Raw genomic sequence first — 57,671 nt, forward strand, 5'->3', positions numbered from 1 at the left:
GTCGTCGCGACATCGAGAATGTCGTAGCCGCGATAGTGCAAGTCGTTGCCCGTCTTGCCGACGGTGCACAGCGCGGTGTTGCCCGCCGTCACGCCCGACAGCGCGACGGATTTCTTCGGCTTGAATGCGCCCGCGCTTGCGGTGCTGTTGTCTGCTTCGCTCATGAATTTGTCTCCTGAAACAAGGGTTATTTCTTCGCTGCGAACAATTGGTCGAGCTTGTCTTCGTAGGCGTGATAGCCGAGGTATTTGTACAGGTCGGCGCGCGTCTGCATCGTTTCGACGGCGGCCTTTTGCGTGCCGTCGCGCTTCACCGTCTCGTAGAAGTTCAAGGCCGCTGCGTTCATCGCGCGATACGCGCCGCAACAATACAACGCGATGTCGACGTTCGCATCCTTCAGTTCATCGACGGTGAAGAGCGGCGTCGAGCCGAACTCGGTCAGATTCGCGAGGATCGGCACGCGCACCGCAGCCTTGAAGCGGCGATAGTCATCGAGCGATTTCATCGCTTCGGGGAAGATCATGTCCGCGCCCGCTTCGACATACGCGACGGCGCGCTCGATCGCCGCGTCGATGCCTTCGGCGGCGGCCGCATCGGTGCGCGCCATGATGACGAACGAATCGTCGGTGCGCGCATCGACGGCGGCTTTCACGCGATCGACCATTTCGCCGGTCGGCACGACTTCCTTGCCCGGACGGTGCCCGCAGCGCTTCTGTCCGACCTGATCTTCGATATGCACGGCCGCCACGCCCGCCTTGATGAACGAGCGGATCGTGCGCGCGATGTTGAATGCGCCGCCCCAGCCGGTGTCGATATCGACCATCAGCGGCAGCGACGAGGCGTCGGTGATGCGGCGCGCGTCGATCAGCACGTCTTCCATCGTGCTGATGCCGAGGTCGGGCATGCCGAGCGAATTCGCGGCCACGCCGCCGCCCGACAGATAGAGCGCCTTGAACCCGACGGCTTCGGCCATCTTCGCGGCGTAAGCGGTGATCGCGCCGACGACCTGCAGCGGCGATTCCTCGCGGACGGCCTGGCGGAACCGCGCGCCGGCGGTCTGTGCGGACTGGATTTCGGAACTCACGTTTGTCTCCTGAAAAAGTGCTGCATATAAAAGCAACTACCTTGCCAGCTTGCGATATTTTTCTAACTCGTTGATTTTTAGTGATTTAGACGTTTCGGCTCCCAGCGCTTGATTTCACGCCTGAAATTTCCTGTTTCGAAACTGAAATCCGTAGCGCATACTGGATTTTTTTGCGCAGACGATCATGCAAACCGAAACCGGGTCGCGCCCGCGCATCTGGGCGGTCGGCATCAGCCGGCTAAGGGATTTGTTCATCGATCTCGTCGACACCTACGCCGATCGCGCCGAACTCGATGTCGTGGCGCTCGGCTTCGAGGATGCCGCGAACAGCATCGAATCGGCGCGCGACGGCCGGCCGGATGTCGTCGTGGCGGGCGGCTCGAACGGCGCTTATCTGAAGAGCCGCGTGTCGGTGCCGGTCGTCGTCATCAGTCCGACCGGCTTCGACGTGATGCATGCGCTCACGAAGGCGCGGCGCGAGGGCGCGAGCGTCGCGCTCGTCACGCACGGCGACACGCCCGCGGAAATTCGCCGCTTCCTCGCCGTGTATGGCATCGACGTGATTTGCGCGTCCTATCGCTCGGCGCAGGACGCCGAAAACCTCGTGCTCGATCTGCGCGATCGCGGCGTCGATGTGGTCGTCGGCCCCGGCCTCGTCGCGGATCTGGCGGCGGACGCGGGCATGAGCGCGGTGTTTCTGTATTCGCGCACGTCGGTCGTCGCCGCGTTCGAGACGGCGCTCGAAGTCGCGCAGGCGATGCGCCGCGAAGTCGCGCGGCGCAATCGGCTCGACAACCTGTTGCAGCATCTTCGCGATGGCGTCGTCGCCGTCGATGCGCTTGGCCGCATCGAAGCGATCAATCGGCGGCTCGCCGCCGCGCTCGGCATCGCGGATGCGTCGCGCGCCGTCGGACAGGCGTTGCTCGATGTCGCGCCCGAACTCGACGGCGTGCTGCCTTCCGCCGACGGCGACGTGTTCGGCGCGGTGCGCGGCGTGAGCTACGCGATCCATCGCGGACCGCTCGCAAGCGATGGCGCGTCGGGCGGCACGATCTTCACCTTCCAGGAATCGCGCGCGGTCGAGCGGCTCGACCGGACGCTGCGCTCGCGGCAGGGCGCGCAGGAATTCGTCGCGCGTTATCGGCTGGAGGATGTCGTCGGCGAATCGGAGTCGATCGAGCGCGTGCGTTCGCTCGTGCGCCGCTACGCGAAATCCGACGCCACCGTGCTGATTCTCGGCGAAAGCGGCACGGGCAAGGAGATGGTCGCGCAGAGCATGCATCGGCTGAGCCGCCGCAAGGACTTTCCGTTCGTCGCGATGAACTGCGGCGCGTTTCCCGAAGCCCTGCTCGAAAGCGAGCTTTTCGGTTACGAGGAGGGCGCGTTCACCGGCGCGCGCAAGGGCGGCAAGGCGGGGCTGATCGAGGCGGCGCATCGCGGCACCTTGTTTCTCGATGAAATCGGCGAGATGCCGCCGTCGCTGCAAAGCCGGCTGCTGCGCGTGCTGCAGGAGCGCGAAGTGATACGGCTCGGATCGACGGAGCCGACGCGCGTCGATATTCGCGTGATCGCGGCGACGCATCGCACGCTCGCGCAAGGCGTCGCCGATGGTTCGTTTCGCGCCGATCTTTTTTATCGCATCAATATTCTGAGCATCGCGTTGCCGCCGTTACGCGCACGTTCCAGCGACGTCCTGCTGCTGGCGACCGCGCTGCTGACACAGGCCGCGCGGCGCGACAAGGCGCTTGCGTCGCGCGTGCCCGATCGCGAAGCGGCGGCGCGCGTGCTCGCGCCGCTGGAAGATGCGCTGTGCCGATATCCGTGGCCGGGCAATGTTCGCGAGTTGCAGAACATCGTCGAGCGTATCGCGGTGGAGTTATCGGATCGGGATGCGCCCCTTGCACTCGCGCTCGACGAACTGGAAGCGATCGCGCCCGAGCTGTTCGAGGACAAGTCCGACGCAAACGCGGACCGCTCGCTGCGCGATCTCAGCCGATCGGTGGAAGCCGATCAGGTCCGCGCATCGCTGGCTGCGTTCGGCGGCGATCGCGATGCCGTCTGCAAGGCGCTCGGCATCAGCAAGACGACGTTGTGGCGAAGGCTCAACGCGAAGCCGAAAAGCTGACGAGCCGCGTAAATGTGTCCGTAAGCTCGCGCTGCTAGCATCTCCTCTCTTTCCCAATCCAGAACCTAACGAACTCATGAAAAAGGCTGTCATTGCTGTGTTTGCCGCTGGTGCGGCATTTTTTTCCGTCGCTCCGGCTTTCGCCGCTTCGCACAATCACCATCAGGTTTGCCACAAGGTCAAAGTGCATCATCACTGGGAACGCCACTGCAAGTAAGCGCGTTTCGCAGCCGAAGGCGATGAGCCCCGTTCGCATCTTCCGACGGGGCTTTTTTTCGTCTCGCGACGCCGCGATCGCGCCGTGAAAGCGCGCTGTTAACAGTCGCCGTCGCCTATACTTTTTTCGCAGTCAATCGATATCCATACTGCGGCTTTCCCGAACGGAAGCGCTGTTGCTCATGCGCGATTGCCGCCTTGTCCTGCTTCCTCTCTGCCTCTTTATGCACGCAAAGAAAACGCGGCGCGTCAATACGTGCGGCCGCTTCACTTTCATTCGATGAGGACACCATGGCTACCTACATCATGCTGCTGAATTGGACCGATCAGGGCGTGCGTACCGCGAAGGACACGGTCGATCGCGCGCGCGCATTTCGCGAAGCGAGCAAGGCGATGGGCGCGACCATCGGCGCACTGCACTGGACGCTTGGCGCATACGATCTCGTTACATCGTTCGATGCACCCGACGATGAAACCGCGACGCGCCTCGGCCTCGCGCTCGGCGCACTCGGCAACGTCCGATCGACGACGATGCGCGCGTTCGGCGAAAGCGAGATGGAACGCATCGTCGGGGGATTGAAGTGAATCGGATAACTTAATAACGCATCGACCTCTGCATTTCGTGTGCCCGGGCGCGGCACGGTCATTGCGCAACTCATGATCGAGCAGACGGAAACGCCTGCGTCCTAATTTCCAGTCCGATCAAGGAGGGACGGATCATGAACAAGGCAATTGGCACACTCATCGCGGCTGTAGCCGCGGCGGCACTGTCGAGCGGCGTTTATGCGCAGACGGCGGGAGGATCGAGCGGCTCGACGGGCAGCACCGCCAGCCCGGCGAATCAGGTGAACGGCGCGACGGGCGGATATGGCACGCCGGGCACCACCAATTCCGGCAGCGGCATGGCCGCCAAGCCCAATAGCGGCTTGCCGAGCAGCACGAACAGCACGACGAAGTCCGACGCGCCCGCGCCGAAGAGCAACAACACGCTGGCAACGCCGAGCGTCGTATCGCCGGCAGCCGGCCAATAACGCCGTATGAAAGACGGCGACCCATGCATCGGGTCGCCGGGCGTTGTGCGCTGCAATGCGTAGCATGCGGATGTCGCAAGTTGCGACATCCGCATGCACAGGACTTCGGCAGGGTGTCCGATTTTGCGACAAACCCTGCCGATGCCGTCATCACAGAACGCGAAGGCCATCCACGCAGGCTCACGCGATGCCCGCGCTCGCATCGCGATTGGCGTGGTCCTTGCTCTTATCCCGGCGCATCGCTTCAGGCGAAGCATCGACGATAACGAACAAGGAGACATCACGTGAAGGCTGCCGTGCTGCATGAGTACGACGAAACGTTGTCCCGCGACGAATTCGTCCGCTATCAAGACGTCCCCACTCCCGAAATCTCGCGGCCCGACGATGTGATCGTCCGGATCGGCGGCGCGGGTGTGTGCCGGACCGATCTGCATATCGTCGAAGGCATCTGGCGCAGCAAGGTCGATATCGCGCTGCCCTACATCATGGGCCACGAGAACGCCGGCTGGGTCGAGGCGGTCGGGCGGGGCGTCGAAAGCGTCAAGGTGGGCGATCCGGTCATCTGCCATCCGCTCGTCACGAGCGGCCACTGTCTCGCGTGCCGGCGCGGCGACGACATGCACGCGACCGAAAGCCGTTTTCCCGGCATCAACGCGAACGGCGGCTATGCCGAATATCTCGCGACCGGCGAACGTTCGCTGATCCGCCTGCCGTCCACGCTCGCGCCGAAGGACGTCGCGCCGTACACCGACGCGGGCCTCACTGCCTATCGCGCCGCGAAGAAGGCATCGCGTCATCTTTTGCCGGGGCAGTTCGCCGTCGTGATCGGCGCGGGCGGTCTGGGTCACATCGGCATTCAGGTGCTGAACGCGCTGTGCGCGGCGGAGATCATCGTCGTCGACCGATCGGAGACCGCCCTCGCGCTCGCGAAGGAATGCGGTGCGCATCATACGGTTCAGGGCGGCGACGACGCCGTCGAGCGCGTGCTCGAACTCACGCAAGGCAACGGCGCGGAAGCCGTGATCGATTTCGTCGGCGAAGGCAACGCGATCGCGCAAGGCCTCGCGATGACGCGCAACGCGGGCTTCTATTACATCGTCGGCTACGGCGGAAAGATCGACATTCCGACGATCGACATGATTACGAGCGAAAAGACCATCGTCGGCAATCTGGTCGGCACGTATCCGGAACTCGTCGAGCTGATGGCGCTGGCCGATCGCGGACTCGTCCATCTCGCGACGCGCGAGTATCGACTGAGCGAGGCGAATCAGGCGCTGCGCGACCTGCATCACGGCAAGGTGAAGGGACGCGCGGTCCTCATTCCGTAACGACCGGCCGGCCTCGCGACAGACGAGGCCCGCAAGCCAGGCTTTCAGCGGAGAACGCCATGACTGCGCAGGGCCAACCCACGCCCATATCGGAGCGCGTGCGGCTCGTGATCGAGCTCACGTGGATCAATTCTGAGCATCTGCGAAGCAAGAGCCGTTTCGCGGGCGTCGAAATCGAACTCGAAAGCGCGCTGGCCGCGAGCCGGCCCGAAGCACGCACGTCGCTGCAATTGTTGCGCATCGAAATGCTGCGCGATCAGCTTTGGGAAGCTGACCGGGCGCTGAGCGCGCTGGAGGAAGAGCGCGCGCGTCTGGAGGCGGCGCTCGCGAACGCGGAGGCGGCGACGCGCACCGCGCATGGCCGCGATCCGCGATGAACGTAAGCGCGCCCACGCCGCTCGTCGAGCTGCTCGGCGCGTGCTGGACGGCGCACGCGAGCGTGACGGCGGCGGCGTGGAATGTAGGCGGGACTCACGCGGGCTTCACGCTCGGCGATGGAACGCTCGTGCTCGCGTCGGGCGAATGGGAAGGCGGTCCGCAACTCAAGGCGCACGAGACGCGCGGCGTCGAGTTGATCAAGGCCACCGCGCCGCCGCCGCCGCTCGCGCGCTTTGCGATCCACGATGGCGCGAGCCTCGGGCTCGCCGCCGATGCCGATGGAGGCTTTCTGAGCGCGGGCGATGACGGCAGGCTCGTGCAGATGGACATCGATGGCAATGTGCGCCAGCTCATAGCGCAGCACGGCCGACGAATCGATCACGTCGCCGTCTCGCGCTCGGGCGTGCGCGCGTATGCGAGCGGCGCGCTGGTGCGGCTCATCGGCGCGATGGAAAGGGAGTTGACGCTGCCCGCTTCATCGACCGCGCTGATGTTTGCGCCCACCGCGCAGCGACTCGCCATCGCTCACGCGGGCGGCGTCACGCTGTGGGATACGCGCGCCGCGACGTCGCGGCTCTTTGCGTGCGCCGGATCGCCGCGCGCGATCGCGTGGAGTCCCGATGCCCGGTATCTCGTCGCGGGCACGGAAGGCAACGCGCTGCACGGCTGGCGTCTTCCCGATGGCGACGATATCGAACTCGGCGGCTATGCGCTGCAGCCCGGCTCGCTGTCGTTCTCGGCGGACGGCCGCGTGCTCGTCACGAGCGGCGGACCGCGCGCGGTGTGCTGGCGCTTCGATCCGCCCGATGCGGATGATCGTCCGCGCGAATGCGGCGTCGCGGGCAGCGCGCCGGTGAGTGTCGTCGCGTGTCATCCGTCGTTGTCGCTGATCGCGGTCGGTTATCGAAGCGGCGCGGTGCTGTTGTGCCAGCCCGGCGGCGCGGACGTGCTGTTCGTCCGGGCCAACGGCGGTGCGGCGATATCCGCGCTTGCGTGGGCGCCCGACGGCGGGCGTCTCGCCTATGGCACCGAAGCCGGCGAGATCGCGCTCGTGTATTTGCCGCACGCGTTATTCCGCATTTCAGGTTCGCATTAGACGCTCGAGGGAGACGGAGATGACGACCGATGCATCCACGAAGGAAGCGTTTTTCGAGCGGCTCGGCGCGCTGTCCGACGACATGATCGCCGCGCATGGCCGCGACTTCGCGATGGGCGCGCTGATACTCGCCGCGCGTTTCATCGCACAAGGTCAGCCGGTCGCGGATGCGGCGAATGCAAGCGCGAGCAAGATCATCGTCGACCATTGAGTGATGTCGCAATTCGGGACACCGTAAGAAATTCGATCGTCGCGTTCCACGACACAAGCGCATCGAAAACCGATGAAACACGGCGTATTCGCGGATGGCACGCTTGTCGCTCTTCAAGCTGCCGTGCCGATGCAAACGGCGCAATCGCCCTGTAACCGGACAAGGAGAGCTCGATGTCAGAAGCATTAACGCTCAACAAGATCACATCCCAGCGAGGCATCAGTATCGGCGAGGCGGCAAAACGCGTCGCCGATCTCGGCTGGACACCCAGTTACGTTCAGGAAGCGATGACCTTCCCGACGGACTACAAGATCAGCAAGGCGCCGCGCGATCCGATGAAGCAGGTGCTGCGCTCGTATTTCCCGATGCAGGAGGAAAAGGACAACCGCGTCTACGGCGCGCTCGATGCCGCGCTGCGCGGCGACATGTTCCGCAATGTCGAACCGCGCTGGGTCGAATGGATGAAGCTGTTCCTCGCGATCATTCCGTTCCCGGAAATCTCGGCCGCGCGCTCGATGGCGATGCTGGGCCGTCTCGCGCCCGGCGAAGAACTGCGCACGGGCTTCACGATGCAGATGGTCGACGAGTTCCGCCACTCGACGATCCAGATGAATCTGAAGAAGTGGTACATGGAGAACTACATCGATCCGGCGGGTTTCGACATCACCGAAGCCGCGTTCGGCAAGTGCTACGCGACGACCATCGGACGTCAGTTCGCTGAAGGCTTCCTGACCGGCGACGCCGTGACGGCCGCCAACGTGTTCCTGCAAGTGGTCGCGGAAACGGCGTTCACGAATACGCTGTTCGTCGCGATGCCGTCGGAAGCCGCGCGCAACGGCGACTACGCGCTGCCGACGGTGTTCCTTTCCGTGCAATCGGATGAGAGCCGTCACATCGGCAACGGCCATTCGCTGATGATGTCGGTCATCAACGACCCCGACAATCATCTGCTGCTCGAACGCGATCTGCGTTACGCGTTCTGGCAGAACCACGCGATCGTCGATGCGGCTATCGGCACGTTCATCGAATACGGCACGACGGACCGCGACAAGAAGAAAGAGTCGTATGCGGAGCTGTGGCATCGGTGGATCTACGAAGACTATTACCGCACCTACATGCTGCCGCTCGAAAAGTACGGCATCAAGATTCATCACGACGATGTCGCCGCCGCGTGGGATCGCCTCGTCAAGAAGAACTACGTGCACAAGGTCGCGCAGTTCTTCTCGGTCGGCTGGCCGGTGAACTTCTGGCGCATCGAGGCGCAGACCGAGAAAGACTTCGAGTGGTTCGAGCACAAGTATCCCGGCTGGTATGCGGAGTTCGGCGAGTACTGGAAGTGGTACGCGAAGAAGAGCGTGCCCGGCCAGACCAACATGCTGTTCGATCAGGAGAACGGCTACGTGTATCCGCATCGCTGCTGGAGCTGCCTCGTGCCGTGCCTGATTCGCGAGGACTTCTGCGTCGATGAAGTCGACGGCAAGCTCTACACGTATTGCTCCGAGCTATGCCGATGGACGCACAAGGTCGCGTTCGCGTCGGAATACGAAGGCCGCCCGACGCCCGCGATGGGCCGTTTCAGCGGGCGCCGCGAATGGGAAGAGGTCTATCACGGCTGGGACCTCGCGGATTGCATCAAGGATCTCGGCTTCGTGCGCAGCGACGGCAAGACGCTCGTGCCTCAACCGCATCTGCGTTTCGACAACCGCGACATGTGGACGCTCGATGATGTGCGTGGCCACACGATCCAAAGCCCGATCGTGTTGATACGAGAGATGACGCCGGAGCAGCGCGAGAAGCACATCGCGGAGTATCGCGCGGGCTTCACGATCAATCCGTGCAATTGACCGATGCGAGGGAGGCGCGTATGAGCGGCGATGAGTCTGTGACGCACACGGTCCGCTTCGAGCCGGTCGGTGTGGAGATGTCGGTCGAGGAAGGCGAAACGGTGCTGGAAGCGGCGTTCCGTCAAGGCATCGCCGTCATGCACGGATGCAAGGAAGGGCAGTGCAGCAGTTGCAAGTCGTTGCTGGTCGAAGGCGACGTCGAGATGAAGAAGTATTCGACCTTCGCACTGCCCGACTACGAGAAGGAATCGGGTCACGTCTTGCTTTGCAGGACGCTGGCCTACAGCGATCTCACCGTCGAACTGCTCAACTACGACGAAGACCTGATGCGCCGCTCCATACCCGTCGCCGAATACGACGCGACCGTCACGAGCATCGCCGCGCTCACGCACGACATCAGGCTGCTCGAAGTGGAACTGAGCCGTCCGTTGCGTTACTGGGCGGGGCAGTACGTCGATCTGACGCTGCCATCGGCGGGCATCACGCGCTCTTTCTCGATGGCCAATCCGCCCGATGGCGAACGGCGCCTCTCCTTCATCATCAAGAAGTACCCGAACGGCGCGTTCTCGTCGCGGCTCGACGAAGGTCTCAAGCCCGGCGACCGGATGATCGCGAAAGGTCCGTACGGCACCTGCTTTCGACGCGAGGATCAGCCCGGCCCGATGGTTCTCGTCGGCGGCGGATCGGGCATGTCGCCGCTGTGGTCGATCTTGCAGGACCACGTCGCGAGCGGCGAAGAGCGGCCCGTGCGCTTCTTCTACGGCGCGCGCACGCGCCGCGATCTGTTCTATCTCGACGAGTTCGCGGACTTCGCTGACAAGCTGCCGGACTTCCGCTTCATACCGGCGCTCTCGAACGCCGAACCCGCCGACGAGTGGACGGGCGAGACGGGCTTCATCCACGAAGTCGTGAGCCGCACGTTGCGCGACGAAGCGCTCGCAGGCGATATCGATGCCTACACGTGCGGTCCCACGGCGATGATCGACGCCGTGATCCCGGTGCTGCAAATGGCCGGCGTAGAACCGGAACGGCTGTATTTCGACAAGTTCACGCAGGCGGTCCGATGACGGCCCGTCGCCCTGATATTCGCTGATCGGAAAGGAGACATGACATGAGTACGTCGACGGAGCAGTCATCGCCGCTTAAGTCGGGCGCTGCGGGCGCGGCGCAGTTCGTGGGCTGGGACAGCCGCAAGTACAACTATTTCGAACCGAAAGGACGCAAGGCAAGCCATTACGAAGACATGACCGTCGACGTGCAGCCAGACCCGAAGCGCTATCTCATTCAGGACTGGATACTGCAATTCGCCGACGGCACGCCGACCTATTCCGAAACGTGGACCGCCGCGCAATGCTCGGACTGGCACACGTTCCGCGCGGTCGATGAAGAATGGGAGCGCACGCACTATCAGCGCCAGTCGACCATCGTCGGAATGATTACGAACGCGATCGGCAATGCGCGGCGCTCGGGCGCGGTCAAGCGCTTCGACAAAGCCTGGGTGAAGGTGCTCGAACATCATCTCGGCGCGTACAAGCACGCGGAATTCGGGCTCGGCACGGCGACCATGCACGCGCAGCGCTACGGCTACACGCAGATGATCAATAGCGCGATCCTGACCAATGCATCGTACAAACTGCGCTTCGCTCAGGACTTGACGTTGTATCTCGGCGAGATCGCGCTCGATCTGCCGGGCTTCGATCTCGACGCGGGCAAGGAGCACTGGCTCAACGATCCGATGTGGCAGGGCACGCGCCGCGCGATCGAAACCATCGGCGGCGCGACCGATTACCTCGAAAAGTATTTCGCGGTGAACGTCGTGTTCGAGCCGCTCGTCGGCGATCTCTTTCGCAGCGGCTTCATCATGCAAGTGGCTGCCGCGCAGAACGACTTCGTGACGCCGACCGTGGTATCCGCCGCCGAAGGCGACTACGAGCGCAATCTCGCCAACGCGGTCGAGCTGTTCCACATGCTCGCCAACGATCCCGCGCATGGCGATGCGAACCGCGCGCTCTTCGGCGCATGGCTCGACAAGCATGGCGCGCTCGCCGCCGATGCCGCGAAGCATCTTCAGCCGATCTGGTCCATTCCGCACGCGAAAGCCGCGCAATACACCGACGCCCTGAGCAGTTCGGTCGAGCGCGCGCAACTGATCGCGAAGGAAGTCGGCATTCCGTTTTCGCTCTCCATTCAAGCCTGAATCCACCGCGAACAGGAGCCGCTCATGTCAGTGCATACCGACAACATCTTCAAGCCGATCAAGGATCTTCGCTTCGATCAGACCATCTCGCATCAATGCGGCGTCACGATGAACGACAGCGTCGAGGCGCGCGCGATTGCCGAACTGATGGCGACGAAGCCGGGCATCACCGTGACGTATCTGCCCGCGATGATCCGCATCGACGGGCAGGGAAAGATCGAGTTCAAGATGGGCGAAATCAGCGACGTGCTGGGCCGCGAGATGACGCCACATCTGTTCGAGATATCGACATCGACGCATTACGGACGGATGGTGATGATCGACGACGATACCGTCGTGCTGTTCGGCAACATGGAAGACGCAATGGCCTACGAATGAAAACGTTCGCGGGTGCGCCCGCGAGCGACAACCCCACGGAGACAGCAACATGTTCAGAACCCAGGACGGCGAGGACATTTTCATCATCGACGGGCACGTTCATCTTTGGGACGGCAGCAAGGCGAACGTGAAGAACGTGCATGGCCAGCAGTTCATCGACTGCTTCTATGCGTATCACAAGAACCTGAGCCCGAAGGAATACCTGTGGCCGAAGGAAAAGTTCGACCAGTACGGCGAAGCGGTCATGTATGAAGACCTTTTCGTCACCGGTTACGACGACATGGCGATCTGCCAGCCGACCTATCTGACCGACTTCTACAAGAACGGCTTCAATACCACCGAAGCGAACTATGTGGTGAAGAAGAAGTATCCGCATCGGTTCATCGTGAACGGCGCATTCGATCCGCGTGACGGCGAAGCGGGGCTCGAACGTCTCGAGGAGCTGGCGCAGTTGTACAAGATTCAGGGCGTGAAGCTCTACACGGCCGAATGGCGCGGCGACAGCAAGGGCTACAAGCTCTCCGATCCGGGCGCGTACCGGTTTCTCGAACGCTGCGAGAAGCTCGGCATCAGGAACATTCACGTTCATAAAGGACCGACGATCCTGCCGCTCAATCGCGATGCGTTCGATGTCGCCGATATCGACGACGTGGCGACGAGCTTCCAGAACCTGAACTTCATCGTCGAGCATTGCGGCTTGCCGCGTCTCGATGACTTCTGCTGGATCGCCACGCAGGAGACGAACGTGTATGGCGGCCTCGCGGTCGTGCTGCCGTTCATCCACACGCGGCCGGAATACTTCGCGCATGTGATTTCGGAGCTGCTGTTCTGGATCGGCGAGGACCGCATTCTCTACGGCAGCGATTACGCGATCTGGTCGCCGAAGTGGCTCATCGACAAGTTCATGGCGTTCGAGTTGCCCGAATCGGTCGCGAAGGAAACGGGCGCGAAGCTGTCACTGGAGGCGAAGAAGAAAATCCTCGGGCTGAATGCGGCGCGTCTGTACGGCATCGATATCGAGGCGCAGAAGAAGCTGCTCGAACAGACGCCGCAAAGCGCGGTCGCGCACGCATGAGCGCCGCGAGCGCGGTGAGCGAACCGGCGGCGCAAGTGTGGGAGCGGCTCGCATCCGTCATCGATCCGGAACTCGACGAGTCGGTGACGGAGCTCGGCTTCGTCACGTCCGTCGATGTCGATGCCGATGGCGGCGTGAGCATCGCCTTCCGGCTTCCGACGTACTGGTGCGCCGCCAATTTCGCGTATCTGATGGCGGCGGACATGCGCGCGGCGATCGCGGATCTGCCGTGGGTGACGGGCATCGGCATTACGCTCGACGAGCACATGTACGCCAACGAGATCAATCGCGGCATGGCGCAGAACCTGTCGTTCCGGCAGGCATTCGGCGATGCCGCGAACGACGATCTCGACGCGGTGCGGCAGACATTTCTCGTCAAGGCATTTCAGCGCAGGCAGGCGGCGTTGCTCGCGCATCTGCTGGCGAGCGGGCGCGAAGCGGAGGCGCTCGTGCGGCTCACCATCGGCGAGCTTGCATCGCTTGCCGACGAGCCGGAACGCGCGCATCTGATCTCGCGTTACATGGAACGGCGTCACGTATGCGGCGGCGCGATGGACGAAGCGCAGCCCGCGTTCATCGACATACACGGCGCGCCGCTCGATCCCGCGACGCTCGGCGCGTATCTGCGCGAGTTGCGGCGCGTGGGCGTCAACGCCGAGTTCAACAGCGCGCTATGCCGCGGTCTTCTTGCGGCGCGTTACGACGATGTCGAAGAGAAGCCGGTTCGCTTCTATCCGCGAACGCGCGATGCATCGACGATACGGACATAAATCGAAAGACAGGAGACAGGAGCACACGATGCCGAACATCATGTTGCATGACGAAGAAGCGCGCGCGGCGCTCGGCCGGGGCGTGGGCAAGCTCGCGCGGGCGGTACGCGGAACGCTCGGGCCGAAGGGCATGAACGCGATCATCGACCGGCCGATCGGCTCGCCGATCATCTCGCGCGACGGCGTGAGCATCGCGAGCGAGATCGAGCTGGAAGATCCGTTCGAGAACATCGGCGCGCAGGTCGTGCGGGAAGTGTCGAAGCAGACGAACGACGTCGCCGGCGACGGCACGACGACCGCCACCGTGCTCGCCGATGCGCTCGTGCAGCAGGGCCTCGAATGTCTCGCGGACGGCGCGAATCCGGTCGAACTCGTGCAGGGCCTCGAAGCCGCGGTGAACGAAACGATCGACGCGCTCAAGCGTTCCGCGACGCCGCTTTCCGGACCGGAAGAAGTGCGCGCGGTCGCCGTGGTGGCCGCCAACGACGAATTCACCGGCGGTCTCGTCGCCGAGGCGCTGGAGCGCGTGGGCGCTGACGGCATCGTCGATGTCGAATACGGCTCGACCGTCGAGACGCGGCTCGAAGTGGTGGAAGGCATGGCGTTCGACCGCGGCTATCTTTCGCATCACATGGTGACGGATATCGAACGCATGCAGGTCGTGCTCGACAATCCGCTCATTCTCATGACGGATCAGCGCCTGCAAAGCCAGGACGACGTCGCCGCGATTCTCGCGCTCGCGAACGAGCACAAGCGCGCGCTCTTCATCATCGCGGAGGAAGTCGCGCCCGCGTGCGTCGTCACGCTGCTCGCCAATCGCGACAACGGAGGCTTTGGCGTCGCGGCGATTCATCCGCCCGAATACGGCCACTGGCGGCGCGCGATGCTCGAAGACATCGCGATCGTCACCGGCGGGCGCGTCATCGCGCGCGATCTCGGCGGCCGGCTCGACGCCATCGACATGCGCGACTTCGGCAGCGCGCGCCAGGTGCGCGTGTCGTCGAATCAGACGATCATCACGGCGGGCGCGGGCGATCCCGCCGCCGTATCGGCGCGACGCCAGCAGGTCGCGCGGCAATATGAAATGGCGCCGGAGAACGTCGAGCGCGACAAGTTCGAAGTGCGCCTCGCGAAGCTCTCGGGCGGCACCGCGATGATCCTCGCGGGCGGAGCGACGCCCGTCGAGCAGAAGCGCCGGCTTCATCTGATCGAGGATTCCATCAACGCGGCGCGCGCGGCGATTGCCGAAGGCGTGGTGCCGGGCGGCGGCACGGCGCTGCTGCGGGCATCGGCGCAACTCGACGGATTGATCGCGCGAAGCCACGGCGCCGCGCAACTCGGCGCGATGCTGCTCAAGCGCGCGCTCGCGAAGCCGTTGTTCACGATCGCGTCGAATTGCGGACTGGACGGCGCGTCGATCGTCGCGCAGGTGGCGAAGGCGGATCGCGCGACCGGACTGGACGCGCGCACCGGCGAGATCGCCGATCTGGCCGCGCGCGGGATCATCGATCCCGTGAAGGTGAGTTACAGCGCCGTGCGCAACGCGGCCTCCGTCGCCGCGCTGATCCTGACGACGCAGACGCTCATCGCGAAGAAGCCCGACATCACCGATCCGACGGCGGGCCCGGCGCTCGGCGCGGGCGCGGAGCTGCTCGGCCGCAAGTAGCGCGCGCTGCTGCGCTGCGACACAGCGCGCGGCGCCAACGGGGGCGTTTTCCCCGAGAGGACGAGAGACGCACGAGGTCTATACTCAGCGGACTGTGCTGCGCAATCGCCGGGCCAAGCCGGCGAATCCCGATGCAGCAGCCCCCGCGAGTCGCGCCGACGCCCGCCGCAAGAGCGGGCCGCGCTCCACCTCGCACGGAGGAGACACATGACGAGGCGCCTCATCGGTATGCCGGCTGGCGGCGGTCGCGCGAGCGACCCCTTCGTCGCCGGGTGGACGCGGCCCGACGCAAGCGCCGCCGATCACTCCGACACCGACACCATGCTCGCCTGGGAGCGTTTTCTCGCAGGCGAGATCAGCACGGCCGCGCCGACCGAACTGATCGCATCATGGAAACGAAGTCTGCAATCGGGCGTGAATCCGACCTCGGGCGCAGCGCCGTTCGCCGTGCATGGCGATGCGATCAACACGCTGCGCTGGCGGCATCGCGAACTGCTCGCGGCGTCCGACCGGCTTTTCACGGCCACCGCCGATCTCTTCGCGGATTCGTATTCGATCCTTCTCTTGACCAACGCCGACGGCGTGATTCTCAAGGCGGCCGGCGATCTGCGCACGCTCGACGCCGGCGAAAAGATCCATCTGATGACGGGCGGCGACTGGCGCGAGGCATCGGCCGGGACCAACGGAATCGGCACGGCGCTCGCCACGCGTCAGCCGACTTACGTGCACGGCTCCGAGCACTTCTGCGAAGGCATCAAGGCATGGAGCTGCGCCGCCGCGCCGATCTGCGAACCGGGGACCGGCGCGGTGCTCGGCGTGCTGGACATATCGGGGCCGCCATCGACGTATCAGATCAACAATCTGACGCTCGCCGTCACCGCCGCGCGCCAGATCGAAATGGTGCTCGCGGAGCAGGTGGCGCGCGAGCACATGCGTCTGCTGGCGTTCTGCTTGCAGCGGCTTTCCTCGACGGATGCCGCCGGGCTCATCGCCATCGACCGGCACGGACGGCTCGTGCACACGACGGCGCGCATCGCGTTGCCGGTCAATCCGGGCGAGCGCTTTCCCGGCATGGGCGAGCATTTTCCCGTCGAGGACTGGGCCAATCACCTGCCGCAAGGACTGCGGCCCGAGTGGTTCAATCCGGTCGTCGCGGACGGCGAAGCGATCGGCGCGATGCTGATCGTGCCGCAGCCTTCCGGCCTCTCGAATGCGTCGCGTCTTGCGGGCGGCGCGCGCCGCGTCGGGCCGCAAGTGCAGCCGCGCGGCGAAGCCGACCCGCAACGCAACCGCTTTGAGCAGATCATCTGCCAGAGCGCGGCGATGCAGCGCGCGATCGAACGCGGACGGCAGCTTGCGCGACGGCGCGTGCCGGTGCTGATCGAAGGCGAAACGGGCGTCGGCAAGGAGCTGTTCGCGCGCGCGATCCACGGCGAGGAATCCGACGAAGGACCGTTCGTCGCCTACAACTGCGGGGCGGCGTCGAAGGAACTGATCGGCGCGGAACTCTTCGGCCACGTGCGCGGCGCTTATACGGGCGCGACGGCGGAAGGACGTCCCGGACGATTCGAACTCGCGCATGGCGGAACGCTGTGCCTCGACGAGATCGGCGAATTGCCGCTGGAACTGCAGCCGGTGCTGTTGCGCGTGCTCGAAGAAGGGGTGATCTATCGGCTCGGCGATACGCAGGCGCGTCGCGTGGATGTGCGCCTGCTCGCCATGACGAATCGCAATTTGCGCGAGGAAGTCGAGTGCGGGCGATTCAGGGCGGACCTTTACTATCGCGTCGGCGTCACGCGGATTCGCATTCCGGGCCTGCGCGAGCGCGATGGCGACGTCGATCTGCTGATCGATCACTTCAACCGCTCGCTCGCGCTGCGTCACGGCGTGCCGGCGCGGCAGTTTCCCGACATCGTGATGGAAGTGCTGCGCGCCTATTCGTGGCCGGGCAACGTGCGCGAGTTGCGCAACGTGGTCGAGAACCTGTTGCTGACATCGAATGACGAGCGCGTCGCGCTGGTCGAGCTGCCGCCGGAAGTGCTCGATGAATCGCCGACCGTGCGTGACACGGTCATGTCGAACGCGACGCCCGGCGCGGGCAGCCTCGAGGAAACCGAGCGCTTCGCGATCGCGCGTGCGTTGCGGCATGCGCAGGGCAACATGGCGCAGGCGGCGCGCGCCCTAGGCGTGTCGCGCAGCACGCTGTATCGCAAGATGGAGCAGTATCGGCTTGCGGTCGACGAAAAGCGTTCGTAGCGCAAGCCGTTCTCGGATATCGCCAGCGCGCCGCGCCCTTACCGCAGCGAATAAAAAGTAACACCCGGTAAGGTTTGACGCGAAGTGTGCATTCATCGGGCATTCGATCTGTCGAGGTATGCCATATCGTTCGATACGGCGACTCAATCCGCCGACGCCCAATGAACGAACACATCTCTGAGAACGAACCAAACATGAATACACGAAAGAAGCTGCACAGCCCATCCATCGACTTGCGGCGCTGCGCGCGTCTCGTTGCGTGCGTGATGTTGACGTCGCTCGGCGCGATGACTGCATCGCATGCCGCGAGCTTTCGCTGTCCGCATGACGCGTCCGCGTCGGAGCGGCTCGTCTGTGCGGACCCGGAACTTTCATCGCTCGACGATAAGCTGGCCGCCGTTTTCCGCGAGGCGCACGACGCGACGACCGACGCGACCGCGCTCGATGCGGATCGCGTGGCGCAATGGCAATGGCGTCAGCGCAACTGCAAGGACAAGGCGTGCGTGACCGACTGGTACACGCGCCGCATCTCCGAGCTGCAAGCGGACGTCGCGCACGGAAAGAAGCAGACGGCCGAGCACATCAAGTACGGCATCGCCGAACAGCGGCTTGCGCCGTCGGCGGAAGCGGCCGTGCTTCGGATGAAAGGGCTGGACGGCGGGAAGGATGAACCGGCCGGCGCTGAATCGAAGACATCGGCCGATGTCGAAAAGAAGAGCGCCGTCGTCGGACAGGTGAACGTCGAACGGCTTCGCGCGGCGTCATCCGCACACTACGAGACCGCTGCTGCCGCTCCGTTGATGAACGCGAACATCACGCACAATCCCGCGCTTTCGACGCCATGCAAGAGCGACTGCGCGCAGCGGCAAGTGCGTATCGCTTTCTAGTTTCGGCTTGATCCGGTGAAGGGCGACGTGGAGGAACGCGTCGCCCCGAGCGCGTCAGCAGGCCAGCGCGCAGTAGATTCCGCCGAGCGTGCCCGCCGCGCCCAGACCCATTCCCAAAGCGATGTTTCCTACGGTGGTGGCGCATCCGCCGAGCATGAAGGCGAGCAGCAACGCGATGAGGGAAGTAATGAGTTTGCGCATGATGTAGCGATTCGGTTTGCGGTAGGCGGGAGAGACGTCTTCGACGTGCGGCATACGAGGCACGAGGCCGGAGCCGATCGTAGCAACGGCCAGTCGCATCCATTGCGCGGAAAAGACGTGGAAGCAGCGCGGCTCTTACCAACTATTTCGTGTTCCGCATTGACCGATGACCGCACCGCTGGCGGATAGGAGCCGTCGGCTTCTGTCATCATGGAGTCGCTTAGGCGAATCCAGGGGTGTCATGTCAGATCTCGAGCATGAGAACGAAATCCGCGAAAATGCGATGCACGAACGCGCCGCGAGCGAGGAGCACGACGAATCGGCGGTCGGCCGCACCGGCCCGCTGAACGAAGCGGCGCTCCTCGGGCGCAAGACGCCGCCGTGGCCGGATTCCGCGGCGGCCAATCCCGGTCAGCACGCGCCCGCCGGCAAGCCCGGCACGATGCGCGCATTGGCCGGTCTGCTGTTCGGCCTCGCGCTGCTCGTCGCGGGGAACGGCCTGTTTCAGACGCTGATTCCCTTGCGCATCCTTCAGTCGGGCTATTCGACGTTCGTCACGGGGCTGATCCAGTCGAGCTATTACGCCGGATTCATATTGGGCGCGGTCGTCAATCGGCGGCTGATCGATCGCATCGGTCAGCATCGGACGTTCGTCGCGTTCTCGGCGGCGGCCTCGATTCTCGCGCTCGCTTTCGGCGCGGCGCAGTCGCCCTGGGTGCTGGGCGGCGTGCGCCTTCTCACGGGCGTCGCGTTCATGGGCTTGTACACGTCCGTCGAAAGCTGGCTCAACGGCACCGTCGACAACGAGAAGCGCGGCCAGGTATTCGGTCTGTACGCGGCGATCAACTATCTGGCAGTGGGAAGCGGCCAGTTCCTGCTGAATGTGGGCGCGGGGTCCGGCGCGCAGCAGTTCTCGATCAGCGCGGCGCTCTTTGCGGCGGCGGTGTTGCCGGTCACGTTGATGGAAGGCTGGCCGGTGAAGGTGAACGATGCGAATCTCGATCGCGTGCCCGCGCGAAGCTGGGGAGAGAGCCTTCGCGAAATGATGGCCGTGGCGCCGCTGGGCGTGCCGGGCTGCATACTGACCGGCTTCATCTACAGCAACTTCTATGCGCTGATGCCCGTCTATCTGCAACGCTCGGGCTTCACGACGGAGGAACTCGCGACGTTCATGGGCGTTGCGCTGATCGGCGCTTTGCTGCCGCAGTTCCCGATGGGACGGCTGTCTGATCGCATCGACCGGCGGCGTCTGGTTCTATGGACCTCGTTGACATCGGCGGTGTTGAGCCTCGTGCTGTTCTGCCTGGATTTTCGCATCGTCACATGGTGCGCGACGCTGGCTTATGTCGCCGTGACGTTCACGCAATACGGGCTGATCGTGTCGCATGTGCAGGACCGCACGGAGTCGCATCTGCGCGTTGCAGTGTCGGCGATGCTGCTCGTGCTCTTTTCTCTCGGCGGCATGACGGGACCGACGCTGGCATCCGCGTTGATGACGCTCATCGGGCCGAGCGGACTGTTTCTCTTCAATGCGCTGTCGTGCGTATTGCTGGCGCTGAGTGCAAGGCACGCGCTTAGGCTATCCGCGCGGGCGGCCGGATGAAGCTCCCGTTATTTCCGCCCGGTCGTTGCTTCGCTCAGTCATAAACGATAACCTTGATTCGTTCGTGATCCGTCGAATGCTGGTCAACCGGAGACAACCGTCCCGTGAAGCGAGCCTGGTGTTTCTCCTGCATCGTCGCGTTGAGCGCGGTCGTCGGCGGTTGCAACAAGGACGGATCGCAAAAAGCCGCATCGGAAGCGGGTGCATCCGCGAGTCAGGCGGCGAGTCAGCCCGCGTCGGCCGCGAGCGGCGCGGCAGCGGCATCGGGCACGCAGCCGCACGGCGCGCTCGCTGCCATCGCCCGCGCGCAGTTGCCCGCGGAAGCCGCCGAAACGCTCCGTCTGATCAAAGCGGGCGGCCCGTTCCCTTTCAGCGAGGACGGCGTCCTGTTCCGCAACAGCGCGACCTTGCTGCCGGAACATCCGCGCGGCTATTACCGTGCATACACGGTTCGCACGCCGGGTTCGGCGGATCGCGGGCAGCGCCGGATCGTATGTGGCGGGCCGCGCAAGCAGACCCGCGACTGTTACTACACCGACGATTACTACTCGAGTTTCAAGCGCATCACCGAGTAATCGAAGACGTAGTCCAATGCGCCCGTTCGATCAAACCGAACGCTTCGCCGTGGCGCGCGAGGTCTTCGCGACTTCGCCGCTCGCATCCAGCACGGCGCCGCCCGTTTCGCGCGCGGCGTCATTCGTCGCATCGGCCAGATTCGTGATGAGCTCGCCGGACGATTGCGTCGCCGTCTGCGCGTCATCGGCGGCGGCGTTCGCCATGTCGCCGAACTTGATGCCATTGCGCTCGTACTGATTGCGCACTTCGCTCAGGATGTCGTCCTGCGTCGATGTGATGATCGACAGCACATGCTGGCCATACGATGCGGCCTTCTGAGGAAACTGCGCCAGCATGACCGATTGCCATCCGAGGACGTCGCCGGCGCCGGCTTCATCGCCTGCGCGCAGAAGCGCATTGCTTTCGTCGATGACCGTGCGAACCGTCTGCACGTTCAGTTCACCGAGCGCCTGCATGCCGCTTGCGAAGCGCCCCGTCATGTTGAGGAATGCCTGCAAATTGGCGCGCGCCAGCGACGGAACCTGATACGCGAAATAACCGGGATACTGAAACATTGACCGCTCCTTTTTAAAGTCGAATGTAAATCGGTAAAAGGAAATGCGGCGGCCGGACGCGGGCGATTCCGCGCGTTCCTGCACGCGCGGAGTCGATGGGTTTGTACGTTGCGTCTGACCGGCTGACCACGATATGACAGTTACGTGCATATCCGATGAAAATACGGCGACAAACGCCGATGTCATGCAGCCGTATTTCCCGTCTCAGACGTGAGCGATGCGCGGTGGTTCCCGCTTCAGCCAGTCGCGCAGCGGATCTGGTCCAGCGGGAAGCCGAGTTCGTTGGCGGCGTCTTCGAGGTCGCTCAATGCCTGGCCGAAGACTTCGCCGATTTCTTCCGTGCCGACGAATAACTTTCCCGACCATATGTGTCCCTGCGATGGCGGAATGGCCAGTAGCGTAATCTTGTCGTTGTCGTCGTGCATCGCGGTTTCTCGTGACCCGTGAGAGGAGAAGGCCTTGGTCGATAGCAGATGAATTATCGGTCCGGCTGTGGGCCGAAAACTTAGCGGTCGGTCGTCCGTAACCCGTCCTTATGGAACACGACGCGTCGATGCTTTCGCGGAATGCTCGTTGCTAAAAGGAGCACGAGACTTCATTCATCCGAGGCAAGCATGGACGACTCCCAAACCGTCTATATCGGCAGCGAAGATCCGGACTCGCTCGACGCGCGCATTCTGTGCGACGAACGCTCGGCCTATCACGCGGCGCTGACGGGCGAAAGCGGGCAGCAGTGCGTGGCCGATGACGATCTGCGGAGCATCCGCGCGCGCTACGTGGTGGCGCGCAACGCGATGGGCGAAGCAATGGGATGCGGCGCGATCCGGCGGCAGAGCTATCACGCCGCCGAACTGATGCGGCTCTACGTTCGCCCGCAGTATCGCGGGCTGGAAGCGATCATCCTGTCGTATCTCGAAGAGGAAGCGCGTCTGCTCGGCTATCACACCGTCTGCGTCGTGACGACGCCGGGCGAGTCGAATGCATCGCGCTTTTGCGAAGCCAGCGGGTATCGCCGCACGCCGGCCGATGAGCGCGGCGCCGTGTGCTTCGAAAAAACGCTGCTCGATTCCGTCTGACTTTCAAAAGATGCATGCGGCATGCCGGTTGCTTTGCCGGTGAGCGCACATGCGCAACGCAAGCGCGAGCGGCGTAAATCGCGCAACCGGGAGGGAATCGTGGACGAACAGAAGGAGCAGGACCGCATCCGTCGACGTGCGTATGAGATCTGGGAGCGCGAAGGCAGTCCGGATGGTCGCGCCGAAGAGTTCTGGCAACAGGCGCAGGCGTCGATCGAAGCAGAGGACGGGCCGGATCAGTCCGGGCGCGAACCCGAGGCACACGGCGACGCGACGATCAAGTAGCGTCGCGTCGCAAGCGCGCGCTCATTTCAGCAACGTCATCTGCAGCACCTTGAAGATCACGAGCCCGACGGCGATCACCAGATAGCCGCGCAGCACGCCCATCCAGATGCGCGTGGCGAGTGTCATTTTCTGCGGGGCGAGCGTGTCGAGCGGCGGCATGCGCCATGTGTCGCGTTGCGCGCGATCGACTCTCGTGTGCGTTGCTTGCGCCGTCTTCGTGGTCTGTGCAAAGGCGCCCACGCGACGCAGCAGCACGCTCGCCGCGAAGCCGGCGATCGCCAGAACGGTGCCGCCGGCGAGCACGCCGATGATCGTCTCGCCGCTGATGTCCGGATACATCACGGCGGCCGTCAGGATGATCGACAGCATCACGAGCACCCAGATGACCGAGCCCGTGAACAGGTTCAGCTTCTTCGAGTTGACCCACGGACCGAGCACGGCGCGGTCGTTGCAAAGCAGCAGCAGGAACACGGTCGCGCTCGGCAGCAGCACGCCCGCGAGCGTCTGCACCGCTTCGGTCAGCAGGCCGAGCGGGCTGCCCGGAATCAGCACGATCGCGGCCGCGAGCGCGACGATGCCGAAGTAGACCAGATAAAAGCCCTTCGCGTCGGTCACGCCGCGATGCAGCGAGTGCCGGATCTTGAAGACGTCGCCGATGGCGTACGCGGTCGACAGCGACACGGCCGCGGCGCCGATGATGCTCGCGTCGAGCAGCGCGACCGCGAACAGCGTCGCGCTCGTGCGGCCCGCGTACTTTTCGAGGCCGGCGATGACGCCGCCGGCATCGGTGAAGCTGCCGAACTCGGGATGCCCGGCGAACAGCGCCGCGGTGAAGCTCATCATCGCGACCGAGCCGATCAGCACGAACGCAATGCCGATCCACAAATCGGCCTTCTCGTACTTCATGAAGCGCGGCGTGATGCGCTTGTCGATCACGTAGCTCTGCTGGAAAAAGAGCTGCCACGGCGCGACCGTCGTGCCGACGATGCCGATCACGAGCAGCATCACGTCCGACAGCTTCGCGTGCGCGGGCCAGTTGGGCACGAGAAAATCGCGCGTCATCTGCGACACCGGCGGATGTATCGCGACGAGCACCGGCACGAGCACGAGGCTCAGCACGCATAGCGCGACCGCGAAGCGCTCGAAGCGGCGGAAGTCGCCGGTGCTGACGGCGGCCATCGTCAGCGCGGCCGCGACGCAGACGCCCGCGACCTTGGGCAGCCCGAAAAAATCGAGCACGAACGTGATGCCGATGAACTCGGTGACGATCGTCAGCGCGTTGAGCAGGAACAGATCGATGACGCTGAAGGCGCCCCAGAACTTGCCGAAGCGCTGGAAGATCAGCCGCGCATGGCCGACGCCCGTCACTGCGCCCAGACGCAGCACCATCTCCTGATTCACGTACAGCACGGGCACGAGCAGCAGCATGGTCCAGAGCAAGCTCGTGCCGTAGTTCTGGCCCGCCTGCGTGTAGGTGCCGAACGCGCCTGCATCGTTGTCGCCGACCATCACGATGAGGCCCGGCCCGAGTATCGCGAGAAGCGTGCGCAAACGCGCCCGGCAAGACCCGCGCGGCGCCGTGTCGTGATGCGCGATGGAGCCGAAGGCGCCGCGAATATCGCCGACGTGCGCATCGTCGAGCACGGCGCTGCGTGGCGGGACGCCCGGTGGAGAGACGTTGGTTGGCGTGGACATGATGCACCCCGTGGCAAATATTGTTTATCTGACTTGACCGCCGTCCGGCCCGCGGATGACCGCATGCGCGCGCTTGGCGACAGGCGCGCGCGCACGGCCGACTGCGAGGCGGCGGCAGAACCAGACGGCGGACGCACGGCGGCATCACGCCATCTGGGGCGGATGGAGGTGCACGTTTGAGTGACTGCGAAGTACTACGGCGCGCACCGCTTGCCTGGGTGACAAACGGCGGCGTTGAAAAGGCGCGGACGTGAGTCGCTCAGGCGGAAATTTCGTTCGAAGGTCGACTACTGCAAGTGTCCAAGGCATTCGCCCAATCGTTGAAGATTGTGGATTTTATGGACCGCTTCAAAACCGCGTCAAGCGATGAATGTCCGTTGCGCGAAAATAATTCCGGCTCGCGTGGCGCTGAAATGTTTGCCCTTGAAGGCACGCGCGCGAACCTTTCAACGCGCGGCGTCGCCGTGCATACGAAGCGCGGACTTCAAAAACCTCAGGCGCGTTTCGTTTATTCGGTGGATCGCACGCACGAGGCGCGCGACGGATGCGGATCGGGACGGAGGATCGTATGGTGACGGACATTTCGCTGCGCGGCGCTGCGAAGCGCGTCGGCTGAACGCGAGGCCGGTGCGCCGATGGCCAGCAACGATGCCGTAGCGCAGAAGCCGCTCGCGAGCGTCGACACGCCGCTCGGCGACGACCTGCGCTTTCTGAGCCTTTCCGCGCGCGCGGAACTCGGGCGCATGCCACGCATCGAGTTGACGCTCGTCTCGAAGCGCGCGGACCTCGACTTCAGCCGCATCCTCGGCAAGCGCGTGAGCGTGTCGCTCAACGTGCCGAAGGCGAAGCCGCGCGTGTTCGCCGGCTATGTCGTGGGCTTCCGGCAAGCCGGCATGCGCGGACGGCTCCACATCTACGAGGCGGCGGTGCGGCCGTGGCTGTGGCTGCTCTCGCGGCGCAGCAATTGCCGCATCTTTCAGAACAAGACGGTCGAAGAGATCGTGAAGGCCGTGTTCGCCGATCCCGTCTACAAAGGGCTCGAATTCGGCGAGATCAAATGGAAGGCGAGCACGCGCGCGCATCCGCCGCGCGAATACTGCGTGCAGTATCGCGAATCGGACTTCAACTTCGTGAGCCGGTTGCTCGAAGACGAAGGCATCTACTACTGGTTTCAGGACAAGGATGGCAAGGAGTCGCTGATCCTGACCGATACGCTCGCCGCGCACGAGAGCGTCGCGGGCTGCGAATCGCTGCCGTACGGCGCGGTGCAGGCGGCGGCGCCCGACATCGAATTCGTCAGCGAGTGGCGCACGCATCACGCGATCGAAACGCATAACTGGCTGCTCACCGATTACGACTTCAAGCACCCGTCGCGGCCGCTGCAGAAGCAGGCCGCGAAGCACATGCAGGGCTTCGACGCGTTCTCCGGGCTCGAACATTTCGACTATCCGGGCGGCTATGTGGAAGCGGATCACGGCGAGAGCCGCGCGAAGTCGCGTGCGGACGAATGGCGCATCGAAGGCAGCGTGCCCGACGATCCCGGCATCAACTGGCATCAGGTCGAGGCGCGCACCAACAGCAAGAACGTGCGCGCGGGCGCGCTGCTCAAGCTGACGCGGCATCCGCGCGCGGACCAGAACACGCAATATCTCGTGACGCGCACGCGTTACGAGATCGAACTCGCCGATTACGAAGCCTTCGACGGCGCGCAGGCGAATCGCTGCGAATGCTGGTTCTCCGCGATCGACGCGAAGCAGGCGTTCGCGCCCGCCCGCACGGCGCGCAAGCCGTTCGTGCAGGGACCGCAGACGGCGGTCGTGGTCGGGCCGGGCGGCGACGAAATCTACACCGATCAATATGGCCGCGTGAAAGTGCAGTTTTTCTGGGACCGGCAGGGCAAGCGCGACGAGAACAGTTCGTGCTGGATCCGCGTATCGCAGCCTTGGGCGGGGAAGGGCTGGGGCGCCATCGCGATTCCGCGCATGGGCCAGGAAGTGATCGTCGATTTTCTCGAAGGCGATCCCGACCGGCCGATCATCACGGGACGCGTCTACAACGCCGAACAGATGCCGCCTTACGATCTGCCCGCGAACATGACGCAGTCGGGCATCAAGAGCCGGTCGAGCAAAGGCGGAAGCGGCGCGAACTGCAACGAACTGCGTTTCGAGGACAAGAAGGGCGCCGAGCAGGTGCTCATTCATGCCGAGAAGAATCAGGACATCGAAGTCGAGAACGACGAGACGCACTGGGTCGGGCATGACCGCAAGAAGAACATCGATCACGACGAAACGACGGTCGTCAAGCACGACCGCACCGAAACCGTGGGCAACAACGAGAAGATCGACGTCGTGATGAACCGCACGGAAACGGTCGGCGTGAACGAGAGCATCACGATCGGCGCGAACCGCACCAAGACCGTGAAGGCGAGCGAGACCGCGACGGTTCTCCTGCAACGCACGCACAGCGTGGGCATCAACGAGACGATTACCGTCGGCGCGGCGCAGGAGGTGACGATCGGCGCGTTCCAGGTGGTGACGGTCGGCGCGTATCACACGGAGACGATCGGTGCGAGTCAGACGGTCAGCGTCGGCTCCGGCCAGACCGTCACGGTGGGTTCGGATCAGACCGTGAGCGTCGGCGGCAACCAGGCGACGAGCGTAACGGGCGATCAGTCGCTCAGCGTCGGCGGCGGGCAGACGGTGTCGGTCGCGAAGGACGCGAGCGAGTCGATCGACGGCGCGCAGTCGAGCACGGTGGCGAAAGGGCGCACGACGTCCGTCGGCGAGGATGACGCGCTCAAGGTGGGCAAGACCCTCACGATCAACGCGGAAGAATCGATCAGTCTCGTTACGGGCGATGCCAGCATCGTCATGAAGAAGGACGGCACGATCCAGATCAAGGGCAAGGACATCAGCCTCAAGGGCAGCGGCAAGATCAGCGTGACGGCGGATAGCGACGTCGTGATGAAGGGAAGCAAGATTCTTCAGAACTAGCGCGCCATGGTTCCCGTTTCGAGCGGCGATGCGATGACCGTTCGACATGGCCCGACACGACCGGCCTTCCCGCGTCCGGCAAGTCTTATATAAGACATAAGACATAAGACGTTTGACGCAACGCAGCGTCGCAATTAGAATAGCGGGCAACGCAGTGCCCAGAACATCCCGGCTTGTTTGCAAAGCCTTCACTGAAACGCAAAGGCAACGGTCCCCCCATGCTGGAAAACTTTCGTGCTCATGTAGCCGCGCGCGCCGCGCTCGGTATTCCTCCGCTGCCGCTGACGGCGCAGCAGACCGCCGAACTGGTCGAGCTGCTGACGAACCCGCCCGCAGGCGAAGAGCAGGCTCTGCTCGATCTCATCACCAACCGCGTGCCCGCCGGTGTGGACGAAGCCGCGCGCGTCAAGGCGGGCTTTCTTGCCGCCGTGGCCAAGGGCGAGACCGCCTGCGCGCTGATCTCGCGCGCGCGCGCCACCGAGCTGCTCGGCACGATGCTGGGCGGCTACAACATTCAGCCGCTGATCGAATTGCTCTCCGACGCCGAAGTCGGCACGGTGGCAGCGAACGCGCTGAAGAAAACCCTGCTGATGTTCGACCAGTTCCACGACGTCAAGGAACTGGCCGACAAGGGCAATGCCAACGCGCGCGCCGTGCTGCAAAGCTGGGCCGACGCCGAATGGTTCACGAGCCGTCCGGAAGTGCCGCAGAGCCTGACCATCACCGTGTTCAAGGTGACGGGCGAAACCAACACCGACGACCTCTCGCCCGCGCCGGACGCCACCACGCGCCCCGACATCCCGCTGCATGCGCTCGCCATGCTGAAGAACGCGCGTCCCGGCATCACGCCGGAAGAAGACGGCAAGCGCGGTCCGGTCAAGTTCATCGAATCGCTGAAAGAGAAGGGCCATCTGGTCGCGTATGTGGGCGACGTGGTCGGCACGGGTTCGTCGCGCAAATCGGCCACCAACTCGGTGCTGTGGTTCACGGGCGAAGACATTCCGTTCATCCCGAACAAGCGTTTCGGCGGCGTGTGCCTGGGCGGCAAGATCGCGCCGATCTTCTACAACACGATGGAAGATGCCGGCGCACTGCCGATCGAACTCGACGTGTCGAAGATGGAAATGGGCGACGTCGTCGAACTGCGTCCGTACGAGGGCAAGGCGCTGAAGAACGGCGAAGTGATCGCCGAGTTCCAGGTCAAGTCCGACGTGCTGTTCGACGAGGTGCGCGCCGGCGGCCGCATTCCGCTGATCATCGGCCGCGGACTGACGGCGAAGGCGCGTGAAGCGCTGGGTCTGGCTCCGTCGACGCTGTTCCGCCTGCCGCAGCAGCCGGCTGACAGCGGCCGTGGCTTCTCGCTCGCCCAGAAGATGGTCGGCCGCGCGTGCGGTCTGCCGGAAGGCCAAGGCGTGCGTCCGGGCACGTATTGCGAACCGAAGATGACCTCGGTCGGCTCGCAGGACACCACCGGCCCGATGACCCGCGACGAACTGAAAGACCTGGCGTGCCTCGGCTTCTCGGCCGACCTCGTGATGCAGTCGTTCTGCCACACGGCGGCTTATCCGAAGCCCGTCGACGTGAAGACGCATCAAACGCTGCCGAACTTCATCAGCAACCGTGGCGGCATCGCGCTGCGTCCGGGCGACGGCGTGATCCACTCGTGGCTGAACCGCATGCTGCTGCCGGACACCGTCGGCACCGGCGGCGACTCGCACACGCGCTTCCCGATCGGCATCAGCTTCCCGGCGGGCTCGGGTCTCGTCGCCTTCGCGGCCGCCACCGGCACGATGCCGCTCGACATGCCGGAGTCGGTGCTCGTGCGCTTCAAGGGCAAGATGCAGCCGGGCGTCACGCTGCGCGATCTCGTCAACGCGATCCCGCTGTACGCGATCAAGGCGGGCACGCTGACCGTGGCCAAGCAGGGCAAGAAGAACATTTTCTCGGGCCGCATCCTCGAGATCGAAGGTCTGCCGGATCTGAAGGTCGAGCAGGCGTTCGAACTGTCGGATGCATCCGCCGAGCGTTCGGCCGCCGGTTGCACGGTGCATCTGAACAAGGAACCGATCATCGAGTACCTCAACAGCAACATCACGCTGCTGAAGTGGATGATCGCGCAGGGCTATCAGGACCCGCGCAGCCTGCAGCGCCGCATCAAGGCGATGGAAGCATGGCTCGCCGATCCGCAACTGCTGCAACCGGATGCGGATGCCGAATACGCCGCCGTCATCGAAATCGATCTGGCAGACGTTCACGAGCCGATCGTGGCCTGCCCGAACGATCCGGACGACGTGAAGACGCTGTCGGACGTGGCCGGCGCGAAGATCGACGAGGTGTTCATCGGTTCGTGCATGACGAACATCGGTCACTTCCGCGCGGCGTCCAAGCTGCTTGAAGGCAAGCGCGACATTCCCGTCAAGCTGTGGGTCGCGCCGCCGACCAAGATGGACCAGAAGCAACTGACGGAAGAAGGTCACTACGGCGTGTTCGGCACGGCGGGCGCGCGCACCGAAATGCCGGGCTGCTCGCTGTGCATGGGCAATCAGGCGCAGGTGCGCGAAGGCGCGACGGTTATGTCGACGTCGACGCGCAACTTCCCGAATCGTCTCGGCAAGAACACGAACGTGTATCTCGGCTCGGCGGAATTAGCGGCCATCTGCTCGCGCCTGGGCAGAATTCCGACGAAGGAAGAGTACATGGCCGACATGGGCGTGCTCAACGCCAATGGCGACAAGATCTATCAGTACATGAACTTCGACCAGATCGAAGACTTCAAGGAAGTCGCCGACACCGTGCAGATGTAAGCGTGCTGTCGGGCTACGGCGAGCGGTTTCGTCGTAGCGTCGCGCAATGGCGCCGCGGGCTGAATGCCCGCGGCGCTTTTTTTTTGCGCGAGGGTCGTCGAATGGATTACCTCATATGTGCGCGCCCGTTTTCTACGCGCGTTCACTTGTTCGCCCCGTATGTCGGCGACGCCAGAGTTTCATGATGACCTTATAGGCGACGATGGCCACAAGCAGGTCGAGCGCCGCCATAGAGAACACGTAAAGACCATCATAGTCACGGACACCGAGCCAGTCGGAGACACCGATTAAAATTTCCTGTTGCCGCAGCGTCAGCGGCGTCGGATAGGTATGTACGTAGCGAGTCGCGAGCAGAAATAGCCCAATAAACAGCGCGGATTTCAGCGAAAGGATCGCCACCCTACGGGCAAGTGTTGCCAATGGTAATCACCTCGATTACGCCATATGCGCGTAAGCCGGTGGCACCGACGGGCACTGTTGGCGATTGCAAGAGAGCCTGCCGCAGCCTTTGAAAATCCGCAACGCTTTGAAGCGTAATGCAGCCGAACGACACACCCGAACCGCCGATCGGATGAAGGCGAAAGTTCCCTCTATTAACGCCGTTCACCCAAGTCCAATCATCGATCAGTCCGTCATCGCGGTAGAGTGCGAACCATTCGCCGTGATATGACGGACGTCCGGCCACAGTATTCAACGTATCCTTGGCCCATGCATATAACTGCGAGCCAATCCCGCCAGTAGGTCTATCGACGATCCAGTAACGACCGGAAGGGATCGGGCCTTTATCGACCACCGCCGTGCAGCCCCCCCGATTGCGATAGGCTTTATCGCCGGAAAACGCCGCGTACGCCCCGACACCAGCCATGACAAGCGTCAGCATCGGCGCATTATCGACCACGAACTTGCCCTGCAGAGCCATCTCGTTCCCCCGAGCCTAGCGTTCCGTCCACGCGTCGGAGAACTTGATGTTGCCGTCCAGGTAGTGCCAGGTGATGTTGTCATACATGAGCGATACGGCCTCGACGTGATTGAGCTGGCTCATGCTGGCGATCTTCGTGTTCGCGAAACCGGGATGAACGCCGGCCACTTTCACGCCCTCCAGCAGCATCGTGAAGTAGTTTTCCTCCCGGCCCGCGTCATTGATCCGATAGAACCTGATCTCGGCAGATCGAAGCGTTTGCCCTTTGGCAACCGCTTTGTACAGATACGGGCTGGCCGCATCGAACTCTTTTTCGATCGACATGGGCGCGTGTATGCGCGTGCCGGTAATCCTGCCGGCGTTGCCATCGACGGGAAGCGTCAGGCCGTGTCCAAAGCCGATGATCTCGATGCTGCCCTCGCGCCCTTGCACGGAGACACTGCCCTTGATCGGCGAACCGCCATCGTCCTTCAGCCACATGTATGCGGGAATCGGCATGGTTGTTTCGCTTAATTCGTTTGGAAGCCGAAACAATGGAGTAAGACACATCAACAGCGCAATACGCTTTTTCTTAACAAGGTCGATTGAGTGGCGAAGTAGACAGCGCATGATTTTGTCGCCGTCGCGGACGAAAACGAGCCGCCCCGATATCATCCCCAATCCATCAGCCCCAACCCTGCCGACATCCATGGAAAAAGCTTTCAGCGACGCCGATCGCGAAGCCGTCTACCGCGCGATCCGCGAGCGTCGCGACATGCGTCACTTCGTCGGCGATCCGGTGTCGCCGCACGTCATGCAGCGCCTCATCGACGCCGCGCTGCACGCGCCGAGCGTCGGCTTCATGCAGCCGTGGCGCATCCTGCGCATTACCTGCGCGAACCTACGCGCGCGGTTGCGCGATGCGGTCGAACGTGAACGCGTGCTGACCGCCGATGCGCTCGGCGAACGCCGCGATTCGTTCATGCGGCTCAAGGTGGAAGGATTGCGCGAGTGCGCCGAAGTGCTGGTGATGGCGCTGATGGACGGCCGCGAGCATCATGTCTTCGGACGGCGCACGCTGCCCGAGATGGACCTCGCTTCCGTCGCGTGCGCGATCCAGAACATGTGGCTCGCGGCGCGTGCCGAAGGGCTGGGAATGGGCTGGGTCTCGCTGTTCGATCCCGTGGAAGTCGCCGCGCTGCTCGACATGCCCGCCGGCGCGCGGCCCGTGGCCATTCTTTGCGTCGGGCATGTCGAACGCTTCTACGATGCGCCGATGCTCGAAAGCGAGCGTTGGGCGGCGCGCCGTTCGACAGAGGAATGCGTCTTCGAGAATACGTGGCCGTCTCGGAAGGACGGATGAATTTTTTCGCGATATCTGTCCATCGGCGCACGGCCCGCGCGTCATCGTGATGGCGCCCGGATGATCCGGCCGCATCGACCTTGTGACGGAGGCTCACATGCACTATCTGCTGATGATCTATTCGGACGAAAACCGCTGGAACCAGATGACCGACAGCGAGCGGCAGCAGGGCGTCGCCGCGTATCAGGCGTACACGGAATCGTTGAAGAAGGCGGATGCGCTCGTCGGCGCGAACCGCCTGCAGCACACGAGCACGGCCACGACGGTGCGGCTCGTCGACGGGAAACCGCAAGTGCTCGACGGGCCGTTTTCCGATACGAAGGAGCAGCTCGCCGGCTATTACCTGATCGACGTGCCCAATCTCGACGCGGCGATCGCGTGGGCGTCGCGCTGTCCCGGCGCGGCGCACGGCCTCATGGAAGTGCGTCCGGTGTGGACCGCGCCTTACGATGCGCCATCCGCCGGATGAGCGAGCCCGCTGACCGTGCGAGCGCGGTAGCGGAATTGGTCGCGCGACGCAACTACGGCAAGCTCGTCGCGCTGCTGGCGATGCGTACGCGCGACGTCGCCGCAGCCGAGGACGCGCTCGCCGACGCGTTCGCGGCCGCGCTCGCGGACTGGCCGAAGCGCGGCTGCCCGGCGAATCCCGAAGCGTGGCTGATGACGGTGGCGCGCCGCCGGGCGATCGACGGCGCGCGCCATCGCCGGGTCGGTGAAGACGTCGCGCATCAACTGACGATTCTCTCCGGCGAAATCGACGAGCACGAAGCCGGCGCATTGCCCGACCGGCGGCTCGGGCTGCTGTTCGCGTGCACGCATCCCGCGCTCGAGGCCGCGATCCGCACGCCGCTGATGCTGCAAGTGGTGCTCGGGCTCGAAGCGAAGACGATCGCTTCCGCGTTTCTCATGTCGCCCGCCGCGATGAGCAAACGCCTCGTGCGCGCGAAGAACAAGATCCGCGAAGCCGGCATTCCGTTCAGCGTGCCGGAGCGCGAAGACTTGCCCGGCCGTCTCGACGCGGTGCTCGAAGCCGTGTACGCGGTGTATGCCGAAGGATGGACGGATCCGCTCGGCGGCGATGCCGCGCGGCGCGATCTGACCGGCGAGGCGCTGTTTCTCGCGCATCTGCTCGTCGACTTGCTGCCCGATGAACCGGAGACGCTCGGCCTTCTTGCGCTGATGCTCTACGCCCAGGCGCGATGCGACGCTCGACGCGATGCGGCCGGCGACTACGTGCCGCTGTCGGCTCAGGATCCGTCGACATGGAACGCGCCGATGATCGACGCAGCCGACAGGCTGCTGCGGCGCGCGAACGCTTTCAACGCGATCGGACGGTTTCAGCTGGAGGCCGCGTTGCAGTCGGCGCATGTGCATCGCTGCCGCACGCATCGGCCGAACTGGGACGAGATCGTGCAGCTCTACGATGCGCTGTTCGGGATCGCGGCGTCGCCGGTGGTGGCGGTGAACCGCGCGCTCGCGCTGGCGGAACGCGACGGCGCGCGGGCGGCGCTCGATGCGCTCGCGCCCTACGCGGACGATCCGCGCCTCGCCGACTATCAGCCGTATTGGGCGGCGCGCGCCGATCTGCTCGCTCGCGTCGGCGCGACGGACGAGGCGCTCGCCGCCTACGATCTCGCGATCGGACTGGAGCGCGATCCGGCGGTGCGCCGGTTCTTGCAGCGCAGGCGCGCCGCGGTGTCAGCGGGCGGGCGATGAACGCTCGGTTCCAGGCGTCGCGGGCTGCGCCGCGTTTCGCACATGCGTCAGATCGACCGCGTTGGTTCCGTCGCCGTGATCGTATCCATCGATGTGGGGCAGCGCCGGCACGGTGTCGTCCTTCTCCAGCCAGTTGTCGCTCTTGTACGTGGCCGAGCGCGCCTGCATGTAGCCGTAGCGATCCGCGGCGATCGCCTGAAGCTGCGACGCGTCGCGAACGATCACCGGCCTCAGGAAGATCAGAAGGTTCGTCTTCTGCCGGCTTTTCGTCTCGTGCCTGAATAGCGATCCGAGCACCGGAATCTTCGAAAGCCACGGGATTCGGGAATTGCCGTTCGTGTAGTTGTCGCTGATCAGTCCGCCGAGCACGACGATCTGGCCGTCGTCCGCGAGAATGGTCGTCTGCAGCGAGCGCTTGTCGATGCTGTAGCCGCCCGCCTGATCCGCCGTGCCGTTCTGCACGCTCGAATCTTCCTGATAGACCTGCAGCGTCAGCGTTCCGCCCTGATTGATCTGCGGCTTGACGTTCAGCATCACGCCGACATCCTTGCGGTCGTACGTGTTGAACGCCGATACCGATGACGAGCTCGTCGTGTTCGTCGAATAAGACCCGGACTCGATGGGAACATTGGTGCCGACGAGAATGCGCGCCTCGTGATTGTCGAGCGTGACGAGGCTCGGCGTCGACAGCACGTTGACATCCGAGTTCGACTGCAATGCGCGGAACAGGCCCTTGGTGCCGAGGATATTGCCGAATCCCGCGACCAGGCCGACGTTCGTCGTGGTCGCGGCGACGGACTGCAGCCCCGCAGCCGTCAGCCATTCGATGCCGAATTCGCCTTCCTTGTCGGAAGCCACTTCGATGATGAGCGATTCGATATACACCTGAACCTTGCGCTGATCGAGCCGCGCTATCACGGTGGCGAGGTTTCTGAACACCGGTTCGGGCGCGGTGATGATGAGCGAATTCGTGGACACGTCCGCGACGACTTCGCCGCTTCCTTGCTCGTCCTTGTCATCGCCCGAGCGCGTTTGCATCCCGCCGAAAGGGCTTTTCGAGGAAGACGCCGACGATGACGTCGCGCTCACCGACGATGCCGAATCCGTGCCGCCCGGCAGCGGCGGCAGCGTGCCGTTGCTGCTCGGAAGCCCCGACGAGCTTTGATTGCCGCCGCCGTTGCCCGAGCCCGATTGCGAATCGCCGCCGCCTGTCTGGCCGAGAATCCGTCGCAGCGTCTTGGCGATATCGGTGGCGTCGGCGTTGCGCAGGCTGACGATATGAATGTTGCCCGGCGCGCGCGTCGGCGTGTCCAGCTTGACGATCAGCGATTCGGCGTCGGACAGCCGCGCGGCGCCGCTCGACCGAAGCACGACCGCGTTGCTTCTCGCGTCCGGCGTGACGACGACCTTCTGCGTCGGATCGCTGTTGCCGATGCCGTTCAGATCCAGCAACTTCTGCGCTTGTTGCGAGACGGCCGTCGCATCCGCGAAATTGAGCTGCACGACCGCGATATGCGGGCTCGACGCCCCTTCGATGCCCGCGATGATCGACGCGATCCTGCGCACGTTATCCGCATAATCGGTCACGATCAGCGTGTTGTTGCTCGGGTTGGCGGCAATCGTGTTGTTCGGGGAAATCAGCGGCCGCAGCGTCGGCAGGATACTGTTCGCGGACTCCCTGCGAAGCTGAAATACCTGCGTGACGATCTGATCGCCCTTCGCGACGGGCTGATTGCCGACATAGGTCGGCACGCCCTGAACCTTCGCTTCCGATTCCGGCACGACCTTGAGTACGCCGTGATCCTGCAATAGCGCGAAGCCCTGCATACGCAATGCGGATTGCAGCGTCTTGAGCGCTTCGTCTTCGGGAACCGGATTCTCGGAGACGAGATCCAGTTGTCCCTTCACGCGCGGATCGACGATGATCGTCTTGCCCGTGGCGAGTCCGATCGCGCGCACGACCTCGTTTATATCGGCATGCGAAAAATTCATCACGACGGCGGCGAACGGCACACGCGGATACGCAACGAGGAAAGTTATCCCCGCGACGAATGCGGTTCTTGCAAGAGATCGCGACAGGGCGCGGCGAAAACGGTCTTGGATCGGGAGAGTTGTCAAATCGGCGGGCGATGTAGTTGGCTTCAGCGCAGACAGGAAATACAGGCAAAAAAGCGCGCTGCGGGGACTATACGTGCCGTTCGATGACTAAAGGACTACAGGTAAGGTTTCGATAGGATTGCAGAGCCGTTCAAGGCGCGCGATGACGGTTCGACTATCACAAGATGTTTCGCAATCCTTCTTTAGAGCGAAGGCACTCGCACCGATCGACGACACAACCTGTTTCCCGGAGAAATAGTTGGTAAGAAGATCGTCGCGTGCGAGTGCCGGGCGCGCTTACTTGGCCGCGCCGACGAGCTTGAACGAGTCGAAAGCGGGATCGATGGGCGTGTGGCCGATATGCGTCAGCGCTTCCGCGACGAGCGGCTCGCACGCGCTGTAGTCGGAGTTCATGCTGTCGACGTGCGCCTGGGGAAAGTTCACGGACAGCACCTTGCCGCCCCAGCGTTCGGTGGTCGCGGTCATGCTGCACTTGCCGGCGCCGCCGATCTTCAGATCGAGCAGGATCACGTTCATTTCGAACGCCGCATCCGAATTCGAGAAGTTCCACTGCATCACCATGCGGTCGCCCGGCGTATTCGTATCCACGAGTTTCATCGTCTTGTCGGGAATGCCGACCGCTGCGACGAGATCGAGAACATTCGATCCGATGAGCGCGCCGGAATCGCTGCGCGCCTCATGTGTCCGGTAAGCCGCGCATCCGGAAAACAGCGTCACGAACAGCAGAAAAATCAGGGTAAAAGGCCGCACGACAACTCCTCCGTCGAAGTAGATGGAATCCCGCAATTGGAAGAAATGCAGAGTGGGCGCCGTGAAAACGGGCGCGCAGACGGGAACCAGCAAGAAGGCGACCCAGGCGGCCGCGCGGCGCGTTTGTCTCTCGCCGATTGCCTTTCGGAATATTTCGCGGCGGTCCGCGTGAGGTATTAACTACCGCTCCATCAACGTCCATCGGGCAAAGTCGCCGCGACGGGCATCAAGAATCCGTTTGGGCCGCCGACATATCGTGCATGGCCTCCGGTGCCACACACGAATAGGCCCCGCGAATTGCGAGGCTCATCACCGCCGGACGCCGCAACGTCAAAGATGCGCGCGCAGCCAGTCCCATGCGAGCGGCCCGCAGATCACGCCCCACGTAAGCAAGCCGATGACGATGGCCACCGTGACCGCCGCGCTGCCGCAGTCCTTGGCGCGTCCGGAGAGTTCGTGACGTTCGAGCGAAATGCGGTCGATCGCCGCCTCAATGCTGGAATTGATCAGCTCGACGAGCAGCACGAGCAGCACCGAAGCCGCGAGCAGCACGCGCTCGGCGGCGCCCACGGGCACCGCGAACGCGATCGGCAGCAGCACGGCCGCGACGCACACCTCCTGGCGAAACGCGCTCTCCTCGCGCCAGGTCGCGGCGATGCCGTCGCGCGAATGGCGCAACGCGAAAAGGCCGCGCAGCAGGCCGCTGCGCTTGACTGCGGGCTTCGCGATCCGCTCGGCGTGGCCGGATTTTTCGGATGCGGAAGACGTAGCGGATGAGGAACGGGATCGAACCATGTCGCGATGTGGCGCTTTTTTTGATGAAGGACGGCTGAGGTGATACAAATTGTCACAAATTATGCTACTGTTGCGTCCGCTTTTCAGCGGCAAAGGCGCGTCATCGCACAGACCGGCGCGATGAACGCAGCAGCCGCGCGACCGCACCCGCGTCGCGGATCACGCACGCCCCGACGCCTCGCTTCGTGCATCGCACGCTTGCCCCGATTCTTTCCCGCTCTTGCTGCATTCGTCCCGGTTGCCGCGCGCGCCGCTCGCCTGGCGATCCGATTGTCGTTGCGCCTCCGTCACGATGCCATAGCGGGCAGCGCGGCGCGCGGCCGTGAATTCCGTAGCTGACTCGCCGATGAAACCAGTCGTCTCGTTCTGCCTCTCGCTGGCGATGGCCGCCAGTGCGCTTTTCGCCGGCGTCTGCGCCGAAGCGGCGCCGCCGGCCGTCAATCCGGACGCCGCTGCCAGCGCCGACGCCGGCTCGATCCACGTCCCGTTCTCCGCGCTCGGCGCGTATCAGCCGATGCATCTGCGCGGCCTCGAAGATACGCGCTCGATCGTGCTCGGCGTGCGGCTCGACCGCGTCGTGACCGGCGCGCGCCTGCGTCTGCGCTACACGTATTCGCCCGCGCTCCTGTTCGCGCTGTCGCACGTCAAGGTGTCGATCAACGGCGAAGCGATCGCCACCGTGCCGTTCGACAAGGAGCACGCCGGCGCGATGCTCACGCAGGACATCCCGCTCGATCCGCGCCTGCTCACGGACTACAACCAGTTCGGGCTGCGCTTCATCGGCCATTACACGCTCGATCATTGCGAGGATCCGGCGAACACGGCGCTGTGGGCCGACATCAGCCCGACGAGCGAATTCATCCTCGATACCGCGCCGATCAGGCTGCCGAACGATCTCGCGCTGCTGCCCGCGCCGTTCTTCGATGCGCGCGATGTGAGCCGTCTCACGCTGCCGTTCGTGCTGCCCGCATCGCCGGACAGCGCGACGCTCAAGAGCGCGGGCGTGCTCGCGTCGTGGTTCGGCGCGCTCGCGGATTACCGTCAGGCGCGCTTCCCGGCGATGAACACGCTGCCCCCGAACGACCACGCGGTCGTCGTCGGCACGCGCGCGCAATTGCCGGCGGGTCTCGCGCTTCCCGATATCGACGGGCCGACGATTCTCGTCGCCGACAATCCGGCGTCCAAGGATCGCAAGCTGCTCGTCGTGACCGGCCGCAACGGCGCCGAAGTCGACGATGCCGCGTATGCGCTCGTGCTCGGCCGCACGGCGATGTCCGGCGATGCGGCGAAGGTCGCGCATGTCGACATCGGCCAGCCGCGCGAACCGTACGACGCGCCGCGCTGGATGCCGACGAATCGCCCGGTGCAGTTCAAGGAACTCGTCGACGACGTGTCGCAGCTTCAGGTCGCGGGCAGCGAGCCGGAGCCGATCCGCCTGAACCTGCGCGTGCCCGCCGATCTGTTCTCGTGGAACAGCGTCGGCGTGCCGCTCAACCTCAAGTACCGGTACACCGCGCCGACGGTGCAGAACAACTCCGCGCTCGCCATCGACATCAACGAGCAACTCGTGAAGTCGTTCCGGCTGCCGCCCGCCAAAACCGATGACACGCAAGGCCGCCTGCAATTGCCGCTGCTTTCGGGCGCGCCGGGCGGCACGGCCAACGCGCTGGACATTCCGGCGTTTCGCGTCGGCAGTTCGAACCAGCTGCAGTTGCGCTTCAACCTCGATTCGCAGAAGCAGGGCCTGTGCGCGGGCGTGCCGACCAATCCGGCGCGGGCGGCGGTCGACCCGGATTCGACCATCGACTTCTCCGGCTTCGTGCATTACGCGCAACTGCCGAATCTCGCGTACTTCGCGAACAGCGGTTTTCCGTTCACGCGCTACGCCGATCTGTCGCAGACGGCCATCGTGATTCCCGCGCGTCCCGCCAATGCCGAGATCGAAGCGATGCTGACGATGCTCGGCCACATGGGCCAGTGGACCGGCTTTCCGAGCCTGCGCGTGACCATCGCGCGTCCGGACGATGTGCCCGCGCTCGCGCAGAAGGATCTGCTCGTGATCGGCGGCGCGCCGTCGTCGCCGGTGTTTTCGCGCTGGCACGATGCGCTGCCGCTGTCGATCGCGGGTTCGGCTGCGGGAACGCCGTCGAAGGAGGGCATCGCGCGGGCGTCGTTCTCGGTCGGCGAGCATTGGCGCGATGGCGCGCGTGTCACGCACGGCGGCGCATCGCTGGATCAGAACGGGCCGCTCGCGGCGCTGATGGGCTTCCAGTCGCCCGGAACGAAGGGGCGCAGCATCGTCGCGCTCGCGGCGACCGGCGACGGCCATCTCACCGATCTGCTCGACGTGCTCGAACGCGCGGATCGCCTGTCGCAGATTCAGGGCGATGTCGCGCTCGTGCGGCACGGCGGCGTGGACAGCGCGCGCGTCGGCGAGACGTATGTCGTCGGCTACGTGCCGTGGTACGCGAAGCTGTGGGGCCACGCGATCCGTCATCCGGCGCTGCTCGGCCTCGCCGGCGCGCTGGCGGGCCTGCTGCTCGCGATCGCGGCGTTCGCGGCGCTGCAGGAACTGGCCGCGCGGCGCCGGGGTATCTGAGCGATGAAGGCTTCGGGCGTAAAGCGCGCGATCGTGTCCGGCGCGCTTGTCGTGTTCGGCGCGAATGCAGCAGCGACGGATCTGGCGTCGCCATCGGCGTGCATGGATTCGTGGCCGCGCTGGGACGCCTTCAAACGCGACTTCATTTCGAAGGAAGGCCGCGTGATCGACGTCGGTTCCGCCGACGAGCGCACGGTCTCCGAAGGCCAGTCCTACGCGCTTTTCTTCGCGCTCGTCGCGAACGACCGCGCGAGCTTCGACACGATTCTCCACTGGACCGAAGACCGGCTCGCGCGGGGCGATCTCACGTCGCGCCTGCCCGCGTGGCTCTGGGGCCGCGACGACGCCGGCACGTTGCGCGTGCTCGACGGCAACGCGGCGTCCGATGCGGACTTGTGGATCGCCTACGCGCTCCTCGAAGCGGGCCGCGCGTGGGGCGAGCGCAGCTACACGGCGCGCGGCGCATCGCTTGCGAAGCGCGTGCTCGACGAGGAAACGGCCACGCTGCCCGGCCTCGGCCTCACGCTCTTGCCCGGACCTCTGGGTTTTCATCCGTCAGCCGATACGTGGCGCGTCAATCCGAGCTACGCGCCGCTGCAGGTGATTCGCGGCATCGGCGCGAGCCTGCCCGATGACGCGCGCTGGACGCGGCTCGCGGCATCGAGCGCACGCATGCTGATCGACACCGCGCCGCAGGGCTTTGCGCCGGACTGGGCGCTGTATCGCGCGAACCGGGGTTTCGAGCCCGACGAAGAGACGCACGCCGAAAGCGCCTATAACGCGATCCGCGTGTATCTGTGGGCGGGCATGCTCGCATCCGACGATGAAGCGCGCGCGCGCCTCCTCGCGCATTTCGCGCCGTTCGCCGCGTATATCGACGCGCACGGCGCGCCGCCCGAGCGCATCGACACGCGCGACGGCAAGCCCGGCCCGAACGACGGCAACGCGGGTTTCTCCGCCGCCGCCGTGCCGTTTCTCGACGCCATCGGACGCCCCGAACTCGCGGATGCGCAAGCGGCGCGCGCGGCGGGGGCATCGGCGCCGGGGTACTACACGAGCGTGCTGACGCTCTTCGGCCTCGGCTGGCGCGAGGGCCGCTATCGATTCGCGGGCGACGGAACGTTGCGCACGGCGGCATCGGCATGCGGAGCGGCGAAATGATGCGCGCGCCCCGGACGAAGGCGACGTTGCTGCGCGCGGCGCTGATGTCGGCGAGCGTCGTGTGCGCGACGCAGACGCATGCCAGCGAGGCATCGACGGACGCGCTCGCCGAGCGTCTTTACGGCACCGCGCGCGCGTGGGCCAACAAGCATCGCGACGATCTCGCGTTGCAGGCGATCGACAAGGCGCTGCTCATCGCGCCGGACGATCCGCGTCTGAACGCCGAGCTCGTGCGTATCCAGTTGCGGCTCGGCCAGGCGCAAAAGGCGCAGGCCACGCTCGCGCGCATGAAAACGCGCGCGCCCAATGCGGCGCTCACGCAGCAAGTCGACGACGAATATCGCGTCGCGGTCAGCGGCCGTCAGGAAATGGCGGCGATCCGCCTGCTCGCACGCAGCGGCCAGTCGGTCGAGGCCGCGCGCCGCGTGAGCGCGCTCTTTGCGCACGGCGCGCCGTCGGGCCCGCTCGGCGCGGAGTACTACCAGATCATCGCCGCGACGCCCGCGCGACGTGCCGAAGCGCTCGCGGCCTTGCACCGGCGCATCGCGGACGATCCCGCCGACGTCGATTCCGCGCTCGTCCTCGCGCGTCTGCTCAACAGCAGCGACGCGACCCGCGCCGAAGCGAACCGCATCGCATGGAATCTCGCCACGCGCACCGACACCGACCGCAACACCGCGCTCGACGTCTGGCGTCACGTACTGCAATCGGCGGGCGCGGACACGGCCTATCGGCAGGCGCTGCGCGCGTACCTCGAACTCGTGCCCGACGACACCGAGTTCAAGGATCGCGCCGATCTGCTCGACGCGCGCATCGAAGCGCAGCGCAAGCTCGAACGCGATCCCGATTACATCGCCCGGCAGCGCGGTCTGGCGGCGCTCGCTCGCGGCGACCTGAACGCAGCCGCGCCGTTGCTCGCGCGCGCGGCGGCCGCCCGTCCGGACGACGCGGAAGCCGTCGGCGGATTCGGTTTGCTGCGCATGCGCGAAGGCAATCGCGACGAAGCGCGCGCGCTGTTCGAACGCGCGGCGTCGCTCGCGCCGGACAACCGTGCGAAGTGGCTGGGCCTCGCGCGCACGGCGCGCTTCTGGGGCACGCTCGCGCACGGCCGCGACGCCGCGAACGCAGGCAAGCCGAAGGACGCCGAACGCTACGCGCGCGAGGCGCTCGCCATCGAGCCGGATAGCGCCGATGCCAAGCTGCTTCTCGCCGATGCGCTGCTCGCACAAGGCGACTGGCGCGCCGCCGAACCGATGCTGCGCGCGCAGCTTGCGGGCCGCGAGCCGCGCCTGTCGGCGCTGAAGAGCACGCGTGCGCTGCTCGAATCGACCGGACGCGCCGATGAAGTCGAGCCGCTCATCGCCGCGTTGCAAAGCCGTTTCACCGCCGCCGACGATCGCCAAAGCCTGATCGCGATGCGCGCCGATATGGTCGCGAACGAGGCGCAGCAACTCGCCGCGCGCGGCCAGAACGGGCCGGCGGCGCAGAAATACGAGGCGTCGTTGCGCATCGAGCCGGATCAGCCGTGGACGCGCTTCGCGCTTGCGCGGCTGTATCGGGATATCGGTTTGCCGCAGCTCGGCCGCGCCGTGATGGACGACGGCCTCGCGCGCTCGCCGAACGCCGCGCCGATGGCTTACGCCGCCGCGCTGTATCGCAATTCGATGGACGATCTGGCGGGCGCGCGCGCCGCGCTCGATGCCGTGCCGCAAGCCGATCGCACCGACGCCATGCGCGCGCTCGCCCGCAATCTCGACGCGCAACAGTCGCTCGCCGATGCCCGCGCCGCCTTCGCGCGCAACGACGCCGACGCCGCCGCCGCCGCGCTCGATCGCGCGCAAGCGCTGGCCGCGGACGATCCCAACCTGCTCGCGTCGATCGGTGCGCTGTATATCGATCGAGGCGACGCGGAGCGCGGCCTCGCGCTGCTGCGCGACTGGATGGCCACGCATCCCGAAGAAACCGATGCTGACGTGCGCCTGCGCTACGGCGATCTGCTCGGCGGCGCGCGTCGCGAAGATGCGCTGTCGCAGACGCTCGCGCAAGTGCGCGCGGAGCCGAAGCTCACGCCGCGTCAGCAAGAGCGTCTGGAGGATCAGGCGTTGCGCAGCGTGCTGCGTCAGACCGACGATGCCATCGACGCCGCCGATTACGCGCGTGCGCGCCGTCTGCTCGATACCGTGAGCGACGCAGGCAAGCGCGACAAGCGCTACGCGTTCGAGCTCGCCGATCTCGCGCGCGCGCAGGGCGATTACGACAGCGCACGCGCCGCGCTCGCGCCGATGCTCGCGGCATCGCCCGACGATCCCGAAACGCAGCTCATGCTCGCGCGCGTGCTCGGCGACAGCGGCGGCATCGGCGCGCGCAAGGAAGCGCTCGCGATCGTCCGCCGCGTCGCGGATGCCGCGCCGCCCGACGACATCGACACGCGCCTCTCTGCCGCGCGCCGCTTCGCCGCGCTGCGCCGTCCGCTCGATGCGCAGGCGCTGACGCAGCCGCTACGCGTCGCCTATCCCGAACGCGCGGACGTCACCGTGCAGGCGGGACGCGTCGCGGAGGACCTCGGCGAGTACGAGCAGGCGGCGTCGCTGTATCGGCTGTCGATGGAGCAGGAACGCGCGTCGGGCATCGCGCCGGCGTTCAGCGTGCCGGCGGGCTCGGCACGCGCGACCCCCGCTACGTCCGCCACGCCCGCGCGATCCGCACTCGACGATCTCGATCAGCGCCGCAATCCCGAAGTCGAAACGGCGTGGATACCGGCGTACAAGTCCGGCGATGCGGGCGTGTCGCAGTATCACGCGCAGCAGGTGCCGCTGTACGTGCAGATTCCGTATCGCTACGACGGGCATTTCTTCGTGCACGCGGACGCCGTGCATCTCGACGCGGGCACGCTCGACGTGAGCGGACTCACCGATCAGGCCGGCGCTTCGGCGCCGAGCCTGCCGTACACCATTCAGACCTTCGGCACGAACGCGGGCTTCTACGACGGCACGGCGGCGTCGGCGAACGCGCTGCGCCAATATCTGACGAACCCGCCCGTCACGACCGGCGATCTGCATCAGCACGCGAACGGTCTCGGCGGCGGCTTCGGCTATCTGTCCGATGCGTGGCGCGTCGATCTCGGCTCGACGCCGATCGGCTTTCCGGTGCATTACCTCGTCGGCGGCGCGCGCTACAGGTTCGATGCCGGTCCGGCGAGCCTGTCGATAGCGGCGTCGCGGCGTGCGGTCACGAGCAGCGAGCTGTCCTACGCCGGTCTCACCGATCCGCTCACGCACGTCGTCTGGGGCGGCGTGCGGCGCGACGGCATCGACCTGCATGTGAGCGTCGATGTCGGCAGGACGAACGTATTCGCCGATATCGGCGTGGCCGAGCTGAGCGGGCGCAACGTCGCGAGCAATCAGGAATTCACGCTGCGCACGGGCTTCACCGTGCCGGTGTATCGGCGCGCGACGATGCGCGTGCAGACCGGCCTCGTCGGCAATGCCTGGCATTACACCGACAACCTGCGCTACTACACGTTCGGGCAGGGCGGCTATTACAGCCCGCAGCGCTATCTGTCGCTCGGCGTGCCGATCGAATGGATGGGCAAGCGCAACGGCTTTACCTGGGACATCGCGGCGACGGCGGGCGTCTCGAATTCGTACGAGAAGAGCTCGCCGTATTTCCCGAACGGCCTGCCGGCGGTAGCGGGACTCTCGCCGGTCGATACGGGCAGCCTGATTTATCCCGGCGGCTCGACGCGTGGCGTGAGCTTTTCGTACGGACTCGGGGCGACGGTCGAATATCGGCTGAATCCGCAACTGGCGCTGGGCGCGCGCGTGTCCATCGACCATTCGCACGACTATGCGCCGAGCGCCGGGATGATCTACGCGCGCTTCGCGTTCTCGCCGCGCAAGGACGATTACCGCATCAGCCCGCAGCCGGTGCGGCTCTATTCGAGTTATTGAGGAACGGATTGCCGTGAACGACGAATCGAACCGATCCAGTGGCGCAACGAGCCTCATCGCCGCGTTTGCGCGCTTCGTGCGCGCGCGCGTCGCGGGCCGCGATGCCGCGCCGGGCCGCATCGGCGTCGATGCGCTTCCCGACGATCTCGCCGTGCTCGCGCCGGGCGCGCTCTACGCGGTGCACGTCGCGCCGCGTTCGCCCGAATGCGATGCGCTCATCTGGGCCACGGCGCGGGCCGCGAACACGCGCCATGTGAGCGTCGTGCTCGCGCGCGAGCGTGCGGAAGCGGCGGCGCGTGCGCGCGAACTGGGCTTTTCGGGCGCGGCGGCGCAAGGCTGGCCGCGCCGACTGAACGTGCTCGCGATGCCGAACGAAGCCGCATCCGCCGATGCCGATTCTGAACCGCCCGCTCTCGCGCTCGCGCGCCTTTACGGCGGCCTGCGCGCGCTCAAGCGCTTTGGCTTTCGCGCGAACGCGCTGTATATCGTCGAAGGCGCGGAGCGCTGGTTCTCGTGGCGCGATCCGGCGGCGCTCGCGCGCGAAGGACGGCTGTTGTCGAGCTGGTGCGAGACGCGCGGCATCACGATGATCCTGCTGCTCGGCGACGCCGCCAGCGATGACGATTTGGGCATCGACGAAACTCAGGCTTCGGCAAGCCGCAGCGAACTGAACGGCGCGTGCGCGGGCGTTGCGCGCGTGCGGCGCTCGCACGGCGAACTGCTGTGGCAAGTCGATTTCTGGCGCGCGGGCCGCGCGCTCGCCACCGGCGACGTGCACGCGTTGCGCTTCAACGAAGCCGGCCGCCTGAGCATCGCCGCGCCCGAGCGCGCGGGCGATGCGCGCCGCGATGCGCGTCTCGCGCCGGACGAAGCGCGCGTCGTCGTGAGCCGCGCGGTCGTCGGCGACGAGGCTTGGGTGCCGCGCGACTGGGAAGTGCTCGCGGACCGCGATGCCGTCGTCGCCGCCTGCGATGGCGCGCGCGGCGCGACCGTCGTGCTCGCGCATCGCAACGGCGCGCAGCTCGAAGCGCTGTGCGCCGCCGTGCACACGTTGCGCCGCCGCTGCGGACGCGCGCTCAAAATCGCCGTGGTCGAACGCGGCGAAGTGCTGCGTCATCAATATGAATTGCTGATGCTGAGCCTTGGCGCGAATCTCGTCGTCGGGCGCGACGTGCCGTTCTCGCGGCTCGAATCGCTGTTGCAGTCGCTGCAAGGCCAGCTCTACACGCGTCCGCTTTTGTCGGATTACCGCACGGCGCTCGCCGCGTCGCTCGCCGATGCCGCGCTCGGCTATCAGAACGTGGCGGCGTTCTGCGCGCAGACGCAAGGCGCGCTCGCACGCGGCGCGGTGCTGCGTCTGCCGCATGTGCTCGTGAAGCTGACGCTGCCGCCTGCGCTCGCTCACGTCGATGCGCTCGCGTGGTGCCGTCCGCGCCGCGCGGGCGATGTCTTCACGGCGGACGCGTCGCATCTGTACGTGTTCCTGTTCGGCTGCCGTCTCGCCGATGCCGACGCCGCGCTCGCGCGCATCTTCACCGTGCCGGTGGAGCGCGTGGCGAAGGACGTCACGTATCTGTCGGACGACGGCATCGGCGCGCAATTGCAGGCGCTCGAAGCGGAGAACCGGCGCGCGCCGTCGGCGGATTACAGCGATCTGTTCGCCGCGACCGCGCCCGTCATCGCGATGGAAGACAAGGCGGATGCGGCTACGGAAAGCGAATCCGTGCGCCGCTCGCGCGCGGAACTCGACGCGCTCGACGCCGTGCTGAACCAAGAAGCGCGCAGGAACGCGACCGACGAAGGTCCGTTGCATCCGCCCGCGCGCCGCGCCGTGCGTGCGCATATGCCGCTCGCCGAACCGGGAAACTGAAACGATGGACACCTTGCTCATTTCGATGCTGATCGGCGTGCTGGCCGGCGTGCCCGCGTGGATCGTCTGGCAGCGCGCGGGCGCGCGGCGCGGTCTCGTGGCCGCGCGTGGTTTCGATCCGCGCGACGCGGTGCCGTGCCGCATCGAGCCGGTCGTGCTCAACGCGCGTCTCGTCCCCGATGTCGATGCCGCGCCGAAGGACGCCTCCCGCCCATGAAAACCATCGCGCTCATTTCGACGGCGGGCGGCGCGGGCCGCACGACGCTCGCCGCATCGCTCGCGACGCTGCTCGCCCGGCGCGGCCGCGCCGTGGTCGCGCTCGACTTCGATCCGCAGAACATGCTCGGCGCGTATCTCGGGCTGGACGCGTTCGCGGCGGAAGGCATCGGCGGCGCGCTCGCCGATCCGTCGCGCAAGTGGCACGAATCGACCTGGCGCAACGAGGACGGCGTGCTGTTCGTGCCGCACGGCGGTCTCACGCCCGCGCGATCCGCCGCGTGCGAAGCGCGTCTTTGCGAGCATCCGCGATGGCTCGAACGCACGATCGGCGAGATCGGCTTGCCGGAGACCGGCGTCGTGCTGATCGATACGCCGCGCTATCCGTGCTCGCATGCGGATCACGCCGCGCGCGCCGCCGATCTCGTGCTCGCCGTGTGCCCGCCTGAGCCGGCTGCGTGCGCGACGCTCGTCGCGCGTTTGCCCGCGCTGCGGGAATCGTGCGCGGATGTGCGTCTCGTCGTGAATCGCCTGAATCCCGCCCGCGCGATGCAGCGCGACGCGCTCGCGATGCTGCGCGCCGCGACCGGGAACATGCCGCTCGCGCAACGCATTCATCTGGAAGCGTCGATGCCCGAGGCATTTTCGCGCGGCGCGTGGATTGTCGACGAAGCGCCGCATCTGCAGGCGTCGCACGATCTGCACGGTCTCGCGCAGCACGTCGATGCGTGGCTGCCCGCGCTCACCGCGAGCGAGACGGCATGAAGCGCGAACCAGGCTCCCGCTCGAACCGCGCGATCGGCTGGATCGCGCGCGGGCTCGGCGTGCCCGACACGCGCTCGGCGTTCGACTGGTGCGTGCGTCTCTTCTTCAAGCCGCCGCGCGCGGGCAAGCGCGACATCGCGCGGGACATGCTGCGCGCGTTCGTGCTCGCGTGGGCGCGCGAGTGGGGCGTCATCGACGTGCGCAATCCTTGGGCGTGGCTGCTGCGCGCGTTCGTGCGCCCGCCGCGCGAAAACGCGAAGCCGCTCGCCGCGTATGCGCGCGCCGCGCTCGGCCTGACCGAACGCGCGCTCACGCCGCTCGCTCTCGCGCTGATGTGGATGAAGCGCCGCATCGATGCCGCCATCGACGGACTGCCGTGGGCGCGCTTCGGCGCGCGGCTCGAGGGCGGCGCGAATGTCATCGGCAAGAAGCGCTGGATGCTGCCCGCGCTCGTCGTGATCGGCGGATTGCTGTGGGCGGTCGTCGGCACGTCGCCGCTCGCGTCGGGAAGCCAGTTGGTGTTCTTCGCCGTGCTGATGATCGCGGCGCTCGTCATCCGCCGCATTCCGGGGCGCATGCCGGTGCTGATTCTCGCGTCGCTCGCGCTGCTCGTCACCGCGCGCTACGTCTGGTGGCGCACGACCGAGACGCTCGACTTCCGCACGCCCGGCGAGGCGATCGTCGGCTACGCGCTCTTCGGCGCGGAAGCCTATACGTGGATGATCCTGCTGTTCGGCTTCGTGCAGACCGCGTGGCCGCTCGAACGCGCCGTGTCGAAGCTGCCCGACGATCCCGCCGACTGGCCGAGCGTCGATGTCTTCATTCCGACCTACAACGAGCCGCTGTCGGTCGTGAAGCCGACGGTTTTCGCCGCGCAAGGCATCGACTGGCCGCGCGACAAGCTCAATATCTGGCTGCTCGACGACGGCCATCGTCCGGAGTTCGAGGCGCTCGCGCGGGCGGCGGGCATCGGCTACATCACGCGCGACGACAATCAGCACGCGAAGGCGGGCAACATCAATCGCGCGCTCGCGAAGACGCACGGCGAATACATCGCCATTTTCGATTGCGATCACGTCCCCACGCGCTCCTTCCTGCAAGCGACGATGGGCACCTTCTTCGCCGATCCGAAATGCGCGCTCGTGCAGACGCCGCATCACTTCTTCTCGCCCGATCCGTTCGAGCGCAATCTCGACACGTTCCGCCGCGTGCCGAACGAAGGCAATCTGTTTTACGGGCTCGTGCAGGCGGGCAACGATCTCTGGAACGCGACGTTCTTCTGCGGCTCGTGCGCGGTCATCAAGCGCGCGCCGCTGGAAGAGGTCGGCGGCATCGCGGTCGAAACCGTGACCGAAGACGCGCACACGGCGCTCAAGCTGCATCGGCGCGGCTATACGACGGCGTATCTGCCGACGGTGCAGGCCGCCGGTCTCGCCACCGAAAGCCTCGCGAGCCACATCAAGCAGCGCACGCGCTGGGCGCGCGGCATGGCGCAGATTTTCCGCATCGACAATCCGTTTTTCGGGCGCGGGCTGAACTTCTTTCAGCGCCTGTGCTACGGCAACGCGATGCTGCACTTCTTCTACGGCATTCCGCGCCTCGTGTTCCTCACCATGCCGATGTGGTACCTCTTCTTCCAGATGTACTTCATCAACGCGGCGGCGACGACCATCGCGGGTTTCGTGCTGCCGTACATCGTCATCGCGAACATCGCGAACTCGCGGATGCAGGGCAAGTTCCGGCATTCGTTCTGGGCCGAAGTCTATGAGTCGGTGCTCGCGTGGTATATCGCGCTGCCGACGACCATCGCGTTCTTCAGCCCGAAGCATGGCAAGTTCAACGTGACGGACAAGGGCGGGCGCATCGACGAGACGTATATCGACTGGGCGATGAGCAAGCCGTATCTCGTGCTGCTCGGCCTGAACGCGCTCGCGATGTCCGTCGGCATCGTGAAGCTGATCGCCGGCGCGGGCGACGAAGACGCGACCATCCTGATGAACGTGTTCTGGACGCTCTACAACCTCGTGATGCTCGGCGCGGCGGTGAGCGTCGCGCGCGAGGCGAAGCAGGTGCGCGTCACGCATCGCATCGCGATGAACATGCCCGCGACGCTCGTGCTCAACGACGGCAGCAGCATCGCGTGCAGCACGAGCGATTACTCGACAGGCGGGCTCGGGCTCGTCGTCGGCGAAGGATTGCTCTCGCTCGAAGCCGGCGACACGCTCGGCGTCGTCGTGAGCCGCGGCGAGCGGCAGTTTCACTTTCCGATGCGCGTGACGCGCCTTTCCGGCACGCATCTGGGCGTGCGCTTCGATTCGCTCACGCTCGAAGACGAGCGCCGTCTCGTGCAATGCACGTTCGGCCGCGCGGATGCGTGGATCGAATGGGACGAGCGCACCGAAGACGACGCGCCGCTCAAGGGCCTGAAGGAAGTGCTGCTGATGGGCTTCGAAGGCTATGCGCGGCTGTTCGGCGGAGCGCGCCGCGCGCTGCTCGACAAGCTCGCGCTCGATGGCCGCCGCTACTGACAAGAAGAACGAAGATGACCTTCTGGAACCTGTATTTCATCATCAAGATCGCGCTCTTTTCGACGGGGCATCTGACGCCGATATGGCTCGCGAACATCGCGTTCGCGGTGGCGCTCGCCGCGAGCTCGCCGCTGCGCTCGCGCATCTGGCGCGCGGTGCGGTTCGTCGCCGGGCTCGGCATCGGTTTGCCGCTGATGTATCGCGAGGCGAACGTGCCGCCGTTCGGCCGCATCGTCGAGGAATTCGGCAATCTCACGACCTTCAGCTTCGGCTACTGGCTCGAGTTGCTGCCGCGCTTTCTTCCGCCGATGCTGCTCGCCGTCGCGCTCGGTCTGCTCGTCGCGTATCTCGTCGTCAATCGCTGGCTGCGCGTCGCGACCTTCGTGATGATCGCGCTCGTCGCGCTGCCGGTGTGGCAGGGCGCGAATGCGGTGCTCGCGCGCATCGAGGCGAAGCCGCAGGGCAATGCCGATGCCGCAACTAACCGTCAATCCGCGAACCCCCTGGATTACAACGCGACGCTCGCGGCATTCAGAGCGAAGGAGTCGCAGCGACAGGTGAGCTTCGGTCATCTGTCGAGCGATCCGAAAGAGCAGTTCGACGTGATCGTGCTGCACATCTGCTCGCTGTCGTGGGACGACCTCGATGTATCGAAGGAGCGCAATCATCCGTTCCTGTCGCACTTCGACTATCTGTTCACGAATTTCAGCACGGCGGCGAGCTACAGCGGCCCGGCGGCGATTCGCGTGCTGCGCGCGTCGTGCGGACAGGAAGCGCACGCCGATCTGTACAAGGACGCGCCCGCGCAGTGTCATCTGATGGCCGATCTTGCGCAGGCCGGCTACACGCCGCAGGTCACGTTCAATCACGACGGCCACTTCGACAACTTCACGCAGCTCGTGAAGGAGAACATCGGCGTGCCGAACGTGCCTTTCGTGCCGAACACGGCCGCGCCCGTCGCGATGCACGCGTTCGACGGCTCGCCGATCATGGACGATTACGGCACGCTCGCGAACTGGTACGCAGAGCGCGCGCGGGAGCCGGGACCGGTCGCGCTGTACTACAACACGATCAGCCTGCACGACGGCAACCGCCTGCCGAACAACAAGATGACGAGCCTCGAGTCGTATCCGCTGCGCGTGGCGAAGCTGATGAGCGATTTCGACAAGTTCGCCGATCTGATCCAGCAATCGGGGCGGCGCGCGGTGATCGTGTTCGTGCCCGAGCACGGCGCGGCGCTGCGCGGCGACGCCAATCAGGTCGCGGGCCTGCGCGAGATTCCGACGCCGAGCGTGATCCACGGGCCGGTGGGCGTGCGGCTCGTCGGCTTCACGGGCAATCACGGCGCGACGACCGTCATCGATCAGCCGACCGGGCATCTCGCCATCGCGCAATTGCTGTCGAACCTCGTGTCGAACAGTCCGTTCAAGGCGGGCGTCACGCTGTCGCAATACGCGGCCAATCTGCCGCAGACGCCGATGATCGGCGAGAACGAAGGCACCGTCACGATGAAGACCGCGACGGGCTATGTCGTGAAGACGCCGGACGGCGTATGGGTGGATCAGAAATGAACATGCTGAACAAGGAAGCGCGCGACCGGCATGATGTCGTCGCGCTTGCGGAGCGCGTCGCCGGTCTCGACGCCGCGCGCTATTTCGATGCCGAAGCCGACGAGGAATTGCGCGCGGCGGTGACGCGCTGGCCGGTGCTCGCGCGGCTGATGGCGCTCGCGCCCGTCAGCGCCGACGACGATCAGCGCGCGATGAGCGGTTGCGCGACGGCGCCGTCATCGGCGTGATCGCGCGGGCGTCGATGGGCCGGAATCGCTCGTGTCGTACAGACGTTCCGGAATGAACAACGTGCCGATGCCGCTCGGAATGAACACCGCGCCGACGAGCAGAAAGCTCACGCCGAACGAGAACTGCGTCGCGATATAGCCGAGCGCGACAGGCGACGGCCCTCGCAGCACGAATGAAGCGCGTTCTGACTATTTCGCCGCCGTCTCCTGCACTTGCGCATCCTTGCGCCAGCCGCCGCCCAGCGCCGTGTAGAGCGTCACCATGTTGGTCTGTTGCGCGGCGCGGTCGGTCACGAGCTGGGTCTGCGCGCTGAACAGCGTGCGCTGCGCCGTGAGCAAAGTGAGGAAGCTGTCCAGGCCGCCGCGATAGCGCGCATTGGCGATGTCGTAGTACTGCTGCGCGGCATCGACATACTGAAGGTCCGCGGCGGTCTGATCGACATACGTGGCGCGCGCCGCAAGCGCGTTCGACACCTCCTTGAAGGCGGTCTGGATCGTGCCTTCGTACGCCGCGACGTAGATGTTCTTCGAGATCGTCGCGGAGTCGAGCGAGGCGCGCAGACTGCCGAACTGGAAGATCGGCACGCTGATCGACGGCTCGAACGCCCACGCGCCCGAACCCGCCTTGAAGAGCGACGACAGCCCGTTGCTCGCGACGCCGCCCGTCGCGGTCAGCGAGACGGTCGGGAAGAACGCCGCGCGCGCCGCACCGATATACGCGTTCGCGGACTTCAACGCATGTTCCGCCTCGATGATGTCGGGCCGCTCCGTCAAGAGCGTCGAAGGCAGGCCCTCGGGCACGGCGGCGAAGAGCGGTTCGTCGGGCAAGGCGCGATCGTCGGGGAAGCCGTCGGGCAACGGGCAGCCGATCACCGCGATCAGGTTGTTGCGATCCTGCTCCACCGCGCGTCGATACGCGGCGAGATTCGCCATTGCGCTCGTCAGCGATGTGCGCGCGGACTGCACGTCTTCCATCGAGCCGCTGCCGAGATTGGCCGCGCGCAGCGTCGTCTCGTAGGTGTCGCGATACGAAGCCACCGTGCGTTCCGTCACGTCGAGCAGGGCGCGATCCGCGAGCCATGTCAGATAGTCGCCCGCCGTGGTCGAGATGAGGCTGATCTGCGTGCTGCGGCGCGCCGCGTCCGTCGACAGATACTGCTCCAGCGCCTGATCCTTCAGGCTGCGGATGCGGCCGAAGAAGTCGATTTCCCACGCGCTCGTGCCGAGTTCGAGGCTGGTGGATTTCGTCGTCACGCCCGACTGGTGCGACGCGCTATGCGTGCCCGTCGCCGTGATCGACGGCCCCAGTTCGGCGCGCACGATCCGATACTCCGCCTCGTATTGCGCGACCTTCAGCGCGGCTTGCCGCAAGTCGCGGTTGTTCGTCAGCGCAAGCTCGATCAACTGACGCAGATACGGATCCCGCACGAACGAGCGCCAGTCGGACAGCAGGTCGGCAGCCGATGCCTGTTGTTGCGCGCTCGTCGATTCGTACTGTGGATAGAACGCGGGCATCGGTGCGGCGGGCCGCTCGTAGTGAGGCTCGAGCGTGCACGCGCCGAGCGCGAAAACCGTCAGCGTCGCCGCGACGATGCGGCAGACAGCGAAGCGCTTATTCATGAGCGGCTCCTTCCTTCTTCCTGTTTCCGAAGCCCCGAATCAGCACGAAAAATACTGGCACGAAGACGATGGCGAGCAGCGTCGCGGCAATCACGCCGCCAAGCACGCCGTTGCCGAGACTCTCGCGGCTCGATGCGCCCGCGCCGCTCGCGAACGCCATCGGCAGCACGCCGAAGCCGAAGGCGAGCGAGGTCATCACGATGGGCCGCAAGCGCAGATGCGCCGCTTCGATCGCCGCCTGACGCACGCTGTGACCGCGCTCGTGCAGGGACTTCGCGTACTCGACGATCAGGATCGCGTTCTTGGTCGCGAGTCCGATGGTCGTCAGCAAGCCGACCTTGAAATAGATGTCGTCGGTGAAGCCGCGCAGATGCGCCGCGACCAGTGCCCCGACGATGCCGAGCGGCACGACGAGGATCACCGAGAACGGCACGGACCAGCTTTCGTACAGACCCGCGAGACAGAGGAACACGACGATCAGCGAAAGCGCATAGAGATACGTCGCCTGCGAGCCCGCGAGCTTCTCCTGATACGACTGGCCGGTCCACTCCATCGCAATGCCTTGCGGCAACTGCGCGACGAGCGCTTCGATCGCGTTCATCGTGTCGCCGCTGCTGACGCCTTGCGGGCTTTGCGCGGTCATCTCCATCGAAAGGCTGCGATTGTAGCGTTCGACTTGCGGAGAACCGGTCGTCCAGTGGCCCGAGGCGAACGACGAGAACGGCACCATCTTGCCGTCGTAGCTGGTCGTGCTCGTCGTCGTATTGCTCGATGTCACGAACCATTTGCCGATATCGGCGGGCATCATGCGGTATTGCGGCAGCGCTTGAACATAGACTTTCTGGATGCGCCCCGTGTCCACGTAATTGTTCACGTAGGTCGAGCCAAACGCGGTCTGCAGCGTGTCGTTGATATTGGAAGCGCTGACGCCGAGCGCCGACGCCTTCAGGTAATCGATATCCACGGCGTACTGCGGCACGTCGGCCATGCCGGCGGGACGCATACCGGTGATCTTCGGATCCTTCGCGGCAAGAGCCAGGAGCTTGTTTCTCGCGGCGACAAGCTGATCGTGACCCAGACCGGCCATGTCCTTCAGTTCGAAATCGACACCGCTGTAACTGCCGAGACCTTGCACGGCGGGCGGATTCATCACGAAGACCTGTCCGGCGCGCAAGCTGCGAAAGTGCGCGTTCGCGGCGCCGACGATCTCCGCCGCGGACTGGCCTTTGCCCTTGCGATCCTTCCAGTCCTTGAGCTTGACCATGGCCATCGCCATGTTCTGTCCGCTGCCCGACACGCTGAAGCCATCGAGCATGACGACGTTCTCCACTTCGGGAAGCGCCGTGAAATACGACTCGACCTGCTTCTCCACGACGTTCGCCTGCACGCTCGAGCTGCCCGCGGGCAGATTGACGATGGTCATCAGCGTGCCCTGATCCTCATCCGGCAGGAACGACGATGGAAGCTGCCAGTACAGCAGCGCGGCCACGCCGCAGATCGCGGCATACGCGGCCATCCAGCGCAGCGGGCGCGCAACGAGGCGCGTCACTACACGCTCGTAACGGCGCGTGCCGCCTTCGAATGTGCGCTCGAACCACGCGAAGAAGCCGCGCCGCTGATGTTGCGGATCGACCGGGCGCAGCAGCGTCGCGCACAGCGCGGGCGTGAGCGTCAGCGCGAGCAGCACGGAGAGCACCATCGCCGACGTGATCGTGAGCGAGAACTGACGATAGATCTCGCCCGTCGAGCCCGACATGAACGCCATCGGAATGAACACGGCCGTCAGCACGGCGGTGACGCCGATCAATGCGCCGCCGATCTCGCCCATCGCCTTGATGGTCGCATCGAGCGGCGACAGGCCTTCGCTCAGCAACCGCTCGACGTTCTCGACCACGACGATCGCGTCATCGACCAGAAGACCGATGGCCAGCACCAGCGCGAACAGCGACAGCACGTTGATGGTGAAGCCGACCGCGGCGATCAGCGCGAACGTGCCGAGCAGCGCGACCGGCACGACGATGGTCGGAATGAGCGTCGCGCGCAGGTTGCCGAGGAACAGGTACATCACGAGGAACACGAGCACGACGGCTTCGAAGAGTGTCGTGATGACCTCGGAGATGGACGCGGATACGAAAGGCGTCGTGTCGTGCGGAACGCTCAGTTGCACGCCGCCCGGCATCTGCTTCTGCAACACCGCGAGTTGCGCGCGCACGGCCTTCGCGACCGACAGCGCGTTCGCGCCGCTTGCGAGCATGATGCCCATCGCGGCGGCGGGCTTGCCGTTCAGACGCGACGTCATGTCGTAGGAGTCGCCGCCGACTTCGACCGTGCCGACATCCTTCAGATACACGCGCGAGCCGTCCTGATTGACGCGCAGGAGAATGTTGGCGAACTCGTCCGAAGTCTTGAGAAAGCCGCGCGTCACGATGGTCGCGTTGATGGCTTGCGTCTTCGTCTGCGGTGCGCCGCCGATCTGCCCGACGGAAAGCTGCGCGTTCTGACTGTCGATGGCGGTCGTGACATCGCTCGGCATCAGGCCGACGCTGCGCAGCTTGACGGGATCGAGCCACACGCGCATCGAGTGCTGCGCGCTGAAGAGCGTCACTTGCCCGACGCCGCTGATCTGCGTGAGCGGATCCTGCACGCGCGTCGCGAGCAGATTGCCGAGATCGACGGTGTTCATGCGGCCGTCCGTGGACGTGACCGATACGACCATCAGGATGTTGCCCGCGGTCTTGCTGACCTGAATGCCCTGTTGCTGAACGGCGCTCGGCAGCGATGCGTTCGCTTCCTGCACCTTGTTCTGCACCTGCATCGCGGCGACGTCCGCATTGGTGCCCGACTTGAACGTCAGCGTGATGGTCGCGGTGCCCGCCGAGCTGCTCGTCGACGACATGTACATCAGATTGTCGATGCCCGTCATGTCCTGCTCGATCACCTGCGTGACCGTGGTGGCGAGCGTATCGGCGGATGCGCCCGGATAGGTCGCGGTGATGCGGATCGACGGCGGCGCGACGTTCGGATATTGCTCGACGGACAGCGTGCGGATCGAGAGCGCGCCGATCAGCATCACGACGATGGCGATGACCCATGCGAGCACGGGCCGGTGAATGAAGAAACGGGAGAGCATCGTGCGTCAGTCTCCCTTGGCGAGCTGCGCTTGCGCATCGCGTTCGACGGGCGAGACCTTCATGC

Annotated in this window: 50 protein-coding genes and 1 pseudogene (1 of these 51 running past the window's edge); 35 read left to right on the forward strand and 16 right to left on the reverse strand. The window is 65.2% G+C overall.

Features of this window, described 5'->3' with window-relative positions:
- Nucleotides 1-164, reverse strand: a pseudogene (locus NCR93_RS30055) (2-methylcitrate synthase); the annotation flags it as partial.
- A 23-nt stretch (nucleotides 165-187) separates the two neighbouring features.
- Nucleotides 188-1,084 (reverse strand): methylisocitrate lyase, encoded by an 897-nt coding sequence (gene prpB, locus NCR93_RS30060; protein ID WP_008345869.1) that lies wholly within the window; start codon nucleotides 1,082-1,084, stop codon nucleotides 188-190.
- 184 nt (nucleotides 1,085-1,268) lie between these two features.
- Between prpB and prpR the strand changes: the two genes are divergently transcribed.
- The 16 genes from prpR (at nucleotide 1,269) to NCR93_RS30140 (ending at nucleotide 18,542) form a co-directional block, all read left to right on the forward strand.
- Nucleotides 1,269-3,209 carry a propionate catabolism operon regulatory protein PrpR gene (gene prpR / locus NCR93_RS30065; RefSeq protein ID WP_175982212.1) on the forward strand — a complete coding sequence of 647 codons (1,941 nt, stop codon included), beginning with the start codon at nucleotides 1,269-1,271 and terminating at the stop codon, nucleotides 3,207-3,209.
- 507 nt (nucleotides 3,210-3,716) lie between these two features.
- The gene (locus tag NCR93_RS30070; RefSeq protein WP_008345865.1) at nucleotides 3,717-4,010 is read left to right on the forward strand and encodes a GYD domain-containing protein; all 294 of its coding nucleotides are present in this window, start codon (nucleotides 3,717-3,719) and stop codon (nucleotides 4,008-4,010) included.
- A 134-nt stretch (nucleotides 4,011-4,144) separates the two neighbouring features.
- Nucleotides 4,145-4,456: a hypothetical protein gene (locus NCR93_RS30075; RefSeq protein ID WP_175982211.1), complete on the forward strand. Its 312-nt coding sequence runs from the start codon at nucleotides 4,145-4,147 to the stop codon at nucleotides 4,454-4,456.
- 284 nt (nucleotides 4,457-4,740) lie between these two features.
- Nucleotides 4,741-5,784 (forward strand): NAD(P)-dependent alcohol dehydrogenase, encoded by a 1,044-nt coding sequence (locus NCR93_RS30080; RefSeq protein ID WP_175982210.1) that lies wholly within the window; start codon nucleotides 4,741-4,743, stop codon nucleotides 5,782-5,784.
- A 59-nt stretch (nucleotides 5,785-5,843) separates the two neighbouring features.
- On the forward strand, nucleotides 5,844-6,161 hold the full coding sequence (locus tag NCR93_RS30085; protein ID WP_008345862.1) for a hypothetical protein: 318 nt from the start codon (nucleotides 5,844-5,846) through the stop codon (nucleotides 6,159-6,161).
- Nucleotides 6,158-7,258: a WD40 repeat domain-containing protein gene (locus NCR93_RS30090; RefSeq protein WP_175982209.1), complete on the forward strand. Its 1,101-nt coding sequence runs from the start codon at nucleotides 6,158-6,160 to the stop codon at nucleotides 7,256-7,258. The genes NCR93_RS30085 and NCR93_RS30090 overlap by 4 nt, the downstream gene beginning before the upstream one ends.
- Before the next feature lie 19 nt (nucleotides 7,259-7,277).
- Nucleotides 7,278-7,469 carry a hypothetical protein gene (locus tag NCR93_RS30095; protein WP_008345859.1) on the forward strand — a complete coding sequence of 64 codons (192 nt, stop codon included), beginning with the start codon at nucleotides 7,278-7,280 and terminating at the stop codon, nucleotides 7,467-7,469.
- A 173-nt stretch (nucleotides 7,470-7,642) separates the two neighbouring features.
- A complete protein-coding gene (locus NCR93_RS30100) occupies nucleotides 7,643-9,313 on the forward strand; it encodes an aromatic/alkene/methane monooxygenase hydroxylase/oxygenase subunit alpha (protein ID WP_008345857.1) in 1,671 nt (556 codons plus the stop codon).
- Nucleotides 9,314-9,333: 20 nt separating this feature from the next.
- Entirely contained in the window at nucleotides 9,334-10,380 is a 1,047-nt protein-coding gene (locus tag NCR93_RS30105; RefSeq protein WP_175982208.1) for an NADH:ubiquinone reductase (Na(+)-transporting) subunit F, read from the forward strand.
- A gap of 44 nt (nucleotides 10,381-10,424) precedes the next feature.
- Nucleotides 10,425-11,510, forward strand: a complete 1,086-nt coding sequence (locus NCR93_RS30110; protein WP_008345854.1) for an aromatic/alkene monooxygenase hydroxylase subunit beta — start codon at nucleotides 10,425-10,427, stop codon at nucleotides 11,508-11,510.
- Between the two features lie 24 nt (nucleotides 11,511-11,534).
- Nucleotides 11,535-11,888 carry an MmoB/DmpM family protein gene (locus tag NCR93_RS30115; RefSeq protein ID WP_008345851.1) on the forward strand — a complete coding sequence of 118 codons (354 nt, stop codon included), beginning with the start codon at nucleotides 11,535-11,537 and terminating at the stop codon, nucleotides 11,886-11,888.
- A 49-nt stretch (nucleotides 11,889-11,937) separates the two neighbouring features.
- Nucleotides 11,938-12,963, forward strand: coding sequence for an amidohydrolase family protein (locus tag NCR93_RS30120; RefSeq protein WP_008345850.1), 1,026 nt, complete (start codon nucleotides 11,938-11,940; stop codon nucleotides 12,961-12,963).
- Entirely contained in the window at nucleotides 12,960-13,733 is a 774-nt protein-coding gene (locus tag NCR93_RS30125) for a metal-sulfur cluster assembly factor (RefSeq protein WP_175982207.1), read from the forward strand. The genes NCR93_RS30120 and NCR93_RS30125 overlap by 4 nt, the downstream gene beginning before the upstream one ends.
- Nucleotides 13,734-13,761: 28 nt before the next feature.
- Nucleotides 13,762-15,399, forward strand: coding sequence for a molecular chaperone GroEL (locus NCR93_RS30130; protein ID WP_175982206.1), 1,638 nt, complete (start codon nucleotides 13,762-13,764; stop codon nucleotides 15,397-15,399).
- Between the two features lie 207 nt (nucleotides 15,400-15,606).
- Nucleotides 15,607-17,655, forward strand: a complete 2,049-nt coding sequence (locus NCR93_RS30135) for a sigma-54-dependent Fis family transcriptional regulator (protein WP_175982205.1) — start codon at nucleotides 15,607-15,609, stop codon at nucleotides 17,653-17,655.
- A 194-nt stretch (nucleotides 17,656-17,849) separates the two neighbouring features.
- Nucleotides 17,850-18,542 (forward strand): lysozyme inhibitor LprI family protein, encoded by a 693-nt coding sequence (locus NCR93_RS30140; protein WP_175982204.1) that lies wholly within the window; start codon nucleotides 17,850-17,852, stop codon nucleotides 18,540-18,542.
- Nucleotides 18,543-18,596: 54 nt separating this feature from the next.
- Here NCR93_RS30140 and NCR93_RS30145 read toward each other — a convergent pair whose 3' ends face one another.
- The gene (locus NCR93_RS30145; protein ID WP_144403548.1) at nucleotides 18,597-18,842 is read right to left on the reverse strand and encodes a hypothetical protein; all 246 of its coding nucleotides are present in this window, start codon (nucleotides 18,840-18,842) and stop codon (nucleotides 18,597-18,599) included.
- 142 nt (nucleotides 18,843-18,984) lie between these two features.
- On the opposite strand from NCR93_RS30145, the gene NCR93_RS30150 reads away from it, so the two are divergent.
- Nucleotides 18,985-20,346: an MFS transporter gene (locus tag NCR93_RS30150; RefSeq protein ID WP_175982203.1), complete on the forward strand. Its 1,362-nt coding sequence runs from the start codon at nucleotides 18,985-18,987 to the stop codon at nucleotides 20,344-20,346.
- Between the two features lie 104 nt (nucleotides 20,347-20,450).
- The gene (locus tag NCR93_RS30155) at nucleotides 20,451-20,921 is read left to right on the forward strand and encodes a ribonuclease (RefSeq protein WP_175982202.1); all 471 of its coding nucleotides are present in this window, start codon (nucleotides 20,451-20,453) and stop codon (nucleotides 20,919-20,921) included.
- 30 nt (nucleotides 20,922-20,951) lie between these two features.
- Here NCR93_RS30155 and NCR93_RS30160 read toward each other — a convergent pair whose 3' ends face one another.
- The gene (locus NCR93_RS30160) at nucleotides 20,952-21,476 is read right to left on the reverse strand and encodes a phasin family protein (RefSeq protein WP_175982201.1); all 525 of its coding nucleotides are present in this window, start codon (nucleotides 21,474-21,476) and stop codon (nucleotides 20,952-20,954) included.
- 236 nt (nucleotides 21,477-21,712) lie between these two features.
- Nucleotides 21,713-21,901 (reverse strand): hypothetical protein, encoded by a 189-nt coding sequence (locus tag NCR93_RS30165; protein WP_008345831.1) that lies wholly within the window; start codon nucleotides 21,899-21,901, stop codon nucleotides 21,713-21,715.
- 189 nt (nucleotides 21,902-22,090) lie between these two features.
- Between NCR93_RS30165 and NCR93_RS30170 the strand changes: the two genes are divergently transcribed.
- Both NCR93_RS30170 and NCR93_RS30175 read left to right on the forward strand, forming a co-directional pair.
- Nucleotides 22,091-22,552: a GNAT family N-acetyltransferase gene (locus tag NCR93_RS30170; protein ID WP_008345829.1), complete on the forward strand. Its 462-nt coding sequence runs from the start codon at nucleotides 22,091-22,093 to the stop codon at nucleotides 22,550-22,552.
- A gap of 21 nt (nucleotides 22,553-22,573) precedes the next feature.
- Nucleotides 22,574-22,837: a DUF2934 domain-containing protein gene (locus tag NCR93_RS30175; RefSeq protein WP_175982200.1), complete on the forward strand. Its 264-nt coding sequence runs from the start codon at nucleotides 22,574-22,576 to the stop codon at nucleotides 22,835-22,837.
- Between the two features lie 21 nt (nucleotides 22,838-22,858).
- Here the strand turns inward: NCR93_RS30175 and NCR93_RS30180 are convergent, their stop codons facing one another.
- Nucleotides 22,859-24,532, reverse strand: coding sequence for an Nramp family divalent metal transporter (locus NCR93_RS30180; protein ID WP_175982199.1), 1,674 nt, complete (start codon nucleotides 24,530-24,532; stop codon nucleotides 22,859-22,861).
- Nucleotides 24,533-24,828: 296 nt separating this feature from the next.
- On the opposite strand from NCR93_RS30180, the gene NCR93_RS30185 reads away from it, so the two are divergent.
- The 3 genes from NCR93_RS30185 to acnB all read left to right on the forward strand — a co-directional run bounded on the left by NCR93_RS30185 (nucleotide 24,829) and on the right by acnB (nucleotide 30,329).
- Nucleotides 24,829-25,107: a hypothetical protein gene (locus tag NCR93_RS30185; protein WP_175982198.1), complete on the forward strand. Its 279-nt coding sequence runs from the start codon at nucleotides 24,829-24,831 to the stop codon at nucleotides 25,105-25,107.
- 60 nt (nucleotides 25,108-25,167) lie between these two features.
- The gene (locus tag NCR93_RS30190) at nucleotides 25,168-27,525 is read left to right on the forward strand and encodes a type VI secretion system Vgr family protein (RefSeq protein WP_175982197.1); all 2,358 of its coding nucleotides are present in this window, start codon (nucleotides 25,168-25,170) and stop codon (nucleotides 27,523-27,525) included.
- A gap of 218 nt (nucleotides 27,526-27,743) precedes the next feature.
- A complete protein-coding gene (gene acnB, locus NCR93_RS30195) occupies nucleotides 27,744-30,329 on the forward strand; it encodes a bifunctional aconitate hydratase 2/2-methylisocitrate dehydratase (RefSeq protein ID WP_008345821.1) in 2,586 nt (861 codons plus the stop codon).
- Between the two features lie 132 nt (nucleotides 30,330-30,461).
- Here acnB and NCR93_RS30200 read toward each other — a convergent pair whose 3' ends face one another.
- From NCR93_RS30200 to NCR93_RS30210, 3 genes are read right to left on the reverse strand one after another with little or no spacing between them, the layout of a single operon-like run.
- Nucleotides 30,462-30,749 carry a hypothetical protein gene (locus tag NCR93_RS30200; RefSeq protein ID WP_175982196.1) on the reverse strand — a complete coding sequence of 96 codons (288 nt, stop codon included), beginning with the start codon at nucleotides 30,747-30,749 and terminating at the stop codon, nucleotides 30,462-30,464.
- Complete coding sequence (locus NCR93_RS30205; RefSeq protein WP_175982195.1) at nucleotides 30,730-31,248, reverse strand: DUF2778 domain-containing protein; 519 nt, start codon at nucleotides 31,246-31,248, stop codon at nucleotides 30,730-30,732. The genes NCR93_RS30200 and NCR93_RS30205 overlap by 20 nt, the downstream gene beginning before the upstream one ends.
- Before the next feature lie 15 nt (nucleotides 31,249-31,263).
- The gene (locus NCR93_RS30210) at nucleotides 31,264-31,746 is read right to left on the reverse strand and encodes an Hcp family type VI secretion system effector (protein WP_175982233.1); all 483 of its coding nucleotides are present in this window, start codon (nucleotides 31,744-31,746) and stop codon (nucleotides 31,264-31,266) included.
- Between the two features lie 190 nt (nucleotides 31,747-31,936).
- Here NCR93_RS30210 and bluB point away from each other — a divergent pair, with 190 nt between their 5' ends.
- The 3 genes from bluB (at nucleotide 31,937) to NCR93_RS30225 (ending at nucleotide 34,306) form a co-directional block, all read left to right on the forward strand.
- The gene (gene bluB, locus NCR93_RS30215) at nucleotides 31,937-32,590 is read left to right on the forward strand and encodes a 5,6-dimethylbenzimidazole synthase (RefSeq protein WP_008345813.1); all 654 of its coding nucleotides are present in this window, start codon (nucleotides 31,937-31,939) and stop codon (nucleotides 32,588-32,590) included.
- A gap of 97 nt (nucleotides 32,591-32,687) precedes the next feature.
- Nucleotides 32,688-33,059, forward strand: coding sequence for a YciI family protein (locus NCR93_RS30220; protein ID WP_008345811.1), 372 nt, complete (start codon nucleotides 32,688-32,690; stop codon nucleotides 33,057-33,059).
- Complete coding sequence (locus tag NCR93_RS30225; RefSeq protein ID WP_250532389.1) at nucleotides 33,056-34,306, forward strand: RNA polymerase sigma factor; 1,251 nt, start codon at nucleotides 33,056-33,058, stop codon at nucleotides 34,304-34,306. The genes NCR93_RS30220 and NCR93_RS30225 overlap by 4 nt, the downstream gene beginning before the upstream one ends.
- Here NCR93_RS30225 and NCR93_RS30230 read toward each other — a convergent pair.
- From NCR93_RS30230 to NCR93_RS30240, 3 genes are all read right to left on the reverse strand, one after another.
- Entirely contained in the window at nucleotides 34,289-36,298 is a 2,010-nt protein-coding gene (locus tag NCR93_RS30230; RefSeq protein ID WP_239295268.1) for a secretin GspD/PilQ domain-containing protein, read from the reverse strand. The genes NCR93_RS30225 and NCR93_RS30230 overlap by 18 nt on opposite strands.
- A 402-nt stretch (nucleotides 36,299-36,700) precedes the next feature.
- Complete coding sequence (locus tag NCR93_RS30235; RefSeq protein ID WP_008345806.1) at nucleotides 36,701-37,174, reverse strand: hypothetical protein; 474 nt, start codon at nucleotides 37,172-37,174, stop codon at nucleotides 36,701-36,703.
- Between the two features lie 330 nt (nucleotides 37,175-37,504).
- Nucleotides 37,505-37,969, reverse strand: a complete 465-nt coding sequence (locus NCR93_RS30240; protein WP_008345804.1) for a diacylglycerol kinase — start codon at nucleotides 37,967-37,969, stop codon at nucleotides 37,505-37,507.
- A gap of 346 nt (nucleotides 37,970-38,315) precedes the next feature.
- On the opposite strand from NCR93_RS30240, the gene bcsB reads away from it, so the two are divergent.
- The 9 genes from bcsB to NCR93_RS30285 are packed head-to-tail and all read left to right on the forward strand — an operon-like array spanning nucleotide 38,316 to nucleotide 52,856.
- Entirely contained in the window at nucleotides 38,316-40,568 is a 2,253-nt protein-coding gene (gene bcsB / locus NCR93_RS30245; RefSeq protein WP_008345802.1) for a cellulose biosynthesis cyclic di-GMP-binding regulatory protein BcsB, read from the forward strand.
- Nucleotides 40,569-40,571: 3 nt separating this feature from the next.
- Entirely contained in the window at nucleotides 40,572-41,729 is a 1,158-nt protein-coding gene (bcsZ, locus tag NCR93_RS30250; RefSeq protein ID WP_034473656.1) for a cellulose synthase complex periplasmic endoglucanase BcsZ, read from the forward strand.
- Complete coding sequence (locus tag NCR93_RS30255) at nucleotides 41,711-45,679, forward strand: cellulose synthase subunit BcsC-related outer membrane protein (RefSeq protein WP_175982193.1); 3,969 nt, start codon at nucleotides 41,711-41,713, stop codon at nucleotides 45,677-45,679. The genes bcsZ and NCR93_RS30255 overlap by 19 nt, the downstream gene beginning before the upstream one ends.
- Nucleotides 45,680-45,692: 13 nt before the next feature.
- Nucleotides 45,693-47,549, forward strand: a complete 1,857-nt coding sequence (gene bcsE, locus NCR93_RS30260; protein WP_239295266.1) for a cellulose biosynthesis protein BcsE — start codon at nucleotides 45,693-45,695, stop codon at nucleotides 47,547-47,549.
- Nucleotides 47,550-47,553: 4 nt separating this feature from the next.
- Entirely contained in the window at nucleotides 47,554-47,766 is a 213-nt protein-coding gene (locus NCR93_RS30265) for a hypothetical protein (RefSeq protein WP_175982192.1), read from the forward strand.
- A complete protein-coding gene (gene bcsQ, locus NCR93_RS30270; protein ID WP_175982191.1) occupies nucleotides 47,763-48,530 on the forward strand; it encodes a cellulose biosynthesis protein BcsQ in 768 nt (255 codons plus the stop codon). The genes NCR93_RS30265 and bcsQ overlap by 4 nt, the downstream gene beginning before the upstream one ends.
- Entirely contained in the window at nucleotides 48,527-51,058 is a 2,532-nt protein-coding gene (bcsA, locus tag NCR93_RS30275; protein ID WP_175982190.1) for a UDP-forming cellulose synthase catalytic subunit, read from the forward strand. Before bcsQ ends, bcsA begins: the two co-directional genes overlap by 4 nt.
- A 14-nt stretch (nucleotides 51,059-51,072) precedes the next feature.
- A complete protein-coding gene (gene bcsG / locus NCR93_RS30280) occupies nucleotides 51,073-52,629 on the forward strand; it encodes a cellulose biosynthesis protein BcsG (protein WP_175982189.1) in 1,557 nt (518 codons plus the stop codon).
- Nucleotides 52,626-52,856, forward strand: a complete 231-nt coding sequence (locus tag NCR93_RS30285; RefSeq protein WP_239295265.1) for a hypothetical protein — start codon at nucleotides 52,626-52,628, stop codon at nucleotides 52,854-52,856. The genes bcsG and NCR93_RS30285 overlap by 4 nt, the downstream gene beginning before the upstream one ends.
- Here the strand turns inward: NCR93_RS30285 and NCR93_RS30290 are convergent.
- The 4 genes in view from NCR93_RS30290 to NCR93_RS30305 are tightly spaced (at most 18 nt apart) and all read right to left on the reverse strand, a layout consistent with a single transcriptional unit that may run on beyond the window.
- The gene (locus NCR93_RS30290) at nucleotides 52,845-53,027 is read right to left on the reverse strand and encodes a hypothetical protein (RefSeq protein WP_008345788.1); all 183 of its coding nucleotides are present in this window, start codon (nucleotides 53,025-53,027) and stop codon (nucleotides 52,845-52,847) included. The genes NCR93_RS30285 and NCR93_RS30290 overlap by 12 nt on opposite strands.
- 18 nt (nucleotides 53,028-53,045) lie before the next feature.
- Entirely contained in the window at nucleotides 53,046-54,476 is a 1,431-nt protein-coding gene (locus tag NCR93_RS30295) for an efflux transporter outer membrane subunit (RefSeq protein WP_239295264.1), read from the reverse strand.
- Nucleotides 54,469-57,606 (reverse strand): efflux RND transporter permease subunit, encoded by a 3,138-nt coding sequence (locus tag NCR93_RS30300; protein ID WP_008345784.1) that lies wholly within the window; start codon nucleotides 57,604-57,606, stop codon nucleotides 54,469-54,471. Before NCR93_RS30300 ends, NCR93_RS30295 begins: the two co-directional genes overlap by 8 nt.
- Nucleotides 57,607-57,612: 6 nt before the next feature.
- Nucleotides 57,613-57,671, reverse strand: partial view of an efflux RND transporter periplasmic adaptor subunit gene (locus NCR93_RS30305; RefSeq protein WP_175982188.1) — the end only. It continues 1,078 nt past the right edge of the window; 59 of the gene's 1,137 nt are visible here — the last part of the coding sequence; its start codon lies beyond the right edge, outside the window — the gene reads right to left on this strand; its stop codon occupies nucleotides 57,613-57,615.

The sequence above is a fragment of the Caballeronia sp. ATUFL_F1_KS39 genome, from assembly GCF_023630985.1.
GTDB classification, from domain to species: domain Bacteria; phylum Pseudomonadota; class Gammaproteobacteria; order Burkholderiales; family Burkholderiaceae; genus Caballeronia; species Caballeronia zhejiangensis.

Bases quoted from the DNA above. Each gene is read 5' to 3' on its own strand.
- NCR93_RS30130 (WP_175982206.1), top strand. From the start codon at position 13,762: ATGCCGAACATCATGTTGCATGACGAAGAAGCGCGCGCGGCGCTCGGC.
- NCR93_RS30125 (WP_175982207.1), top strand. From the start codon at position 12,960: ATGAGCGCCGCGAGCGCGGTGAGCGAACCGGCGGCGCAAGTGTGGGAG.
- NCR93_RS30230 (WP_239295268.1), bottom strand. From the start codon at position 36,298: ATGAATTTTTCGCATGCCGATATAAACGAGGTCGTGCGCGCGATCGGA.
- bcsG (WP_175982189.1), top strand. From the start codon at position 51,073: ATGACCTTCTGGAACCTGTATTTCATCATCAAGATCGCGCTCTTTTCG.
- NCR93_RS30220 (WP_008345811.1), top strand. From the start codon at position 32,688: ATGCACTATCTGCTGATGATCTATTCGGACGAAAACCGCTGGAACCAG.
- NCR93_RS30300 (WP_008345784.1), bottom strand. From the start codon at position 57,606: ATGCTCTCCCGTTTCTTCATTCACCGGCCCGTGCTCGCATGGGTCATC.
- bcsZ (WP_034473656.1), top strand. From the start codon at position 40,572: ATGAAGGCTTCGGGCGTAAAGCGCGCGATCGTGTCCGGCGCGCTTGTC.
- NCR93_RS30110 (WP_008345854.1), top strand. From the start codon at position 10,425: ATGAGTACGTCGACGGAGCAGTCATCGCCGCTTAAGTCGGGCGCTGCG.
- NCR93_RS30120 (WP_008345850.1), top strand. From the start codon at position 11,938: ATGTTCAGAACCCAGGACGGCGAGGACATTTTCATCATCGACGGGCAC.
- NCR93_RS30140 (WP_175982204.1), top strand. From the start codon at position 17,850: ATGAATACACGAAAGAAGCTGCACAGCCCATCCATCGACTTGCGGCGC.
- NCR93_RS30095 (WP_008345859.1), top strand. From the start codon at position 7,278: ATGACGACCGATGCATCCACGAAGGAAGCGTTTTTCGAGCGGCTCGGC.
- acnB (WP_008345821.1), top strand. From the start codon at position 27,744: ATGCTGGAAAACTTTCGTGCTCATGTAGCCGCGCGCGCCGCGCTCGGT.
- bcsB (WP_008345802.1), top strand. From the start codon at position 38,316: ATGAAACCAGTCGTCTCGTTCTGCCTCTCGCTGGCGATGGCCGCCAGT.
- prpR (WP_175982212.1), top strand. From the start codon at position 1,269: ATGCAAACCGAAACCGGGTCGCGCCCGCGCATCTGGGCGGTCGGCATC.
- NCR93_RS30210 (WP_175982233.1), bottom strand. From the start codon at position 31,746: ATGCCGATTCCCGCATACATGTGGCTGAAGGACGATGGCGGTTCGCCG.
- NCR93_RS30135 (WP_175982205.1), top strand. From the start codon at position 15,607: ATGACGAGGCGCCTCATCGGTATGCCGGCTGGCGGCGGTCGCGCGAGC.
- NCR93_RS30150 (WP_175982203.1), top strand. From the start codon at position 18,985: ATGTCAGATCTCGAGCATGAGAACGAAATCCGCGAAAATGCGATGCAC.
- NCR93_RS30180 (WP_175982199.1), bottom strand. From the start codon at position 24,532: ATGTCCACGCCAACCAACGTCTCTCCACCGGGCGTCCCGCCACGCAGC.
- NCR93_RS30070 (WP_008345865.1), top strand. From the start codon at position 3,717: ATGGCTACCTACATCATGCTGCTGAATTGGACCGATCAGGGCGTGCGT.
- NCR93_RS30145 (WP_144403548.1), bottom strand. From the start codon at position 18,842: ATGCGACTGGCCGTTGCTACGATCGGCTCCGGCCTCGTGCCTCGTATG.
- NCR93_RS30170 (WP_008345829.1), top strand. From the start codon at position 22,091: ATGGACGACTCCCAAACCGTCTATATCGGCAGCGAAGATCCGGACTCG.
- NCR93_RS30190 (WP_175982197.1), top strand. From the start codon at position 25,168: ATGGCCAGCAACGATGCCGTAGCGCAGAAGCCGCTCGCGAGCGTCGAC.
- NCR93_RS30175 (WP_175982200.1), top strand. From the start codon at position 22,574: ATGCCGGTTGCTTTGCCGGTGAGCGCACATGCGCAACGCAAGCGCGAG.
- NCR93_RS30205 (WP_175982195.1), bottom strand. From the start codon at position 31,248: ATGGCTCTGCAGGGCAAGTTCGTGGTCGATAATGCGCCGATGCTGACG.
- NCR93_RS30240 (WP_008345804.1), bottom strand. From the start codon at position 37,969: ATGGTTCGATCCCGTTCCTCATCCGCTACGTCTTCCGCATCCGAAAAA.
- bluB (WP_008345813.1), top strand. From the start codon at position 31,937: ATGGAAAAAGCTTTCAGCGACGCCGATCGCGAAGCCGTCTACCGCGCG.
- NCR93_RS30115 (WP_008345851.1), top strand. From the start codon at position 11,535: ATGTCAGTGCATACCGACAACATCTTCAAGCCGATCAAGGATCTTCGC.
- NCR93_RS30285 (WP_239295265.1), top strand. From the start codon at position 52,626: ATGAACATGCTGAACAAGGAAGCGCGCGACCGGCATGATGTCGTCGCG.
- NCR93_RS30265 (WP_175982192.1), top strand. From the start codon at position 47,554: ATGGACACCTTGCTCATTTCGATGCTGATCGGCGTGCTGGCCGGCGTG.
- NCR93_RS30085 (WP_008345862.1), top strand. From the start codon at position 5,844: ATGACTGCGCAGGGCCAACCCACGCCCATATCGGAGCGCGTGCGGCTC.
- NCR93_RS30100 (WP_008345857.1), top strand. From the start codon at position 7,643: ATGTCAGAAGCATTAACGCTCAACAAGATCACATCCCAGCGAGGCATC.
- NCR93_RS30165 (WP_008345831.1), bottom strand. From the start codon at position 21,901: ATGCACGACGACAACGACAAGATTACGCTACTGGCCATTCCGCCATCG.
- NCR93_RS30160 (WP_175982201.1), bottom strand. From the start codon at position 21,476: ATGTTTCAGTATCCCGGTTATTTCGCGTATCAGGTTCCGTCGCTGGCG.
- NCR93_RS30255 (WP_175982193.1), top strand. From the start codon at position 41,711: ATGCGGAGCGGCGAAATGATGCGCGCGCCCCGGACGAAGGCGACGTTG.
- NCR93_RS30295 (WP_239295264.1), bottom strand. From the start codon at position 54,476: ATGAATAAGCGCTTCGCTGTCTGCCGCATCGTCGCGGCGACGCTGACG.
- NCR93_RS30090 (WP_175982209.1), top strand. From the start codon at position 6,158: ATGAACGTAAGCGCGCCCACGCCGCTCGTCGAGCTGCTCGGCGCGTGC.
- NCR93_RS30225 (WP_250532389.1), top strand. From the start codon at position 33,056: ATGAGCGAGCCCGCTGACCGTGCGAGCGCGGTAGCGGAATTGGTCGCG.
- bcsA (WP_175982190.1), top strand. From the start codon at position 48,527: ATGAAGCGCGAACCAGGCTCCCGCTCGAACCGCGCGATCGGCTGGATC.
- bcsQ (WP_175982191.1), top strand. From the start codon at position 47,763: ATGAAAACCATCGCGCTCATTTCGACGGCGGGCGGCGCGGGCCGCACG.
- NCR93_RS30075 (WP_175982211.1), top strand. From the start codon at position 4,145: ATGAACAAGGCAATTGGCACACTCATCGCGGCTGTAGCCGCGGCGGCA.
- NCR93_RS30105 (WP_175982208.1), top strand. From the start codon at position 9,334: ATGAGCGGCGATGAGTCTGTGACGCACACGGTCCGCTTCGAGCCGGTC.